This is a genomic window from Pantoea conspicua (genome assembly GCF_002095315.1).
In the GTDB taxonomy this organism is placed as follows: Bacteria; Pseudomonadota; Gammaproteobacteria; order Enterobacterales; family Enterobacteriaceae; genus Pantoea; species Pantoea conspicua.
This window is the reverse complement of the sequence record NZ_MLFN01000128.1, coordinates 115,344-173,014: the sequence shown is the minus strand read 5'-3', so window position 1 is coordinate 173,014 and position 57,671 is coordinate 115,344. Positions and strand designations below refer to the sequence as shown.

General features: G+C 55.3%; 46 protein-coding genes, 1 tRNA gene and 7 pseudogenes (2 of these 54 cut by a window edge). 31 read left to right on the top strand and 23 right to left on the bottom strand.

Annotated features, from left to right (window positions below):
• The 8 genes from lptC to npr all read left to right on the top strand — a co-directional run.
• Positions 1-100, top strand: partial view of an LPS export ABC transporter periplasmic protein LptC gene (gene lptC, locus HA41_RS20265; RefSeq protein WP_094122245.1) — the final stretch only. 476 nt of this gene lie to the left of the window's left edge; only the last 100 of its 576 coding nucleotides appear in the window; the start codon falls outside the window, past its left edge; it ends in the stop codon at positions 98-100.
• Positions 69-620 carry a lipopolysaccharide ABC transporter substrate-binding protein LptA gene (gene lptA, locus HA41_RS20260; protein ID WP_094122244.1) on the top strand — a complete coding sequence of 184 codons (552 nt, stop codon included), beginning with the start codon at positions 69-71 and terminating at the stop codon, positions 618-620. Before lptC ends, lptA begins: the two co-directional genes overlap by 32 nt.
• 5 nt (positions 621-625) lie before the next feature.
• The gene (lptB, locus tag HA41_RS20255; protein ID WP_031375449.1) at positions 626-1,351 is read left to right on the top strand and encodes an LPS export ABC transporter ATP-binding protein; all 726 of its coding nucleotides are present in this window, start codon (positions 626-628) and stop codon (positions 1,349-1,351) included.
• A 48-nt stretch (positions 1,352-1,399) separates the two neighbouring features.
• A complete protein-coding gene (gene rpoN, locus HA41_RS20250) occupies positions 1,400-2,833 on the top strand; it encodes an RNA polymerase factor sigma-54 (RefSeq protein ID WP_094122243.1) in 1,434 nt (477 codons plus the stop codon).
• Positions 2,834-2,854: 21 nt separating this feature from the next.
• Positions 2,855-3,142, top strand: a complete 288-nt coding sequence (hpf, locus tag HA41_RS20245; protein WP_094122242.1) for a ribosome hibernation promoting factor — start codon at positions 2,855-2,857, stop codon at positions 3,140-3,142.
• A 152-nt stretch (positions 3,143-3,294) separates the two neighbouring features.
• Positions 3,295-3,774, top strand: coding sequence for a PTS IIA-like nitrogen regulatory protein PtsN (gene ptsN, locus HA41_RS20240; RefSeq protein ID WP_094122241.1), 480 nt, complete (start codon positions 3,295-3,297; stop codon positions 3,772-3,774).
• A gap of 47 nt (positions 3,775-3,821) precedes the next feature.
• The gene (gene rapZ / locus HA41_RS20235) at positions 3,822-4,676 is read left to right on the top strand and encodes an RNase adapter RapZ (protein ID WP_094122240.1); all 855 of its coding nucleotides are present in this window, start codon (positions 3,822-3,824) and stop codon (positions 4,674-4,676) included.
• Entirely contained in the window at positions 4,673-4,945 is a 273-nt protein-coding gene (gene npr, locus HA41_RS20230) for a PTS phosphocarrier protein NPr (RefSeq protein ID WP_094122239.1), read from the top strand. The genes rapZ and npr overlap by 4 nt, the downstream gene beginning before the upstream one ends.
• Positions 4,946-4,948: 3 nt before the next feature.
• Here npr and mtgA read toward each other — a convergent pair whose 3' ends face one another.
• Together mtgA and arcB are read right to left on the bottom strand one after the other, a co-directional pair.
• Positions 4,949-5,668 carry a monofunctional biosynthetic peptidoglycan transglycosylase gene (mtgA, locus tag HA41_RS20225; protein ID WP_094122238.1) on the bottom strand — a complete coding sequence of 240 codons (720 nt, stop codon included), beginning with the start codon at positions 5,666-5,668 and terminating at the stop codon, positions 4,949-4,951.
• Between the two features lie 869 nt (positions 5,669-6,537).
• Positions 6,538-8,891, bottom strand: a pseudogene (gene arcB / locus HA41_RS20220) (aerobic respiration two-component sensor histidine kinase ArcB).
• Between the two features lie 891 nt (positions 8,892-9,782).
• Here arcB and HA41_RS20215 point away from each other — a divergent pair.
• Entirely contained in the window at positions 9,783-15,314 is a 5,532-nt protein-coding gene (locus HA41_RS20215; protein ID WP_094122237.1) for a glutamate synthase-related protein, read from the top strand.
• 182 nt (positions 15,315-15,496) lie between these two features.
• Positions 15,497-17,254: a sulfite reductase subunit alpha gene (locus HA41_RS20210; protein ID WP_094122236.1), complete on the top strand. Its 1,758-nt coding sequence runs from the start codon at positions 15,497-15,499 to the stop codon at positions 17,252-17,254.
• A 108-nt stretch (positions 17,255-17,362) separates the two neighbouring features.
• On the opposite strand, the gene sspB is transcribed toward HA41_RS20210, so the two are convergent.
• From sspB to zapE, 5 genes and pseudogenes are all read right to left on the bottom strand, one after another.
• Positions 17,363-17,848, bottom strand: coding sequence for a ClpXP protease specificity-enhancing factor (gene sspB, locus HA41_RS20205; RefSeq protein ID WP_094122235.1), 486 nt, complete (start codon positions 17,846-17,848; stop codon positions 17,363-17,365).
• Positions 17,849-17,851: 3 nt separating this feature from the next.
• Complete coding sequence (gene sspA / locus HA41_RS20200) at positions 17,852-18,493, bottom strand: stringent starvation protein SspA (protein WP_031375458.1); 642 nt, start codon at positions 18,491-18,493, stop codon at positions 17,852-17,854.
• A 330-nt stretch (positions 18,494-18,823) separates the two neighbouring features.
• Positions 18,824-19,216: a 30S ribosomal protein S9 gene (rpsI, locus tag HA41_RS20195; RefSeq protein ID WP_031375459.1), complete on the bottom strand. Its 393-nt coding sequence runs from the start codon at positions 19,214-19,216 to the stop codon at positions 18,824-18,826.
• Positions 19,217-19,231: 15 nt separating this feature from the next.
• Positions 19,232-19,659, bottom strand: a pseudogene (gene rplM, locus HA41_RS20190) (50S ribosomal protein L13).
• A gap of 227 nt (positions 19,660-19,886) precedes the next feature.
• A pseudogene (gene zapE, locus HA41_RS20185) lies at positions 19,887-21,013 on the bottom strand (cell division protein ZapE).
• A gap of 178 nt (positions 21,014-21,191) precedes the next feature.
• Here zapE and zapG point away from each other — a divergent pair.
• From zapG to degS, 3 genes and pseudogenes are all read left to right on the top strand, one after another.
• Entirely contained in the window at positions 21,192-21,593 is a 402-nt protein-coding gene (gene zapG / locus HA41_RS20180) for a Z-ring associated protein ZapG (protein ID WP_094122234.1), read from the top strand.
• Between the two features lie 109 nt (positions 21,594-21,702).
• Positions 21,703-23,076 (top strand): serine endoprotease DegQ, encoded by a 1,374-nt coding sequence (gene degQ, locus HA41_RS20175; protein ID WP_094122233.1) that lies wholly within the window; start codon positions 21,703-21,705, stop codon positions 23,074-23,076.
• Between the two features lie 89 nt (positions 23,077-23,165).
• A pseudogene (gene degS, locus HA41_RS20170) lies at positions 23,166-24,226 on the top strand (outer membrane-stress sensor serine endopeptidase DegS).
• Between the two features lie 160 nt (positions 24,227-24,386).
• Here degS and epmA read toward each other — a convergent pair.
• Positions 24,387-25,364, bottom strand: a complete 978-nt coding sequence (gene epmA, locus HA41_RS20165; RefSeq protein ID WP_094122232.1) for an elongation factor P--(R)-beta-lysine ligase — start codon at positions 25,362-25,364, stop codon at positions 24,387-24,389.
• Between the two features lie 135 nt (positions 25,365-25,499).
• On the opposite strand from epmA, the gene HA41_RS20160 reads away from it, so the two are divergent.
• The gene (locus HA41_RS20160) at positions 25,500-26,024 is read left to right on the top strand and encodes a lipocalin family protein (protein ID WP_094122231.1); all 525 of its coding nucleotides are present in this window, start codon (positions 25,500-25,502) and stop codon (positions 26,022-26,024) included.
• 54 nt (positions 26,025-26,078) lie between these two features.
• Here HA41_RS20160 and HA41_RS20155 read toward each other — a convergent pair whose 3' ends face one another.
• From HA41_RS20155 to efp, 3 genes are all read right to left on the bottom strand, one after another.
• The gene (locus tag HA41_RS20155) at positions 26,079-26,213 is read right to left on the bottom strand and encodes an entericidin A/B family lipoprotein (RefSeq protein WP_094122230.1); all 135 of its coding nucleotides are present in this window, start codon (positions 26,211-26,213) and stop codon (positions 26,079-26,081) included.
• A 103-nt stretch (positions 26,214-26,316) separates the two neighbouring features.
• A complete protein-coding gene (locus tag HA41_RS20150) occupies positions 26,317-26,448 on the bottom strand; it encodes an entericidin A/B family lipoprotein (RefSeq protein WP_031375467.1) in 132 nt (43 codons plus the stop codon).
• A 50-nt stretch (positions 26,449-26,498) separates the two neighbouring features.
• The gene (gene efp, locus HA41_RS20145) at positions 26,499-27,065 is read right to left on the bottom strand and encodes an elongation factor P (RefSeq protein ID WP_031375468.1); all 567 of its coding nucleotides are present in this window, start codon (positions 27,063-27,065) and stop codon (positions 26,499-26,501) included.
• Positions 27,066-27,108: 43 nt separating this feature from the next.
• Between efp and epmB the strand changes: the two genes are divergently transcribed.
• Positions 27,109-28,137, top strand: a complete 1,029-nt coding sequence (gene epmB, locus HA41_RS20140) for an EF-P beta-lysylation protein EpmB (RefSeq protein ID WP_094122229.1) — start codon at positions 27,109-27,111, stop codon at positions 28,135-28,137.
• A 53-nt stretch (positions 28,138-28,190) separates the two neighbouring features.
• Here epmB and HA41_RS20135 read toward each other — a convergent pair whose 3' ends face one another.
• The 4 genes from HA41_RS20135 to HA41_RS20120 all read right to left on the bottom strand — a co-directional run bounded on the left by HA41_RS20135 (position 28,191) and on the right by HA41_RS20120 (position 31,546).
• Positions 28,191-28,538, bottom strand: a complete 348-nt coding sequence (locus HA41_RS20135) for a DUF4156 domain-containing protein (protein WP_094122228.1) — start codon at positions 28,536-28,538, stop codon at positions 28,191-28,193.
• A 313-nt stretch (positions 28,539-28,851) separates the two neighbouring features.
• On the bottom strand, positions 28,852-30,501 hold the full coding sequence (groL, locus tag HA41_RS20130; protein WP_094122227.1) for a chaperonin GroEL: 1,650 nt from the start codon (positions 30,499-30,501) through the stop codon (positions 28,852-28,854).
• A gap of 49 nt (positions 30,502-30,550) precedes the next feature.
• Positions 30,551-30,844, bottom strand: a complete 294-nt coding sequence (locus tag HA41_RS20125) for a co-chaperone GroES (RefSeq protein WP_022625257.1) — start codon at positions 30,842-30,844, stop codon at positions 30,551-30,553.
• 240 nt (positions 30,845-31,084) lie between these two features.
• Positions 31,085-31,546, bottom strand: coding sequence for an FxsA family protein (locus tag HA41_RS20120; RefSeq protein ID WP_143807389.1), 462 nt, complete (start codon positions 31,544-31,546; stop codon positions 31,085-31,087).
• 328 nt (positions 31,547-31,874) lie between these two features.
• Here HA41_RS20120 and aspA point away from each other — a divergent pair, with 328 nt between their 5' ends.
• From aspA to HA41_RS20065, 11 genes and pseudogenes are all read left to right on the top strand, one after another.
• Positions 31,875-33,311 (top strand): aspartate ammonia-lyase, encoded by a 1,437-nt coding sequence (aspA, locus tag HA41_RS20115; protein WP_094122225.1) that lies wholly within the window; start codon positions 31,875-31,877, stop codon positions 33,309-33,311.
• Positions 33,312-33,425: 114 nt separating this feature from the next.
• Positions 33,426-34,727 carry an anaerobic C4-dicarboxylate transporter gene (locus tag HA41_RS20110; protein ID WP_094122224.1) on the top strand — a complete coding sequence of 434 codons (1,302 nt, stop codon included), beginning with the start codon at positions 33,426-33,428 and terminating at the stop codon, positions 34,725-34,727.
• A 64-nt stretch (positions 34,728-34,791) separates the two neighbouring features.
• Positions 34,792-35,106 carry a divalent cation tolerance protein CutA gene (gene cutA, locus HA41_RS20105; RefSeq protein WP_094122223.1) on the top strand — a complete coding sequence of 105 codons (315 nt, stop codon included), beginning with the start codon at positions 34,792-34,794 and terminating at the stop codon, positions 35,104-35,106.
• A complete protein-coding gene (locus HA41_RS20100; RefSeq protein WP_094122222.1) occupies positions 35,082-36,782 on the top strand; it encodes a protein-disulfide reductase DsbD in 1,701 nt (566 codons plus the stop codon). Before cutA ends, HA41_RS20100 begins: the two co-directional genes overlap by 25 nt.
• A 65-nt stretch (positions 36,783-36,847) precedes the next feature.
• A complete protein-coding gene (dicD, locus tag HA41_RS20095) occupies positions 36,848-37,426 on the top strand; it encodes a division control transcriptional repressor DicD (RefSeq protein WP_094122221.1) in 579 nt (192 codons plus the stop codon).
• Between the two features lie 107 nt (positions 37,427-37,533).
• Positions 37,534-37,609, top strand: a tRNA-Phe gene (locus HA41_RS20090).
• A gap of 1,128 nt (positions 37,610-38,737) precedes the next feature.
• Entirely contained in the window at positions 38,738-39,322 is a 585-nt protein-coding gene (locus HA41_RS20085; protein ID WP_094122220.1) for a fimbrial protein, read from the top strand.
• A gap of 53 nt (positions 39,323-39,375) precedes the next feature.
• The gene (locus HA41_RS20080; RefSeq protein WP_094122219.1) at positions 39,376-40,056 is read left to right on the top strand and encodes a fimbrial biogenesis chaperone; all 681 of its coding nucleotides are present in this window, start codon (positions 39,376-39,378) and stop codon (positions 40,054-40,056) included.
• Between the two features lie 20 nt (positions 40,057-40,076).
• Positions 40,077-42,605, top strand: coding sequence for a fimbria/pilus outer membrane usher protein (locus HA41_RS20075; protein ID WP_094122218.1), 2,529 nt, complete (start codon positions 40,077-40,079; stop codon positions 42,603-42,605).
• Positions 42,596-43,113, top strand: a pseudogene (locus HA41_RS20070) (fimbrial protein). Before HA41_RS20075 ends, HA41_RS20070 begins: the two are co-directional and overlap by 10 nt.
• Complete coding sequence (locus HA41_RS20065; protein ID WP_425270649.1) at positions 43,110-44,126, top strand: fimbrial protein; 1,017 nt, start codon at positions 43,110-43,112, stop codon at positions 44,124-44,126. Before HA41_RS20070 ends, HA41_RS20065 begins: the two are co-directional and overlap by 4 nt.
• A gap of 145 nt (positions 44,127-44,271) precedes the next feature.
• Here the strand turns inward: HA41_RS20065 and HA41_RS20060 are convergent, their stop codons facing one another.
• The 3 genes from HA41_RS20060 to HA41_RS20050 form a co-directional block, all read right to left on the bottom strand.
• Positions 44,272-45,441 carry a Gfo/Idh/MocA family protein gene (locus tag HA41_RS20060; protein ID WP_094122217.1) on the bottom strand — a complete coding sequence of 390 codons (1,170 nt, stop codon included), beginning with the start codon at positions 45,439-45,441 and terminating at the stop codon, positions 44,272-44,274.
• A 10-nt stretch (positions 45,442-45,451) separates the two neighbouring features.
• Positions 45,452-46,375, bottom strand: coding sequence for a TIM barrel protein (locus HA41_RS20055; protein ID WP_094122216.1), 924 nt, complete (start codon positions 46,373-46,375; stop codon positions 45,452-45,454).
• 150 nt (positions 46,376-46,525) lie between these two features.
• Positions 46,526-47,551, bottom strand: coding sequence for a LacI family DNA-binding transcriptional regulator (locus HA41_RS20050; RefSeq protein WP_094122215.1), 1,026 nt, complete (start codon positions 47,549-47,551; stop codon positions 46,526-46,528).
• A 334-nt stretch (positions 47,552-47,885) separates the two neighbouring features.
• On the opposite strand from HA41_RS20050, the gene HA41_RS20045 reads away from it, so the two are divergent.
• The 4 genes and pseudogenes from HA41_RS20045 (at position 47,886) to HA41_RS20030 (ending at position 51,217) form a co-directional block, all read left to right on the top strand.
• Positions 47,886-48,929 carry a Gfo/Idh/MocA family protein gene (locus tag HA41_RS20045; RefSeq protein WP_094122214.1) on the top strand — a complete coding sequence of 348 codons (1,044 nt, stop codon included), beginning with the start codon at positions 47,886-47,888 and terminating at the stop codon, positions 48,927-48,929.
• An 18-nt stretch (positions 48,930-48,947) separates the two neighbouring features.
• Positions 48,948-49,831 (top strand): annotated as a pseudogene (locus HA41_RS20040) (sugar phosphate isomerase/epimerase family protein).
• Between the two features lie 217 nt (positions 49,832-50,048).
• Entirely contained in the window at positions 50,049-50,912 is an 864-nt protein-coding gene (gene yghU, locus HA41_RS20035) for a glutathione-dependent disulfide-bond oxidoreductase (RefSeq protein ID WP_094122213.1), read from the top strand.
• A gap of 11 nt (positions 50,913-50,923) precedes the next feature.
• Positions 50,924-51,217, top strand: a complete 294-nt coding sequence (locus tag HA41_RS20030; RefSeq protein WP_094122212.1) for a DUF1330 domain-containing protein — start codon at positions 50,924-50,926, stop codon at positions 51,215-51,217.
• A gap of 58 nt (positions 51,218-51,275) precedes the next feature.
• Here the strand turns inward: HA41_RS20030 and HA41_RS20025 are convergent.
• Positions 51,276-52,371 (bottom strand): annotated as a pseudogene (locus HA41_RS20025) (YncE family protein).
• A 176-nt stretch (positions 52,372-52,547) separates the two neighbouring features.
• Positions 52,548-53,489: a LysR family transcriptional regulator gene (locus HA41_RS20020; RefSeq protein WP_094122211.1), complete on the bottom strand. Its 942-nt coding sequence runs from the start codon at positions 53,487-53,489 to the stop codon at positions 52,548-52,550.
• 64 nt (positions 53,490-53,553) lie between these two features.
• Here HA41_RS20020 and HA41_RS20015 point away from each other — a divergent pair, with 64 nt between their 5' ends.
• Positions 53,554-54,624: a tartrate dehydrogenase gene (locus HA41_RS20015; protein ID WP_094122210.1), complete on the top strand. Its 1,071-nt coding sequence runs from the start codon at positions 53,554-53,556 to the stop codon at positions 54,622-54,624.
• Position 54,625: 1 nt separating this feature from the next.
• Here HA41_RS20015 and HA41_RS20010 read toward each other — a convergent pair whose 3' ends face one another.
• From HA41_RS20010 to HA41_RS20000, 3 genes are all read right to left on the bottom strand, one after another.
• Positions 54,626-55,957 carry a glycoside hydrolase family 28 protein gene (locus tag HA41_RS20010; RefSeq protein ID WP_094122299.1) on the bottom strand — a complete coding sequence of 444 codons (1,332 nt, stop codon included), beginning with the start codon at positions 55,955-55,957 and terminating at the stop codon, positions 54,626-54,628.
• Between the two features lie 103 nt (positions 55,958-56,060).
• A complete protein-coding gene (locus tag HA41_RS20005) occupies positions 56,061-56,876 on the bottom strand; it encodes a carbohydrate ABC transporter permease (RefSeq protein WP_094122209.1) in 816 nt (271 codons plus the stop codon).
• Positions 56,876-57,671 carry the 3' portion of a carbohydrate ABC transporter permease gene (locus tag HA41_RS20000; protein ID WP_094122208.1) on the bottom strand. Its footprint extends 77 nt past the window's final position, so only the last 796 of its 873 coding nucleotides appear in the window; the start codon falls outside the window, past its right edge; it ends in the stop codon at positions 56,876-56,878. The genes HA41_RS20005 and HA41_RS20000 overlap by 1 nt, the downstream gene beginning before the upstream one ends.

Sequence of the window (57,671 nt, the reverse complement as noted above, 5' to 3'; positions counted from 1 at the left end):
CGGCATGAAAATGCGCGGCAATTTACGGACAAAAAACGCCGAGTTAATCGAAAAGGTCAAAACTTCTTATGAAATTCAAAATGAACAAAAACAGCCTTAAGTTTTTACTGGCCAGCATGCTGCTGGCGAGCAGCGTGCCTGCGCTGGCCCTGACCGGTGACTCGGATAAGCCCGTTAATATTGACTCGCAGAACCAGGCGCTGGATCTGCAGGGCAATGTCGCGACCTTTACCGGCAACGTTATCGTGACGCAGGGCTCGATCAAAATCACGGCGGATAAAGTGGTGGTCACGCGTCCAGGCGGCGACAGTAAGAAAACCATCGTCGATGCCTATGGTAACCCTGCTACTTTTTATCAGATGCAGGACAGCGGCAAACCCGTTCAGGGCCATGCGGCAAAACTGCACTATGAACTGGCTAACGACTTTGTTGAGCTGACCGGTAATGCTTTTATTGAGCAGCAGGACAGCAACATCAAAGGCGATCGCATTACCTATCTGGTTAAAGAGCAGAAAATGCAGGCGTTCAGTCAGGGCCAGAACAAGCGCGTCACTACAGTGCTGGTGCCATCGCAACTGCAGGATAAAGGTTCGTCCAACAGCGGAAAGAAGAGTAACTGATAGCTATGGCCACATTAATCGCAGAAAACCTGGCGAAGGCATATAAAGGCCGTCGCGTGGTAGAAGATGTCAGCCTGCAGGTAAAGTCCGGCGAGATTGTCGGCCTGCTGGGCCCCAACGGTGCCGGTAAAACCACCACCTTTTACATGGTGGTCGGTATTGTGCCGCGCGACGCAGGCCGCATTATTATTGATGATGAAGATATCAGTATCCTGCCGTTGCACGCCCGTGCGCGCCGCGGTATCGGCTACCTGCCGCAGGAGGCCTCTATTTTCCGTCGCCTCAGCGTCTACGATAACCTGATGGCAGTGCTGCAAATCCGTGACGATCTCACTGAAGAGCAGCGTCAGGATCGCGCTAACGAACTGATGGAAGAGTTTCACATCGAACACCTGCGCGACAGCATGGGCCAGGCGCTATCCGGCGGTGAACGCCGCCGGGTCGAAATCGCCCGCGCGCTGGCGGCTAACCCTAAATTTATCCTGCTGGATGAACCTTTTGCCGGTGTTGACCCGATCTCGGTCATCGACATCAAGAAAATCATTGAGCATTTGCGTGACAGTGGCCTTGGCGTACTGATCACCGACCATAACGTGCGCGAAACCTTAGCGGTATGCGAACGGGCTTATATCGTCAGTCAGGGTCATCTGATTGCACACGGTACGCCGAATGAAATTCTGGCAGATGAGCAGGTTAAGCGGGTTTATTTGGGTGAAGAGTTCAGACTCTGATAAGGTGTCGTAAATACTGATGTTTACCTGGGAACTACCATCCTGTCTATGAAGCAAGGTTTGCAACTCAGGCTCAGCCAACAGCTGGCGATGACACCGCAGTTGCAGCAGGCGATTCGCCTGCTGCAACTCTCTACGCTTGAACTCCAGCAGGAGTTACAGCTGGCACTGGAAAGTAATCCGCTGCTTGAACAGACCGATCTGCATGAAGAAATTGACTCTCGTGAGGCTCAGGAAGGCGAAGCGCTGGATACCCGTGAAGCGCTTGAGCAGAAAGAGATGCCTGATGAGCTGCCGCTGGATGCGACCTGGGATGAGATTTACACCGCCGGCACGCCGTCAGGCACCGGTACCGACTACCAGGATGATGAATTACCGGTTTATCAGGGTGAGACCACCCAGTCGCTGCAGGATTATCTGATGTGGCAGGTTGAACTGACACCGTTTAGCGATACCGACCGCGCCATTGCCACCTCGATCGTTGATGCGATCGATGACACCGGATACCTCACCGTTTCGCTTGAAGAGATTCTCGACAGCATCGGCAACGATGAGCTTGAAGCTGATGAAGTGGAAGCGGTGCTGAAACGCATTCAGCGCTTTGATCCGATTGGCGTTGGCGCGCGCGATCTGCGTGACTGTCTGCTGGTTCAGCTGTCGCAATATGCGCCCGAAACGCCGATGCTGGCGGAAGCCCGGTTGATCGTCAGCGAGCATCTGGATCTGCTGGCTAATCACGATTTTCGCAGCCTGATGCGGGTCACGCGCCTCAAAGAAGAGGTGCTGAAAGAGGCGATGATGTTAATTCAGTCGCTGGACCCGCGTCCCGGTCAGTCGATTAATACCGGCGAACCGGAATATGTCATTCCCGACGTGCTGGTACGTAAAGTCGGTAGCCGCTGGACGGTTGAGCTTAACGCCGACAGTGTTCCGCGCCTGAAAATCAATCAGCAGTATGCCGCCATGAGCGGGGCGACGCGCAACGACAGCGACAGCCAGTTTATCCGCAGCAACCTGCAGGAAGCGCGCTGGCTGATTAAAAGCCTGGAAAGCCGCAATGATACGCTGCTGAAGGTGACGCGCTGTATTGTCGAGCAGCAGCAGGCGTTTTTTGAACAGGGCGAAGAGTACATGCGGCCAATGGTGCTGGCTGATATTGCGCAGGCGGTAGAGATGCACGAGTCGACCATTTCCCGTGTGACCACGCAAAAGTACCTGCACAGTCCGCGTGGTATTTTTGAACTGAAATACTTTTTCTCCAGTCATGTGAATACTGAAGGTGGTGGTGAAGCCTCATCGACCGCTATTCGCGCACTGGTGAAAAAATTAATTTCAGCGGAAAATCCAGCCAAACCCTTGAGCGACAGTAAACTCACCTCCATGTTATCTGATCAAGGGATCATGGTGGCACGACGTACCGTCGCCAAATACCGCGAGTCTTTATCCATCCCGCCATCGAACCAGCGCAAACAGCTGGTTTGACAGAAATGAGAAGGAAGACCTATGCAGCTGAACCTCACTGGGCAAAATGTTGAAATCACCGCACCACTGCGCGATTTTGTCAGCGGTAAATTTGCCAAACTGGAACACTATTTCGAACATATCAATCAGGTCTATATTGTCCTGAAGGTCGAGAGGGTCACGCAGGTGGCCGACGCAACGCTTCACATCAACGGTGGCGAGCTGCACGCCACGTCGGAAGCGGAAGATATGTATGCGGCCATCGATGGGCTAATCGACAAGCTTGCCCGTCAGCTGACCAAACATAAAGACAAACTGAAAAAACACTAACCTTCACGCTCGCTAAGCGCACTTTGCGTGCGGAGCCGACAGTATGGGGCGGATAATCCGCCCCGTTTTGTCATCTAAGCAAGCGCCATTCGCTCTCAGCAGCATGCTAGGCTGAGAGTCAATGACCAGGTTAACTCGCAAGTGAAACGATAATGAACAACGATCTAACACTGGAATTGAGCACAGTGCTTTCGCCCGACTGCACCCGCAGCGGCGTACACTGCCAGAGCAAAAAACGCGCGCTGGAAATTATCAGCGAACTGGCCGCTAAGCAGCTCAACCTGCCGCACCAGACGCTTTTCGAAGCGATCCTCACCCGCGAGCGTATGGGCAGTACCGGCATTGGCAACGGCATTGCCATTCCGCACGGGAAACTGGAAGAGGATACGCTGCGTGCTGTCGGGGTTTTTATCAGCCTTGAGCAGCCGATTGCGTTTGATGCCGTTGATAATCAGCCGGTCGATTTGTTGTTTGCCCTGCTGGTACCGGCTGACCAGTGCAAAACTCACCTGCACACCCTTTCACTGGTGGCGAAGCGTCTGGCGGATAAAATCGTCTGCCGCCGTCTGCGCGCCGCGCAGAGTGATGACGAGCTTTATGCCATTATCACAGAAGGCCAGTCAGAGCAGTAACGCGTCTTTACCGGCCGCGAGCCGGTTTCAAAACGGGAGAGAAGGTCATGGTGCTGATGATCGTGAGCGGTCGGTCAGGCTCGGGGAAGTCAGTGGCGCTGCGCGCGCTGGAAGATATGGGTTTTTACTGCGTCGATAACCTGCCGGTGGTGCTGCTGCCCGAGTTAGCGAACTCGCTGGCGGAACGCAACATCTCGGCAGCGGTCAGCATTGACGTACGTAACATGCCCGAATCTCCTGAAGTTTTTGAAACCGCACTGAACAATCTGCCCGACACATTTTCGCCTCAGCTGCTGTTTCTTGATGCCGATCGTAATACCCTGATCCGCCGCTACAGCGATACCCGACGTCTGCATCCGCTCTCCAGTAAAAACTTATCGCTGGAAAGTGCCATAGATGAAGAGAGCGATCTGCTGGAGCCGCTGCGTTCCCGTGCTGACCTGATCATTGATACCTCTGAGATGTCGGTGCACGAACTGGCAGAGATGCTGCGCACCCGACTACTGGGCAAGCGTGAACGCGAGCTGACGATGGTATTTGAGTCGTTTGGCTTCAAGCACGGTATCCCGATTGATGCCGATTATGTGTTCGACGTGCGCTTTCTGCCGAACCCACATTGGGACCCCAAGCTGCGCCCGATGACGGGGCTCGATCGTCCGGTTGCCGCCTTTCTCGATCGCCATACCGAAGTACATAATTTCATTTATCAGACCCGCAGTTATCTGGAACTGTGGCTACCGATGCTGGAAACCAATAACCGCAGTTACCTTACTGTCGCTATCGGCTGTACTGGCGGGAAGCATCGCTCGGTCTACATTGCAGAACAGCTGGCGGACTACTTCCGTTCACGCGGTAAGAATGTCCAGTCACGCCACCGTACGTTGGAAAAGCGTAAATCATGACCGTCAGACAAACTGTTGAAATCAAAAACAAGCTGGGCATGCATGCCCGTCCAGCCATGAAATTGTTTGAGCTGGTGCAGAGCTTTGATGCTGAAGTACTGCTGCGCAACGAAGCCGGCACCGAGGCGGAAGCCAGCAGCGTGATTGCGCTGCTGATGCTCGATTCGGCTCAGGGCGGACATATTGAAATTGAAGCCAGCGGGCCGGAAGAGATCCCAGCGCTGGCTGCGGTTATTGAGCTGTTTGAAGCGGGTTTTGATGAGGATTAAGGCTTAATTCAGCCGGTTACGCTGTAAGAAGCCCTCCCCGCCCAGCTGACGCATCTGACGCAGAATCCACTGCTGGCGCTGGCGTACGTAGCCCGACGGCGCCGCTGCATGGAAGCGGATAGGATTAGGCAACACCGCTGCCAGCAACGCCGCTTCAGCGGCAGTCAGCCGACTGGCTGGCTTGTGGAAATAGCGCTGTGACGCGGCCTCCACGCCAAACACGCCTGGTCCGAATTCGGCAATATTCAGATAGACGGTTAAAATACGCCGTTTGGTCCAGACGGTCTCAATGCCAACCGTCAGACCCGCCTCCAGCCCTTTACGAATCCAGCTGCGTCCATCCCACAGAAACAGATTTTTAGCCGTTTGCTGCGACAGGGTTGATGCACCGCGCATCCGGCTATCGCTGTTATCCAGCACCGACTCAATCGCCGCGACATCAAAGCCCCAGTGAGTCGGGAATTTTTGATCTTCTGAAGCAATCACTGCTAATCCCATCCAGGGTGAAATGTCATCGTGCCCCACCCAGTCCGAATGGGCCACGTAGCTGAAGTCTCCGCGCAACCAGGCCCCCAGCTGACGCTCAACCATCACTGCCGAGAACGGCACCGGCAAAAATGAAAACAGCAAAATGCCTGCCAGCCAAATTCCCAGCCACGCCAGAATGAGTCGGATAGCAATCCGCTTAATACGTTGCCCGACGCTTCCTTTATGCTTACTCATGCAATCTTCCCATACCTGTTTCAGGCGTTAATCAATTACTCGCGTAATCAGTGCGCAATAAAACCATTTATCGCCGTTTTAGCTGAAAACGGCTGTGCGGTTTCCAGACCTCAGGCCGTTATTTTGCATTAAAAAGCGGCAACAGATCGAAATAGTTCAAGTACTTCCGTAAAAAAGGAATCGGTTCCATTCCGCAGGGTCTTTAACACCTTTCCAGATAAACGCTTAATAATTGGTGATAAGCATTAATTTAAATCATTTAATCTGCTTAACTATCCTGTTTTTCCGGCTTTGATATTTTTCATTGATTGCGTACGATTATCCGCATAATGCATCAATTTTTCGTCACATCCTGCTGGCTGGCTCGGCTAAACTGCTTAACTTATGACCCGCCGTAGCAGTCAGGGATGACCGTAAGCAGCCTGAATAAGCGAAATCTTTTTTTCCTTTCCAAATCGTTTTGGGTAAATCAGGCCATTTCGCACGGCTGACGAGTAATATCAGCGCGTTAGCGGTGCTAACTCCTCTGACAAGGCGGCCGCTTCGCTTTAACACGTCGCCTGGTCTGTCGTCGCCGTTCGGGCGCGTTAAAAGCGTTCAAAAAGCGCGAGAACTGATTAAAATAACCGCAGTGCAACACAGAAAATGATTCCTTACTTGACTGTGTTGCCAAATTAATGTTTTCTGTATTTAAACGCTGCTCAACATCACACATTTTAATGAATCTTGTAACACGTTAAGATGAATTTGCTAAGGTGATGGCAGAGTTACCCAATACCACGCGGCTGCATTTACGACTCAAAGCATAGCAGCCGCTACTTTTTCCCTGGTGTTGGCGCAGTATTCGCGCACCCCGGCCTCGGCTGGGGTCATTTTTTTCTGGGGGTTGAGAGTTCCTGCTCCGCTACCCAGTCGCGCAAGACCTGCACATCGTGTCGCCATTCCTGCTTCAGCTCATCGATCCATTCGACCACGTTATCCCACCAGGCTGGCAGTTCCGGACTTTGGATCTGTTTTGCCAGCAGTTGCAGGTGCTGTAACCCCACCGATCCCGCCGCGCCTTTAATTTTGTGGCCCTCTTCAGCGATGCCTTTCTGGTCGCGCGCCATCAGATTAGATTCCAGCACCTCAAGGTAACCCGGCATCATCTTTTCAAACATCGTCAGGCTTTGGGTAATCAGGCTGGGCCCGACCAGCTCGAGATACTGTTCCAGCATCGGGATATCCAGCAGCATCTGGCTTTTATCCGCCTCGTCGATGGCTGTCTCCTCCTCCGGCTCCGCCTGGAAGTCCCAGAACTTTTTGATCATCGCGGTTAGCGCCGGCACTGCCAGCGGCTTGCTGAGCACATCATCCATCCCGGCATCGAAATACTCCTTTTTGTCCTTCAGCACGTTGGCGGTCAGCGCCACCAGCGGCGGCAGATGCATACCCTGATGCTGCTGGCGAATCGCCCGCGACACATCCAGCCCGGTCATGTCGGGTAGCTGAATATCCAGCAGCACCAGATCGAACTCCAGCGGGTCAAACATCGCCAGCGCATCGCCGCCGGTCATCGCCACCTCAACACTGCAGCCCAGTTTCTCCAGCACCGAGCGCGCCACAATAACGTTCAGTTCGATATCCTCGACCAGCAGAACGTGCAGCGCCGGCAAGGGCAGGCTGTCGTCTACGCCTTCATCTTCGACCTCTTCCGCAATGCGTGGTGCTTTGATCTCTACAGTGAAGCATGAACCCTGCCCCGGCGCGCTTTGCACCCGGATGTCGCCGCCCATGGCCTGTGCCAGCCGGCGCGATACCGCCAGGCCAATTCCGGTGCCGGTAGCCGGTTTGCCACCGTGCTGATCCTTGACCTGGTAATACATGGCGAAAATTTTGTCCTGCTCCTCCTGGCGGATGCCCATGCCGGAATCCTGCACCTCAAAGCGCAGCGTCTCATCCTGCTCATACGCCACCCGCACCACGATCTCGCCCTGCCGGGTAAACTTCACGGCGTTGCCAATCAGGTTCCAGAGGATCTGTCGCAGTCGGGTGCCGTCGGTGGAGATCATATGCGGCAGCGGAAGCTGCGGTGCGAGCACAAACTTCAGCCCTTTTGGCTGCGCCAGCAGGCCGGAGAGGTTCTCTAAATCGGCAAGGAAACTGGTGAAGTCGAGCGGCTGATTGTCCAGCTGCACTTTGCGACGCTCAATTTTGTCGACTTCAATCACGTCATTGAAGATGTTTCCCAGCGTGATGGCAGAGACATGGATGGTTTTCAGGTACTTCAGTTGTTCCTGATTCAGATCGGTATCGAGCAGAATGCGGCTCAGCCCGACAATGCCGTTAAGCGGCGTACGCAGCTCGTGGCTGATAGTCGAGATAAAGGTGGTCTTTTCCCGGCTGGCGTTCTCTAACGCGTCCTGGTAGCGCTTACGCTCGGTTATATCGCGACCAAACCCCATCAGTCCGCTGCGTTTGCCGACGCGGTCGTAATAAGGCACTTTGCGGATCTCAAAACAGGCTTTGCGCCCATCGGGGTATTGCAGCCACTGTTCATAGGTCAGTGAAACGTTATGACGGAATACCTTCTCATCGGTTTCCAGCACCTTGGTGGCCGCTTCATCATCGTAGATATCGCGCGGCGTCAGGCCAATCAGTTGTTTTTCACTTTTGCCTGTCAGCAGTTCCATCGCGCGGTTACAGCCTGAGAACTGCTTGTCGATGTTGCGGTAGAACACCAGATCCGGCGAGGCATCAAGGAATGAGCGCAGAAAAGAGGATTGCTGCTCCAGCTCTATCTGTGCCTGCTCGCGCCGCGTCACTTCCTCGCGCAGTTTGTCCATCACCTGCTCACGCGCCTGCTCCGCCTTTTTACGGTCGGTGATCTCCTGATTCAGCTGGGTGATGGTCTCTTTCATCTGCTGATTCAGTTCCAGGTCGCGCGGGTGCGCATCTCTTCCAGTTTATCCACCAGCCTCGCCAGCCGCTGTCGCGATTCCTCCAGCTGATCGACCACCACCGACAGGAAATAGACCGCCCACGGCGTGATCAGCAGCCCGAAGAACACCGATCGCACCATGTCGATGCTCTCGACATGCCCACGCAGTACCATGGTGACCGCCATCTGGACAATCATCGCCAGCACCACCAGCGCCGAGGCCAGCAGCAGCGAGAACCGCACCAGTCCGAGCTTCACCATCAAATCCACGTAATATTGTGCCAACAGCCGAATTTGTTTCATAAAAACTCCCTGGAAGAGAAACAGGCTCATGATAGCGTAATTAATCGGCCGACGTCGCAACGCCGCAGCGGAAGATAAGCGATGTAGTGCGCTTTTATGGTGCATCGGCCCGGTTGTTCGGCGACGTTTATGACAACCGACTTAAAACCCTTGACTGCGTGTGCCAAATGAATAATCTGTAAGGCCGCCATTTAAACGGCGAGTCATCCGCACGGTGTTTTTTCAATCTCCTGGCAACGCTCAGTTGTACAGGCCTGCCTCATTTAATGAATACTCATTCATCTTTAATGATGTTTTAAGCATGTCTATCCTGATTAATTTTACTTATAACCCTGCGCTGTTTCATTCAAATATTCGGACATAAGAAAAACAGATACATCCTGTGCATCAGCGGTACTGAACAGCATTTAATGCTGTTAAAGCCCGCCTCACCAGCATGGTGCAGAGATTGGACGGCTGCACTACAGTGAGTCAGTTCACATTTATCGACCGATCACCACCGGCTAAAGTAAGACAATTTGAACCTTATAACGCTTTAAATTCATGAAGTTAGCATGATAAACGGTACAATAACCCTGTCTGCCCGCCTCATTTGACCTGATTACGCTTTCCCGATAAGTTGGAAATCCGCTGAAAGCTTTCCTGACGGGCCAGTGTCTCGGCATATCTATGCAACAAGAAGACTCCCGCGTGGTTTAAGTCATCTCCTTTAAGAGACCGGAAATCGAAGAGCAGCTCAATTAAGGACGTTTCACCGATGTCTGGAGAGAAATGCTCAGGGTTATGACGCGCGCTCGACAGAGCATGGCGATGAAAATGAAGTGCGCCTCAGTTGCGCTAAGACCCTGAAAAAGTGCAGGTAATGTCAAAAGCAGTTTAAGGAGACCCTCAATGTCCACTAACAAACCTCATTCCTATGGCTTGTATGACCCAACAGCAGGCAGTGATAGCTGTGGTGTAGGTTTCATAACGCGTAAGGACGGCGAGCAGACCCATGAGATTCTGCAGATGGCGCACAGCGCCCTGTGTACTGTGCCGCATCGAGGCGGCATGTCGGCGGAAGGCGTGGGCGATGGCGCCGGCGTTAACGTCGATCTCTCCCTGCATTTCTTCCGTAAAATTACCGGCCAGCCGCTGGAAGCGGGCCGCTTTGGCGTCGGTAACTTCTTCGTGCCGAAAGATGCCGAACTGCGCGCGAACGCAGAACGTCTGGTCGATGAAACGCTGAGCAGCTTTAACCTGCCGGTAATCATGAAGCGTGATATGCCGCTCGATAGCAGCGTGACGCGTCCGGCGGCAGTGCAGTTTCAGTTACCGATTCTGCAGTGGATTTTCACTGCACCACAGGACGTGGCCGATCAGAACGACTTCGAACAACGCATTTACCGCGCCCTGTTAACCATCGAAGCGCGTGCCTTTACTGAAAGTGAATTTGGCGGTCTTTATCCGCTGTCACTCTCCTCACGCACCCAGGTGTTCAAAGCACGTCTGAATTCCAATGAAGTGATCCCTTACTTCAAAGATCTGACCGATCCCGATCATCAGGTACGCGGGCTGTTTTTCCATACCCGCTTCTCGACCAACACCGATCCGCATACCACCATGGCGCAGCCGTTCCGTCTGATGGCGCACAACGGTGAACTGAATACCGACCGCAAGAACCGCATTGCCGAGTCGGCACTGGCGCTGGCGCGCGGCAAGAAAATTGTGCGGCCGAAAGGCCAGTCGGACAGCTCGCGTCTCGATCAGAGCATCCACAGCCGTCTGATGGAAGATAACCTCGACCTGATCACCGCCGTGGTCTCGATGATGCCGCCCGCCTGGGAAAATGACAGCTCACTGTCACCAGAAGTGCGCGACATGCTGGAATACTTCTCGCTGTATGAAGAGAAGAACGACGGCCCGGCGGCGTTAATCTTTGGAAATGGCGAAGTGATTGGTGCGCGTCTCGACCGTCTTGGTCTGCGTCCGCTGCGCTCAGTGGAAACCGCGGAATATATCGGCGCAATGTCCGAAGCGGGCCAGATCGCCTTCCCGCCGGAAAGCGTGCTGCGTCGCGGCCGTATCGAAGCCGGCGGGATGCTCTATTTCGATCATCGCGAAAAACGCAGCTACACCACGGTGCAGGCGCTGGAAAAACTGGCTGCTGAAAAAGATTATCCGGCACTGCTGCGCCAGGCGCGCGTCGGTCTGGAAGATCTGCCAGAGATCCCGGCTGAGCAGCAGGGCTCGCCGCTGCGCTATCGCGGTGACCTGAAGACCTATCAGCGCTTTGTGGCCTACTACTACAACCAGGAAAGCTTCAAGTTCATGATGGACCCGATGCTGAACACCGGCGCAGAGAAGATCTCGGCGATGGGTTACGGCAACGCGATTAACGGTCTGTCCGATCATGAAGGCGGCATGGCGCACTATTTCTCGCAGCGCTTCGCCCAGGTCACTAACCCGCCACTCGATTCTATCCGTGAAGTGGATGGCATGACGCTGCGGGTCGCGCTGGGTGCTAAACCGCATCTCGGCCGCAGTAAAGGCCGTCAGATCGTGGTGCCTTCGCCGATCCTCAGCCATCTCGATATGCTGCGTTTACGCGAGCAGACCATTGCACCTTATGCCCGTTTTGAGATGCTGTACGAGCCGGTGATTGGCAAAGATCTGTTGAGCACCACGGCTAACGCCAACGCGCTGGAGAAGGCGATTGATGATCTGGCCCAGCAGGTGGTCGATTTCGCCCGCAGCCAGGGCGGCATCGCGGTCCTGACCGATCGCCACATCTCCTCTAAGCAGGCGGCGATTCCGATGCTGCTGGTGGTCTCTGCCATCAACCAGCGTCTGGTGCAGGAAGGCCTGCGTCTGGATGTTTCGCTGGTGGTGGAGAGCGGCCAGAGCATTTCGTCGCACCACATTGCCGCCACGCTGGGCTTCGGTGCCTCGGCTATCTATCCGCTTGGCGTACAGATGCGCGCCGAAGAGAAGTTCGGTGAAGGCGAAGAAGGCAATAAAGCCTTTAAACGCTATGCCAAAGCGGCTGAAAAAGCGCTGATGAAAACCATGGGTAAAGTGGGCCTCTGTACCGTTGAAAGCTACAGCAGCGGCGAGTTCTTTGAGCCAAACTTCCTCAACACTGACGATCCGGTGCTGAAAAAGTATTTCCCGAATATCAAAACCCCGGTCGGCGGCGCTGGTTTCGCCACCATCGCGCAGATGGCGGTCGACTGGCATCAGAGCGCGCTGAAGATTCAGGGCGAATCTGAGGTACCGTTGCTGGGTCTGTTTAAAGAGCGTGCCGAAGGCGCGGGTCACTCGTATGGCACTATTGCGGTACGTACCTTTATTGATATGACCGAAGAGCCGATCCGCTTTGCCGATAAAGCGCGTGAAGAGGATAACTTTATCCGCCTGATGACGCTGGCGAAGCTCGACAACGCCTTTGGCATCAAGCCAGAAACCTTTAAAGACAGCAGTTTCGAGCGCATCCCGGATGAGGTGATCAACAATTTTACCATCACCGCCGATTACCGTCAGTTCTCCAGCCTGATGTATGAAGAGCGTAAACGTCGCCCGGCGGCATTGCGCGATATTCTGACCTTCCCGGCTGACCTGACCCACATCGACAGTGAAGCGGAGTTCCGCCGCAAGCTGGGACGTTACTCGCTGACCAACAACGGCTTTGCAATCCGCGGCCTGGTGTGTGAAGCCGTGGATGGCAGCCTGAATCACTTTATGCTGCGCCTGACCGATGCGATCGCTGGTCTGAAGCCAGAGCATGAGCGTCTGCAGAACCTGTCGCGTGCGCTGAAATTCCGCTTTAACGACGATATCGAGAGCAGTGAAGTGGTCGACGGCGGCCTGAAAGTGACCGCTTACGGCAAAGCGGCCGATTATCTGTCGCGTATTTTCACTACCCTGCCCTCACTGCCGCTGAGCGAAGTGCAGCCGGCCTGTGAAATCACCCGCACTTTTGCTTCCGGTGCGATGAGTCACGGTGCGCTGGTCGCGCCAGCCCATGAAGCCGTCGCGCATGGCACCAACATGGTCGGCGGCATGAGTAACTGCGGTGAAGGTGGCGAACACTACTCGCGTCACGGCACTATTCGTGCATCACGTATCAAACAGCTGGCGTCGGGTCGCTTCGGCGTCTGGGCGGCCTACCTGGCCGATCCGATGCTGGAAGAGCTGGAAATTAAAATTGGTCAGGGTGCTAAGCCGGGTGAAGGCGGTCAGCTACCGGCAGCCAAAGTCACGGTGGAAATCGCCGCGGCCCGTGGCGGTACGCCTGGCGTCGAGCTGGTCTCGCCACCACCGCATCACGACACCTATTCGATTGAAGATCTGGCGCAGCTGATCCATGACTGTAAAGCCGCGCGGGTGCGGGTCATCGTTAAGCTGGTCTCGTCGGAAGGCATCGGCACCATCGCGGTTGGCGTGGCCAAAGCGGGGGCAGACGTCATCAACGTGGCAGGCAACACCGGCGGCACCGGTGCCGCTTCCGTTACCAGCCTGAAATATACCGGCCGCGTGGCGGAAATTGGCATCGCGGAAGTGCATCAGGCGCTGTGCGCCAATGGCCTGCGTGACAAAGTGCTGCTGCGCTGTTCTGGTGCCCAGCAAACCGGCAGCGATGTGGTGAAATCCGCGCTGCTGGGTGGCGACAGTTTTGAATTCGGTACCACGGCCCTGATGATGCTGAAATGCGTGATGGCGAAAAACTGTAACGTCAAATGCCCGGCGGGCTTAACCACTAACGCTGAAGCCTTTGATGGCGATCCACGCCAGCTGGCACAGTACTTCCTCAATGTCGCGCATGAAGTGCGTGAGATTCTGGCGCGTATGGGCCTGCGTTCGCTGCGTGAAGCTCGCGGCCGCTCTGACCTGCTGCATCTGATGGATCACCCGCTGGAAGTGGGCAAGCTCGATTTACGCGCCATGCTGACCATGGTGCCGGAGCTGAAAATCGAACATCCGGTTTACCTGGAAAAAGATTTTGAACTGGACGATGGCTGGGTTGAGCAGATGAAACAGGCGCTGGTTGAACAACGTCAGCCAGCGATCACACTGGGCGATAACGTGGTGCTCAACAACCGCAATAAGAGCGTCGGCGGCCAGCTGGCGATCGATATTGAACGGATGCTGAACCATCAGCTGAGCGCAGAGCAACTGCAGGCGATGCCGGCAGTGCTGGCCGACGATCGTGGCCGTCACTACCTGGCGCCCGAGAGTGTGAAAATTTCCACTTCCGGTTCTGCCGGTCAGTCGTTTGGCGCCTTCTGCAACGATGGTATGCAGATGCGGCACTATGGCACCTGTAACGACGGCGTCGGCAAAGGACAGTGTGGCGGTGAACTGGTGGTGATGTCACCAGGCGGCGGCGCACAGGACGGCGATGGCAACGTGCTGATCGGCAACTTCGCCCTGTTTGGTGCCACCGGTGGACGTCTGTTTGTCCAGGGTCAGGCGGGTGACCGTTTCGCCGTGCGTAACTCCGGTGCCACGGCGGTGGTTGAAGGGGTTGGCGATTTCTGCTGCGAATATATGACCAACGGCGCCATCCTTAACCTGGGAACCTTCGGTAAAGGGTTTGGCAACGGCATGAGCGGCGGGTTCGCCTATCAGTACGACCCCTATGGCTCACTGGCCAGCCATGCGGCCGGCGATTCGGTGCTGTTTGGTTCGATTGCCGATCAGGATGAGATGGCCCGGGTGCACAAGCAGGCGGTGCTGACCATGCTGAACTGGCATCTGGAGGCGACCCAATCGCCGCGTGCAGCGTGGCTGCTGGAGAACTGGGAAACCGAGTGCCACCACTTTGTCTATGTTATGCCGCGCTCGCTGCTGCTTTACCAGGATGGCGGTGAAATCCTGAAAGCGAAAACGCGCAAAGATCTGCTGGAAGAGCTGTCGACAGCGCTGGCGGGTCATCAGGTGGCGAAGTTTAAAGCCGCATGGCGTCAGGGAAAAACCATCGCCAACGGTGCAGTACCGGCTTACGGTGCCACCGACACGCTGGAGATGTTTGTCCTGCTCAACAACTACACCGTGCTGAGCTTCGCGCAGCAACTGGCGCTGGGCAAACTGCCAAAAGGCACGCCGGTTGAAGATCCGGCGGTTGAAAAAGCGGTGCGCAACCTGCTGATGACCGAAGATTTTTCACTGGTCAGCAAGCTGCAACGCCATGCCCGTTCAGCCATTGAAAGCTACACCGACGATGAGTTGGCCAGCCTGATCGGTACCAAACGGATGTCAGATTACAAAGCCGCGTTAACGCAGCGCAACATCCGTTCGATGGATAGCCTGGCGACCTATGGCTGGATTATGTATCAGGATGCCTGTAACCGGGAAGTGCTGGGACATCTGCCTGATTTTGAAGAGCTGTTTGCCCGTGCGGCACTGCCTGAAATTGCCGCAGCGGTGGGTAAACTGTCCTGACAGGACGGCCGACCTGAGTGAACGTGAATATTATTAATTGATATTATCCGGATTAAGCGTGGTAACGCGCAGCAGAAGGTCCGCCCTCTTCGCCGACGACTCTGTCGGCGGAGAAAACGGACCGGCTCCCTGCGAACGGCGTGGCTTATGACGGGTGAAAACGGGATTGAGTAAAAGTACCCATGAAAATTCCTTATATTCCAGAAGATGCACCCTTTAATGGCGATCAGAAATACTGGCTGGCGGGCTTCCTCGCCGGTCTTCACTCCCGTTTACTGGTGTTAGAAGACAAGCAGCAGCCTGCGGCCGGAACGGGCGCCGCGGCCACCACCCAACTGCATATTCTCTACGGGTCACAAACCGGCAACGCGGAAGCGCTGGCGCAAACTGCTGCCAAATCAGCGCGTGCCAAAGGGTTGGTGCCGGTGGTTCAGGCGCTGGGCGATGTAGACCTGGATGTATTTGCCACCATGCGTCACGTACTGATCGTCACCTCCACCTACGGCGAAGGCGAAATGCCGGACAACGCCCAGCTGTTCTGGGATGCGATCTCCGCCAGCACCGCGCCGCGTCTGGAGCAGATGCACTTTGCCGTGCTGGCGATTGGTGATACCGGCTACGATGGCTTCTGCCAGGCAGGTAAATTCATTGATATGCGTCTGGAGCAGCTGGGCGCGAAACGCGTGGTCGATCGTATCGATTGCGATATCGATTATGAAGAGCCGTCCAGCGAATGGCTGAACAGTTCGATGCCACAGTTTGCCGCCAGCGCAGGCAGCAGCGGCACCGTGCTGGAGAGCGCACCAGAAGCGCCGGTAATCCCGGGCAGCAACAAGTCGAATCCTTACGCTGCAGCGCTGATCACCAATAAGCGCCTGTCGGGCGAGCAGTCCGCGAAAGACATCCGCCACTTCGAGTTTGACCTGACCGACAGTGGCCTGAAATATGAGGCAGGCGATGCGCTGGGTGTTATCCCGGTCAATGAACCTTCGCTGGTCAGCCTGCTGCTGACCCAGCTGAATGCCGATTACCAGACGCCGGTGCCCGGTTTTGACCGCAGCCTCGGCGATCTGCTGACCTATCAGTTTGAAATTTCAGAACCGTCACGCAAGCTGATTGAGTGGGTCGGACAGAACACCACCAACCAGGAACTGCGGCATGTATTGCAGCACGACGATAAAGATGCGCTCGGCGTCTGGCTGTGGGGTAAAGATACGCTCGACCTGCTGCAGCTTGAGCTGACCCGTTCGTTGCCGGTGCCGGAACTGGTCGCGCTGCTGCGTCCGTTACAGCATCGTGCCTACTCCATCTCGTCCAGCTCGAAGGCGCACCCTAACCAGGTTCACCTGACAGTGGCCTCAGTACGTTATCACAGCGGTGGCCGTAATCGTGGCGGCGTCTGCTCAACCTATCTGGCCGAACGCGTACGTCGTGGTGAAAAGCCCGCCATTTTCATCTCGCCAAATAAAGCGTTTCGCGTGCCGGCGAATAACAGCGCCCCGCTGATCATGGTCGGACCGGGCACCGGTATCGCCCCGTTCCGCGCCTTTTTGCAGGAGCGCCAGGCGACCGGCGCGCAGGGTAAAAACTGGCTGTTCTTTGGCGATCAGCATCAGGAACATGACTTCATCTATCGTGATGAACTCACCGGCTGGCACGACAGCGGTTTACTGACCCGGCTGGATCTGGCGTTCTCGCGCGACCAGGAGAAGAAAATCTACGTACAGACCCGTATGCTGGAACAGGGCGCAGAGCTCTATGCCTGGCTGCAGGAAGGTGCCTATTTCTACGTCTGTGGTGATGCCTCACGCATGGCGAAAGATGTCGACAGCGCACTGTATGAAGTGGTGCGTCAGTTCGGCGGACTTTCCAGCGAACGTGCAGCCGACTACATCGATCAGCTGAAGAAAGAGAAGCGTTACCTGCGTGACGTCTATTAAGTCGCCCCGCGTTAACGCATAAAAAATCCGGCTTGCGCAGGCAGCCGGATTTTTTTATGCCCAATCGGCAGGCAAAAAAATACCCGTCGTGATGACGGGTATCCGATGTTATTTCACGACGCGCAGTGAAGGCCGTCCGCCACGCGGTGGTGGATCGTCGTCAGGCGGCGTCTCGTCATCGCCGGCATCGTCAGGACGATCACCATCAATCACGGACATCATCGTCTCTTCCTGACCGTCTGACGTCTCCTGAGAAGACAGCTCGTAAGCCGGTTCAGGTTCGAACATCGTTCCTGCACCGTTTTCACGGGCATAGATCGCCAGAATCGCCGCCATCGGCACGTTCACCTGGCGAGGAACGCCACCGAAACGGGCGTTAAACGACACCTGATCGTTAGCCAGATCGAGATTGCCGACAGCGCGTGGCGCAATGTTCAACACGATCTGTCCATCGCGCGCATACTCAAGCGGCACCTGCACGCCAGGCAGATTAATGTCGACCACCAGATGCGGCGTTAACTGGTTGTCGAGCAACCAGTCATAGAAAGCGCGCAGCAGATAGGGGCGACGTGCGGTAAGTTGCGACATTTCCATAAATTAGCCCCGGGCTTGCAGGCGCATTTCACGTTCAGCTTCAGTTAATGAAGCAAGGAAAGAGTCGCGCTCGAAGACGCGGTTCATATAGCCTTTCAGCTCTTTTGAACCGGAGCCGATCAAGTCGATGCCCATTGATGGCAGACGCCACAACAGCGGGGCCAGATAGCAGTCGACCAGGCTGAACTCTTCACTCATGAAGAACGGTGTGCGACCAAACAGCGGTGCAATCGCCAGCAGCTCTTCACGCAGTTGCTTGCGAGCGGCTTCAGCTTCCTGACCGCTGCTGTTCTCAACGGTTCTCATCAGGCTGTACCAGTCCTGCTCGATGCGGTGCATCATCAGACGGCTTTCACCACGGGCAACCGGATAAACCGGCATCAGCGGTGGATGCGGGAAACGCTCATCTAAATATTCCATGATGATGCGTGATTCATACAGCGTCAGCTCACGATCTACCAGCGTCGGCACCGTGCGATACGGGTTGAGGTCAATCAGATCCTGCGGCAGGTTATCCATTTCGACCTGCTCGATCTCTACGCTGACACCCTTCTCCGCCAGGACGATACGTACCTGATGGCTGAAAATGTCAGTAGGACCAGAAAACAGCGTCATTACCGAACGTTTGTTGGCAGCGACAGCCATGAAAACCTCCAAGTTTGTTCACAAAAAGTTACTGCGAATAGCCAACCATCCGGCGACTCACTTGCTCATAGAACTCGCACGCAACCCACGTTAGCTGCGTCGTATACTGATATCCCGACGGCGGGGAGACGCATAACGCACCGGCCTGCGGGCGCAAAGTGACACAGAGTTTACCAGATTTTAGGCAGCTTGTGGGCGTGGAATGAATCTTTGCGGGGAAATTGGGAGCGCCGTTAACGTTTTTCCACCTGCACCGGCACGGCGGAAGAAAGCAAAAAACCCGCCGAAGCGGGTTTTTTGTGCCAATTGTCTCTGCCGAAGCAGCAACAATTAACGCTTGGAGAACTGCGGACGACGACGTGCTTTACGCAGGCCGACTTTCTTACGTTCAACCTGACGCGCATCACGGGTAACGAAGCCAGCTTTACGCAGCTCCGCACGCAGAGATTCGTCATATTCCATCAGAGCGCGGGTGATACCGTGACGGATCGCACCAGCCTGACCAGAAATACCACCACCTTTAACGGTGACGTACAGATCGAATTTACCAACCAGATCCAGCAGCTCAAGCGGCTGACGAACTACCATGCGGGCAGTTTCGCGACCGAAGTACTGTTCCAGAGAACGTTGGTTGATAACGATGTTACCGCTACCCGGCTTAATAAATACGCGAGCGGTAGAGCTTTTGCGGCGACCAGTGCCGTAGTTTTGAGTTTCAGCCATTGCCTTTAATCCCGATTAAATGTCAAGAACTTGCGGTTGCTGTGCCGCATGGGTGTGCTCGTTGCCTGCGTAAACTTTCAGTTTACGGTACATAGCACGACCCAGCGGGCCCTTCGGCAGCATGCCTTTAACCGCGATCTCAATCACACGCTCAGGACGGCGAGCAATCATCTCTTCAAAGGTCGCCTGTTTGATACCACCGATGTGACCAGTGTGATGATAGTAAATCTTGTCAGTACGCTTGTTGCCGGTTACAGCAACTTTTTCTGCGTTCAGAACGATGATGTAATCACCTGTATCAACGTGCGGAGTGTATTCCGCTTTATGCTTACCACGCAGACGCGCGCCAGTTCAGTCGCCAGGCGACCCAAAGTTTTGCCCGTTGCGTCAACTACAAACCAGTCACGTTGGACGGTTTCTGGTTTAGCTGTAAAAGTTTTCATCGAAAAGCTTACCCAAATTAAGTTACACGTTGGTGAAATCCCAAACGCTTAAGTAAACGATTGAGGCTCACACGACCATTTTGACCAGCAAGCCACCCCTTCGGATAGAGTTACTGGAACACAGAGGATTTGGGAAAAAAATCCTTTGCTGTAACGTGGGGTCGCAAGATTATAGAGAAGTCGGTTGCAAAAATCGAACCCTATTTCACTATTTATCTGCTTTATTCTCACGGCAGGTGCGGCAGACGCAGATACTCTTCGCTCTGCATCTCCTGCAGGCGGGATAAGCAGCGCTGGTATTCAAATTTCAGCCGTGTGCCCTGATAAATCTCGGTCAGCGAGGTTTCCGCCGCCACGACCAGCTTCACATGACGCTCATAGAATTCATCCACCAGTGCGAGGAAACGGCGCGCCTGATCCTCGGTTTTATAAATCATCACCGGTACATCATGCAGCAATACGCTGTGGAAACGCCGCGACAGGGCAATATAGTCATGCTGACTGCGCCCTTCACCGCACAGCGTAGTGAAGTTGATCGCCAGCACACCATCACTGACACCCAGCGTCGGCATCTGACGGTGGTTGATCTCCAGCACCGGCGCCTGTTCCGGTTTCCCGCCCGCCAGCGCCTGGAACATCCGCGCCATCTCTGCCTGGGTGGCCGCGTTCAGCGGAGAGTTCCACAGATGGGCCGAGGTCAGCGTCCGTAACCGGTAATCGATGCCCGCATCAACGTTCATCACATCGCAATGGGTTTTAATCTGCTCAATCGCTGGCAGGAAGCGCGCGCGCTGTAACCCGTTACGGTAGAGATCATCCGGCGGAATGTTTGAGGTCGCGACCAGTGCGATGCCGCGTTCAAACAGCGCTTCCATCAGGGTGCCAAGCAGCATCGCATCGGTGATGTCGGAAACGAAAAACTCGTCGAAACAGAGGATATCGGTTTCGGCTTTAAACCGGTCAGCGATAATCAGCAGCGGATCGCTCTGGCCCTGCAGTTGGGTCAGCTCTTCGTGTACCCGCAGCATAAAGCGGTGAAAATGGAGCCGCAGTTTGCGATCGCCAGGAATAGACTGAAAAAACAGGTCCATGACCCAGGTTTTCCGCGACCGACACCGCCCCACATGTATAAGCCACGCAGTGGGGCTGGCGTTTCATTTTTCTCTTTGCCGATCAACTTCGTCAGGCGGCCCAGCAGGCCAGATGTGGCAGGTGCAGCAGATTGCTGACGGGCGACCAGGGCGTGCTGGAGCGCGTCTAAACGGGTAATGGCTTCACGTTGTACGTCATCGGGCTTGAATTCGCCCTGCGACAGCGCCTGCTCATAGCGGGCAAGCGGAGATGAGGTTTGCATTGTTCTCTCAGAGTCCCTGAATTTTGTCTGATTCATACAGCAGTTGTCGAAAAAAAGGCCGTTCTACACTAAGCCATGCCGCTCCAGAGTTCCACATCCATAAGATTAACGGGTATAGTGAGTACTATTGGAGTGGTGCAATGCCCTACGGAACAACGGAAATAACACGGGAGTCATTATGACCTGGGAATACGGGCTAATTGGTTTAGTGGTAGGCATTATTGTCGGCGCAGTCGCGATGCGTTTTGGCAACAAGAAATTGCGTGAGCAGCGCAGCATGCAGTACGAACTGGAAAAAACCAAAGCGGAGCTGTCAGATTATCGCGAAGAGCTGACCAATCACTTTGCACAGAGTGCGGAGTTGCTGGACAATATGGCACGCGACTATCGTCAGCTCTATCAGCATATGGCGAAAGGCTCCAATGACCTGCTGCCTAATCTGCCGGGTGAGAAAAACCCGTTTGCCTATCAGTTGACGGAGGCGGAAGCCGATAACGATCAGGTCCCGGTACAGATGCCGCGTGACTACTCTGAAGGGGCATCCGGTTTACTGCGCGGCGAGCGCCCTGCCCGCGACTAATCTTTTGGGGCGCAGCCGGTCTGCGCCCACGTTTTTTGCGAACCCTGGCCTCAAACGACTGTCACACTGATTTATTCCCCCCACTTTTTGCAGCGAGAGCGTTGTAGCAATGAAAAAACAAGCACGACTGTTTAGCGCATTAGCCTTGAGTATTGGGATGGGCCTTGCCGCCACGCCAGACGCGATGGCAACGCTACCGGCACAAATCGCCGGTCAGCCGCTGCCAAGCCTGGCGCCGATGCTGGAGAAAGTGCTGCCCGCCGTGGTCAGCGTTCACGTTGAAGGCACCGAGTCGGCGTCGCAGGGCCAGGACATTCCTGAGCCGCTGAAACGCTTCTTCGGCCAGATGCCTGGCGGTAATAATCAGCCACAGCCCTTCGAAGGACTCGGTTCAGGGGTGATCATTGACGCCGCCAAAGGTTACGTGCTGACCAATAACCATGTGGTCAACGGCGCGGATAAGATTAATGTGCAGTTGGGCGACGGCAGTGAATATGAAGCCAAACTGATCGGTCATGATGAGCAGACCGATATCGCCTTAATTCAGATCGAGGGTGCAAAAAACCTGACCCAGGTAAAAGTGGCCGATTCCGATCAGCTGAAAGTGGGTGATTTCGCTGTGGCGATCGGTAACCCGTTTGGTCTGGGTCAGACCGCAACCTCCGGTATTATCTCGGCGCTGGGGCGTAGCGGCCTGAATCTGGAAGGCCTGGAAAACTTTATCCAGACCGATGCAGCGATTAACCGCGGTAACTCAGGCGGCGCGCTGGTCAATCTGAATGGCGAACTGATCGGCATTAACACGGCGATTCTGGCGTCAAGCGGCGGCAATATCGGCATTGGCTTCGCCATTCCCAGCGATATGGCGATGAATCTCGCGCAGCAGCTGATTAAATATGGCGAAGTGAAGCGCGGCCAGCTCGGCATCAAAGGCACTGAAATGACTGCGGATATGGCCAGGGCGTTTAACGTCGATGCGCAGCGCGGTGCCTTTGTCTCGGAAGTACTGCCGCAGTCAGCGGCCCAGAAAGCGGGCGTAAAATCCGGCGATATCATCACCTCGGTGAATGACAAACCGATTACCAGCTTCGCCGAACTGCGGGTGAAGATCGGCACCACCGCGCCAGGCGAGCAGGTGAAGCTTGGTTTGCTGCGTGAAGGTAAGCCGGTCACGGTCACCGTCACGCTGGAGCAAAGCGCACAAACTACGGCCAGTGCCCAGCTGATGTCGCCGGCACTTCAGGGTGCCACGCTGAGTGATGGTCAGACCAAAACCGGTGATAAAGGGGTGAAGGTCGATACCATCGAAAAAGGCACGCCGGCTGAACAGGTTGGCTTGCAAAAAGATGACGTGATTGTTGGCGTTAACCGCAACCGCGTTCAGTCGATCGCGGAAATGCGTAAAGTGCTGGAAGGCAAACCGCCGGTACTGGCGCTGAATGTGGTACGCGGCGACGAAAGTATCTATCTGTTGTTGAGATAAACCTCGCATTATGGCGGACACAAGCACGTGTGTGTCCGCCGCTCTCATGCTATTCTGCCCAGCGATCTCCCCTGGCGTAATTTAACACCATGTTTCTTAAACTTTTGCGTGCCGTGGTGCTGGGCCTGATTGTGGCGGGTATTTTGCTCGCAGCACTGCCTGCACTGCGTATGGGCAGCGACGCCCTCTATAACCATGAAGACAGCAACGACGACACACCCTTCAGCTTTAATCAGGGGGTGCGCCGCGCTGTGCCTGCGGTGGTGAACGTCTACAACCGTAGCGCGCATGGCAATAACAATCGCGGCATCACTACCCTGGGTTCAGGGGTGATAATGAACGCAAAAGGCTACATCCTCACCAATAAGCATGTCATCAACAATGCCGACCAGATTATTGTGGCGCTGCAGGATGGCCGTTTCTTTGAAGCGACGCTGGTGGCTCAGACGCCATGACCGATCTGGCGGTGTTGAAAATCACCGCCTCCAGCCTGCCAGTTATCCCGATCAATCCTAAACGTCTGGCCCATATCGGCGACGTGGTGATGGCGATCGGCAACCCCTATAACCTCGGTCAGACGGTCACCCAGGGAATTATCAGCGCCACCGGCCGGGTAGGATTAAGTTCTTCGGGCCGGCAAAACTTCCTGCAAACCGACGCTTCGATTAATCAGGGCAACTCTGGCGGTGCGCTAATCAACTCGCTGGGCGAACTGATGGGCATCAATACCCTGACCTTCGACAAAAGCAATGATGGCGAAACGCCGGAAGGCATTGGATTCGCTATTCCGACTGCGCTGGCCTCGAAGATCATGGATAAGCTGATTCGTGACGGCCGGGTGATTCGCGGCTACATTGGCATTACCGGTCGCGAGTTGCCGCCACTGCACGGTCAGGGCAGCAGTCTGGATCGGGTACAGGGCATAATCGTTAGCGTGGTGGCCCCGGATGGCCCGGCCGATAAAGCCGGTATTCAGTCCAATGATGTGTTGCTGAGCGTCAACGGCAAGCCGGCGGTTTCCGCTCAGGAGACGATGGACCAGGTGGCCGAGATTCGTCCAGGTTCGGTGATTGATGTGCAGGTATTGCGTAACGATCAAAAGCTAACGCTGCCGGTAACGATTCTGGAGTTTCCTGACAGCAGCAACTGATTACCGGGGCCTTAGACTCACCGCAATGAATTAGCCTGACGGGCAGGGGTGGCCCATCTGAAGAGCAAAGCATCCGAGCCAGGATGGCGAGGCCGACCTGCAGGGATGCAGGGTTCCTTTGCGATCAGATGGGCCATCCCTGCCCTTTTCACCCGGACGTCTAGCAACGATCCACCGGAAACGCGATCACATCGCTCAATGACTCCGCTTTCAGTGCCAGCATGATCAGGCGATCGATACCCAGTGCGACCCCGGAACAGGCTGGCATGCCATGCGCCAGCGCATCCAGCAGATACGTATCAATAGGATGCACAGGCAGGCCGCGCGCCGCACGACGGCGATTATCCTGCTCGAAGCGCTGACGCTGTTCGCGGCTGTCAGTCAGTTCACAGAAACCGTTCGCCAGTTCGATGCCTTTGTAATAGACCTCGAAGCGCTCGGCGACGCGGTGATCCTCGGTACTGATCTCCGCCAGGGCTGCCTGACTGGCCGGGAAATGATAAACGAAGCAGGGTTTATCCTGACCAATCTTCGGTTCCACGCCCAGCATAAACAGCAGCATCAGCAAGGTATCGCGATCTTCTTCCGCGCGCGCCAGTTCGCCTTCGCCCAGCTTTTCTGCCACTTCACGCAGTTGCGCCTTGTCTGCAGAGAGCGGATCAATTTCGAGATGGCGAATAAACGCCTGCTGATAGGAGAGGGATTCCGCGCTGTCGCACTCCAGCACCTGCTGCATCAGATCGTCGACTTCATTCATCAGACGATACATGTCGTAGTGCGGCCGGTACCACTCCAGCATGGTAAATTCCGGGTTATGGTGACGGCCCGCTTCTTCATTGCGGAAACTGCGCGCCATCTGGTAAATCGGCCCGCTGCCCGCGGCCAGCAAGCGCTTCATGTGGTATTCCGGGCTGGTCATCAGCCAGAGATCGCGCCCCTGCGCGGCACCCGGTCCGACGAACCGCGTCTGAAACGGCACCAGATGGATATCGGTAATCGTCGCCTGACTCATCGCTGGCGTATCCACTTCCAGTACGCCACGATCGGCAAAGAAACGACGCACTTCGGCCAAAATCGCGGCGCGTTTTAACAAATTGGCGATGGATGCGCTTGGTTGCCAGCTTGCCGTTTCGCTCATGGTGATGACTCCTGATACAAATTAGGGGTGGAAGTCTACCTGCAATACCTGCGGCAAACAATCTCGCGCCCGTGCTGCCAAAAACAGCGTTTCGGCTTCTATACTTAAGCAGTTAAATTAAAAAGGAATCCCACTATGTCTCCATGGAAAACCGTTATTGCCAGCCTGAGCGCCTTTCTCTCCGTCGCCTGTAGCACCACGCCGCCAAAGAACGTCACCGTGATCGAAAACTTTGACAGTCAGCGCTACCTCGGCCAGTGGTATGAGATTGCCCGCCTGAATCACCCTTTTGAACGCGGCCTTGAACAGGTGACGGCGAACTACAGTCCGCGCGAAGATGGCGGCCTCAAAGTGATCAATCGTGGCTACAATGTGAAGAAACAGCGCTGGCAGGAGAGTATCGGCAAGGCGTACTTTACCGGCGATCCGCAACGCGCGGCGCTGAAAGTCTCCTTCTTCGGCCCCTTTTACGGCGGATATAACGTCATCGCCCTCGACCCGGACTACCGCTATGCGCTGGTGTGCGGTCCGAATCGCCATTATCTGTGGATCCTGTCGCGGACCCCGCAGCTGGAGCCGGGTGTGAAAGAAAAGCTGGTCGATCAGGCGCGTCGGGAGGGTTTCCCGGTTGATGAGTTAATCTGGGTGAAACAGAAATAATGCAGAAACGAACAGCCGGTACGATCGACATATCGTACCGGTTGGAATAGCGGTTTAGTTCGTGCTGTTTTGAATCGCCTGACCACCCGCTTCGACGTCTTCACCCACGCCACGCGTGGTATTACAAGCCGTCAGCAGTGAAGAGAGAAACAGTACAGATAAGAGAGTGACAATACTTTTCTTTAACATAACAATGTCCTTTTTGATGGATGTAAAAGTACAGCGCTTTAAGCATAGTCGGATTTCCGACAACTGCCGCTGGCGAGCCCACAAAATAGACGATGTTTAACAGTCAGTTTGCCGCACGCGAAATGGCACCACCTAAGTGGGAAACATCTTCGCCAAAACCGTGAAAAGTGTTGCAGGCGCTCAGCGCAGAGGAGACCAGCAACGCGAATGCGATTAATTTTGCCAGCTTTTTCATTTTTTCACTCATACGAGAAAAAGGCGCATCTGAGGATGCGCCTGCGGCACTTATTTTACGCGTGACACGTATTCGCCAGAGCGGGTGTCAACTTTCACCACTTCGCCCTCTTGCACGAACAATGGCACTTTCACTACTGCGCCAGTTGAGAGCTTGGCTGGCTTACCGCCGGTACCTGCGGTGTCACCTTTCAGGCCTGGATCGGTTTCCACGATTTCAGCTTCGATAAAGTTCGGTGGCTGAACGGCGATCGGACGGCCATTCCACAGCGTAACGATACATTCAGCGTTATCCTGCAGCCATTTTGCTGCATCGCTGACGGTCTTCTCTTCAACCTGGAACTGCTCGAAGCTTTCCGGGTGCATGAAGTGGTAGAACTCACCGTCGTTGTACAGGTAGTTCAGGTTGGTATCCATAACGTCTGCGCCTTCGGCGGAGTCGGTGGATTTGAAAGTTTTCTCAACGCGAGAACCCGTCAGCAGGCGACGCATTTTAACGCGCGCGAATGCCTGACCTTTACCCGGTTTAACGAACTCACTGGATTCGATGGCATACGGCTCGCCTTCGAACATGATTTTAAGACCGGGACGGAAATCGTTGCTAGAATAAGTCGCCATGAAGGCCCTCTACGAAAATTGATACTGGTACTAAGCCAAAAAAATGGCACACATTGTAACCCTAAAAACACCTTCCAGAGAAGATTGGTTGCAGCAACTTGCTGATGTTGTCACTGAACCTGATGAATTACTGCGGATTTTAGCGCTGGATCAGCATACCGAGCTGGCCGAAGGTGCGGACGCGCGGCGTCTTTTCGCCTTGCGCGTTCCTCATGCGTTTATCAACCGGATGAAGAAAGGTGATGCGCACGACCCGCTGCTGCTTCAGGTACTGACCCGTCGCCAGGAATTCATCGATGCGCCAGGTTATAGCACCGATCCGCTGGATGAACAAAGCAACGTTGTCCCTGGTTTGCTGCATAAATACCGAAACCGCGCTTTATTGCTGGTGAAAGGCGGTTGCGCGGTCAACTGTCGCTACTGTTTCCGCCGTCACTTTCCTTATCAGGATAATCAGGGAAATAAACGTAACTGGCAGGCAGCACTGGACTATATCGCCGATCATCCGGAACTGGATGAGATCATTTTCTCCGGCGGCGATCCGCTGATGGCGAAAGATCATGAGCTCGCCTGGCTGATTGCGGCGCTGGAGAAAATCCCGCACTTGAAACGGCTGCGTATACATAGTCGTTTACCGGTGGTCATCCCGGCGCGGATTACCGATGCACTCTGTCAGATGCTGAGCGAAACACGGCTGCAGGTGCTGATGGTCACGCACATCAACCATGCGCAGGAGATTGACGACGCGCTGCGTGAGGCGATGCGTGACCTGAAGCGTGCCGGCGTCACGCTGCTTAACCAGAGCGTGCTGCTGCGCGGCGTCAACGACAATGCGCAGACCCTGGCGACACTGAGCAATGTGCTGTTCGATGCCGGCATTCTGCCTTATTACCTGCACGTGCTGGATAAGGTGCAGGGAGCTGCGCATTTTTACGTCTCTGATGACGAAGCGCGCCAGCTTGTGCGGGCGCTGCTGTCGCAGGTGTCGGGTTATCTGGTGCCGAAGCTGGCGCGGGAGATTGGCGGAGAGCCGAGTAAAACACCGCTCGATCTGCAGTTGCGACAGGAATAAAAACGGCCGGCGCAAGGCCGGCCGTCTGAAGAAGGCATCATGCCGGATTTACATTACGGACACTTATAAACCTGGCCGGTCATTTTGCTATCGAGTGGCGCGAACGCAGACAGCAGGTTCTGTGTCGGACTGGTCGCACCGTAGATCACGTTGCCGCCCATTTCCGCTGCCCGATTGCGCAGGTCATTTGCCGCACCGCGCAGGGCGCTACTCTCTCCGCCTGCACCGGTCAGCCAGTTACTCTGTGAGCCGGTAAGATTCCCCAGAAGCTGACACTCACTGCCGGGCTGCTGATCGGTAAAAGTCACGCGCTGGCCTGCCGAGGAGAGTTGAGTAGAGCTGCTACAGCCCGCCAGCAATAACGCGCCAGCCGTCAGTCCGAGCAAGAGGTTAATCCGCATTGTAATCCCCATTTATTATCATCAGAGTCGGGTGGCAGCGTAGCAGAAAGGGATGTTTTCTTTCTGCACATTCATTGCCCTTATCCCGTTATAACGTCTCAATATTTCATGCCGCTTGCAGGCTGGCAACCCTGCCGATCCTGATAGGCAAGTTTAAGCCAGTGGATCCGGCGGCGCAGCAGCAGACAGCGTGAGATATCAAGAGGAAAGACGAACGATTGCGCCACTACTTATACTATTTTCCGCCCCAAAAGAAAAACCCCCGACCGTTTCCGATCGGGGGTTCCTGATGACTTAAGCAGTCAACGGCAGATTACATCATGCCGCCCATACCGCCCATGCCACCCATACCGCCAGCGCCGCCGCCTAAATCAGGTGCATCGCCTTTTGGCAGGTCAGTGACCATACATTCGGTGGTGATCATCAGACCGGCAACAGAGGCCGCGTACTGCAGGGCAGAACGGGTCACTTTGGTTGGGTCCAGGATACCGAAGTCGATCATGTTGCCGTACTCTTCAGTCTGTGCGTTGTAACCGTAGTTACCGTCGCCCGCTTTCACGTTGTTCGCGACCACAGATGGCTCTTCACCGGCGTTAGAAACGATCTGACGCAGTGGAGATTCCATTGCGCGCAGCGCAACTTTGATACCGACGTTCTGATCTTCGTTCTGACCACGCAGATCGGCCAGCTGTGCAGCAACGCGAACCAGCGCCACACCACCACCAGCAACCACACCTTCTTCTACCGCAGCACGGGTTGCGTGCAGGGCATCTTCAACGCGGGCTTTCTTCTCTTTCATTTCAACTTCAGTTGCTGCGCCCACTTTCAGAACGGCAACGCCGCCTGCCAGTTTAGCCACACGCTCCTGCAGTTTTTCTTTGTCGTAGTCAGAGGTTGCTTCTTCGATCTGCTGACGAATCTGGGTCACACGGCCCTGAATTGTCGCTTCTTCACCCACACCGTCGATGATGGTGGTGGTGTCTTTGTTGATCACAACGCGTTTTGCCTGACCCAGATCTTCCAGAGCCGCTTTTTCCAGCTCCATACCGATCTCTTCAGAAATTACAGTACCGCCGGTCAGGATAGCGATATCCTGCAGCATGGCTTTACGACGATCGCCGAAGCCTGGCGCTTTAACCGCAGCCACTTTCACGATGCCGCGCATGGTGTTAACCACCAGGGTCGCCAGCGCTTCGCCTTCTACGTCTTCCGCGATGATCAGCAGAGGTTTGCCGGCTTTCGCCACGGCTTCCAGCACTGGCAGCATTTCACGGATGTTAGAAATTTTCTTGTCAGCCAGCAGGATGAACGGAGATTCCAGTTCAACCGCACCGGTTTCAGGCTTGTTGATGAAGTAAGGAGACAGGTAGCCGCGATCAAACTGCATACCTTCAACCACATCCAGCTCGTCCTGCAGGCCGGTGCCTTCCTCAACGGTGATCACGCCTTCTTTACCTACTTTCTCCATCGCCTGAGCAATCAGCTGGCCCACGGTTTCATCGGAGTTAGCAGAGATGGTACCTACCTGCGCAATCGCTTTAGAGTCTGAGCAAGGTACAGACAGCGCTTTCAGTTTCTCAACTGCAGCGATAACCGCCTGGTCGATACCGCGCTTCAGGTCCATCGGGTTCATACCCGCGGCAACCGCTTTCAGGCCTTCGGTGATGATAGACTGCGCCAGCACGGTCGCTGTGGTGGTACCGTCGCCCGCAGCGTCGTTCGCTTTAGAGGCCACTTCTTTCACCATCTGCGCGCCCATGTTCTCGAACTTGTCTTCCAGTTCGATTTCACGTGCCACAGAAACACCATCTTTAGTGATGGTCGGTGCACCAAAAGATTTATCCAGAACCACGTTACGGCCTTTCGGGCCCAGGGTAACTTTTACTGCATCTGCCAGTACGTTCACGCCACGCAGCATTTTTACGCGTGCGTCATTACCGAATTTTACGTCTTTAGCTGCCATCTTTAAATATCCCTTAAATTCGTTTCGTTCAGTGAATTACGCGTAAAAATTACGCTTCAACAACGGCCAGAATGTCGCTCTCAGAGATGATAAGCACCTCTTCGTTGTCGATTTTCTCGGTTTTAGCGCCGTAACCTTCGCTGAAGATCACGATGTCGCCAACCTTCACGTCCAGCGGCTTAACGTCGCCACTCTCAAGGATGCGGCCATTGCCGACAGCCAGGACTTCACCACGGGTGGATTTACCGGCTGCGGAACCGGTCAGCACGATGCCGCCAGCTGATTTAGCTTCAACTTCTTTACGCTTGACGATAACGCGATCGTGCAATGGACGAATTTTCATTTGATAGCTCTCCTTTGAGAAGTCCAATCATTCAGTTTTGGGGTTGAACACCGGGCTGCATGGCTTCCGGCCTCGTGACCTGAGAGATAGGGCCGCCATCACCCTCTTTCAAGGGGGTGAACAACAAATTTTTTACGCAGCGGTGATAAGTGATGGCTTTTTGAGCAACCGGCGGCAAGATCGCCAGCGGAAATAAAAAACGCAACCCGAAGGTTGCGTTTTAAACGGCAGATTACGCCATCAGCGATCTTTAGGATCGTCATGGTGCTCAAGGCGATCGCTGTTTTTGCGCTCGAACTCGCCATCCATGGTATAGCCGCTGTCGGGTCCGGCGCCCGGACCGCGCCAGACGCGCAGATGCGGCATCAACTTCAGTGTCAGATGCTTTTGCACCGGCGGCAACAGCAACAGCAAGCCCAGCAGGTCGGTAAAGAAGCCCGGCAGCAGCAGCAGAAAACCGGAGATGATCAGCGACACGCTCTTGATCATCTCATTGGCCGGGCTTTCGTTACGCGCCAGCTTCTCCTGCATCAGCATGAAGTTCTTCATGCCCTGATTTTTGACCAGTGAGACCCCGATGCATGAGGTAAAGACCACCAGCAGCATGGTGAGCAGCACGCCCATGACGTGCGCGACCTGAATAAACAGCGAAATTTCGATCCAGGCCAGGACAAAAAAGACTAATAACGGTATCCAGCGCACCGTACTCTCCTGTAAGTGAGGGCTGACCGGCAGCGTGCCGATCAGCAGAAAGCGTTCATCTCAGTGATGATAAGAAAAGAGATGGGCACCCGTGCCGCCTTTTTCAACCGATCCTGTCAAATTTATCCCGCAGGGTTAATTTTGTAACTAACTTCACATATCGTTAACCTGACGGCAGCGTTAAGTGATCTGCATGCGTGCTTTTCTGATGCATCAGAATATGATCGTGCTCACCCGTATGAAGACGGATAAAATGTAGGTACGGGTACACCACGACGAAATAAACACATCCTCTGTGATGGTTAGCGGCAACAACAAGAAGGTTATCATGGCGAACAACATTCGTATCGAAGAAGACCTGTTAGGTATGCGAGAAGTGCCGGCGGATGCCTATTATGGCGTTCATACTCTGCGTGCGATTGAGAATTTTTACATCAGCAACAGTAAAATCAGCGACATACCTGAATTTGTCCGCGGTATGGTGATGGTCAAAAAAGCGGCAGCAATGGCTAACAAAGAGCTGCAAACCATTCCGCGTAACATCGCCAATACCATCATTCAGGCCTGTGACGAAGTGCTTAACAACGGTCGCTGCATGGATCAGTTCCCGGTCGATGTCTATCAGGGCGGTGCCGGAACTTCAGTTAACATGAATACCAATGAGGTGCTGGCGAATATCGGCCTGGAGCTGATGGGACACCAGAAAGGGGAATATCAGTACCTCAACCCTAACGATCACGTCAATAAATGCCAGTCAACCAACGACGCCTACCCGACCGGATTCCGTATCGCAGTCTACAGTTCACTGCTGAAGTTGCTGGATGGCATCAACCAGCTGGCCGAAGGTTTCCAGCGCAAAGCTGACGAGTTCCAGACCATCCTGAAAATGGGCCGAACCCAGTTGCAGGATGCAGTGCCCATGACGCTGGGTCAGGAATTTCACGCCTTCAGCGTGCTGCTGAATGAAGAGACCAAAAGCATTCTGCGTACCGGCGAGCTGCTGCTGGAAGTGAACCTCGGCGCGACCGCCATCGGTACCCGCCTGAATACACCGGACGGTTATCAGCACCTTGCGGTGCAGCGTCTGGCTGAGGTCAGCAACCTGCCGGTGGTGCCGGCGGAAGATCTGATCGAAGCGACCTCTGACTGCGGTGCCTACGTGATGGTACATTCATCACTGAAACGCCTGGCGGTGAAACTCTCCAAGATCTCTAATGACCTGCGCCTGCTCTCCTCGGGCCCGCGTGCTGGCCTGAATGAAATTAACCTGCCGGAATTGCAGGCGGGTTCGTCGATCATGCCAGCCAAAGTCAATCCGGTGGTGCCGGAAGTGGTGAATCAGGTCTGCTTCAAGGTGATCGGCAACGACATTACCGTCACCATGGCTTCCGAAGCGGGTCAGCTGCAGCTGAACGTCATGGAGCCGGTGATTGGCCAGGCGCTGTTTGAATCGATCAGCATCCTGACTAACGCCTGCTACAACCTGCTGGAGAAGTGCGTCAACGGCATTACCGCCAACCGCGCGGTGTGCGAAGCCTATGTCTTCAACTCGATCGGTATCGTTACTTACCTGAATCCCTATATCGGCCACCACAACGGCGATATCGTCGGTAAAATCTGCGCTGAAACCGGTAAAAGTGTTCGTGAAGTGGTGCTGGAACGCGGCCTGCTGACCGAAAGCGAACTGGACGATATTTTCTCAGTACAAAACCTGATGTATCCGGTTTATAAAGCGAAACGTTATACCGACGAAAACGAGCAGTAAGGTTTAACCCACGCGGGTTAACTAATAAAGGCACACCACGATCAACACGGTGTGCCTTTTTCTTTGGTAAACAGCACAACAGATTATCGCAGGTTAAATATTCAGGAGTGATGCATGTTTGTGGTTGAGCTGCTTGTCGTGTTGCTGGCGATCTGGTTGGGTGCGCGTCTCGGCGGCATCGGCATCGGATTCGCAGGCGGAATGGGCGTACTGATTCTGACGCTGGGCTTTGGCCTGCCGCCAGGCTCCATCCCGTTCGATGTGATTGAAATTATCATGGCGGTGATCGCCGCCATCGCCGCGATGCAGGTCGCAGGCGGAATGGATTATCTGGTGAGCCTGGCCGAACGGCTGCTGCGCCGGCATCCGCGTCACGTCACGCTGCTGGCCCCGCTGGTCACCTACCTGATGACGCTGCTGGCAGGCACCGGCCATACCGCGTTTTCGACGTTGCCGGTGATTGCGGAAGTGGCGAAAGAGCAGGGCGTGCGCCCTTCCCGTCCGCTCTCCATTGCCGTGGTCGCCTCACAGATTGCCATCACCGCCTCACCGCTTTCCGCTGCGGTGGTGTTCTTTGCGACCCTGCTTGAGCCACGCGGCGTCAGCTACATTACGCTACTGGCTATCGCGATTCCCTCGACCATGGTCGGTCTGTTTCTGGCGGCACTGGTTACCAACTTCCTTGGCAAAGAGCTCAAAGATGATGAGGTTTATCAGACGCGTCTTGCCAAAGGCGAAGTCACGCTACGCGGCGCCAGCGTCTATCAGCCGAAACCGGGCGCAAAAAAATCGGTGCTGCTGTTTCTGGTTGGCATCATCGCCGTAATGCTCTATGCCACCGCCACCAGCCCCAGCGTCGGGCTGATCATTAATCCGCCGCTGCCGCGCAATGAAGCGATTGTGGTGTTTATGCTGACCATCGCCATGCTAATCAGCCTCAGCTGTAAACTGGATACCGGCGAGATCCTGAGCGCCAGCACCTTTAAGTCTGGCATGAGCGCCTGTATCTGCGTGATGGGCGTCGCCTGGCTGGGCGATACCTTCGTCAAAGCGCATCTGGCGGATATTCAGATGCTGGCCGGGGATGCCCTGAAAACCTATCCCTGGATGCTGGCACTGGTACTGTTCTTCGCCTCGATGCTGCTCTATTCGCAGGCTGCGACCACCAAAGCGCTGATGCCAGCCGCCCTGCTGCTCGGCGTCTCGCCCCTCACCGCCATCGCCTCCTTTGCGGCAGCCTCTGCACTGTTCGTGCTACCAACCTACCCCACCTTACTGGCGGCGGTGGAGATGGACGACACCGGCTCGACCCGGATTGGCAAGTTTGTTTTCAACCATGCTTTTATTATTCCCGGCGTGATTGCCATTACGCTGTCGGTGATGGCTGGCTTTATCTTTGGCGGCATGCTGCTATAGCCCGATAACGGCATCGCTGTCTGAGCGTGCTATCATCGGCGCTCTTTGAAACAGGAGCATTGCGATGAATGCCGTCGTTATCCTTTGTACCGCGCCCGACCAGGCGACAGCGAAACGTCTGGCCACTTTAGCGCTTGAGGCCAGACTGGCGGCCTGCGTTACGCTGCTGCCGGGCGCGACCTCGCTTTACCTCTGGCAGGGGCGGCCCGAACAGAGCAGTGAAGTGCAGATGCTGCTGAAATGCGATAGCGATCACCAGCAGGCACTGTTCGATCTGATCAAACAGGCGCATCCCTACGAGGTGCCGGAACTGCTGGCGCTACCGGTTCAACATGGAGACAGTGAATACTTGTCATGGCTGCACGCATCTCTCGCTTAATTACGCTGCTGCTGGCGCTGTTTATCAGCCTGCAGGCGCACGCTTCCCTCTTTTCCAACACCACCAGTAGCCGTTTTGTGCCGGTCGATCAGGCGTTTGGTTTTGACTTCGACCAGCAGGGTGCGCAGCTCAATCTGCACTGGAAAGTGAAATCGGGCTACTACCTCTATCGTCAGCAGATTCACGTCACGCCAGCTAACGCCACGCTGGCACCGCTAACGCTGCCCGCCGGTCAGCCGCATGAAGATGAATTTTACGGCAAGAGCGAGATCTATCCGCAGGATCTGACGGTACCGGTGACGCTACACCAGGCCGCCAGCGGTGCCACGCTGAGCGTTACTTATCAGGGCTGTGCCGCTGCCGGGTTCTGCTATCCGCCTGAAACCCGCACCGTTCCGCTGAGTCCGGTGACTGCCCGTAGCGCCGCGCCGCCGGTAAGCCCGCCACCTGCTCCCGCCACGCCGCTGCCCTTTTCACCGCTGTGGGCGTTACTGATTGGTATTGGCGTTGCCTTCACGCCCTGCGTGTTACCGATGTATCCGCTGATTTCCGGCATTATTCTCGGCGGCCAGCGTCACTATTCGTTTGGCCGGCTGTTTGCGCTGGCGATGGTCTATGTGCAGGGCATGGCGCTGACCTATACCCTGCTGGGTCTGGTGGTAGCCGCTGCGGGTTTGCGTTTCCAGGCGGCGTTGCAGCATCCCTGGGTGCTGTCGGCACTGTCGCTGCTGTTTATCGTGCTGGCGCTGTCGATGTTTGGTCTGTTTACGCTGCAGTTGCCCGCCAGCCTGCAAACCCGTTTAACCCTGTGGAGTAATCGCCAGCAGGGCGGATCGCTGCCAGGGGTCTTTTCGATGGGGGCGCTGGCCGGTTTAATCTGCTCGCCCTGCACCACCGCGCCGCTCAGCGCCATTCTGCTCTACATCGCCCAGAGCGGGAATCTGTGGGCCGGTGCCGGTACCCTGTGGCTCTATGCGGTCGGCATGGGCTTACCGCTGATCGCCGTGACCCTGTTTGGCAATAAATTGCTGCCGAAGAGCGGGCCGTGGATGCAGACAGTTAAAGAAGGTTTTGGTTTCGTCATCCTCGCGTTGCCGGTTTTCCTGATGGAGCGGTTGCTGGGCGAGGTATGGGGATTGCGGCTGTGGAGCCTGCTGGGCGTGGCGTTCTTTGGCTGGGCGTTCAGCGTCAGCCTGCGGGCCAGCAGCGGTAAATGGCGCGTGGTGCAGATTATCGTACTGGCCGCCGCACTGATCAGCGCCCGTCCGCTGCAGGACTGGGCTTTTGGCGGCCCGACCGCGCAGCAGGCGGTGGCACACCTGCCGTTCCAGACCATCCAGACCCCGCAACAATTGCAGACGGCGCTGCAACAGGCCAATGGCCGCATCACCATGGTCGATCTCTATGCCGACTGGTGTGTCGCCTGTAAAGAGTTTGAAAAATATACCTTTAGCGACAGCGCGGTCCGCGATAGCCTGAGCCAGGTACAGCTGTTACAGGCCAACGTCACCGCCAATAGCGCCAGCGATAATGCGCTGTTGCAGCATCTTCAGGTGCTGGGATTACCGACCATTTTATTCTTTGATGCGCAGGGCCATGAAATTGCTGACTCGCGCATCACCGGGTTTCTCAATGCCGCCGACTTCCAGGCGCATTTGCAGAAACTCACCCGATAAACAACACTGGAGTCAGGCAACTGCCCGGTGTAAAGCGCCGGGCCTGCATACCAGAGGAGAGTCACTTGCAGCGTGAACAAATACTCGAGCATGCATTGAATGTGCTTGAACAGAACGGCCTCGCCGCCACCCTCTCATTGGAAACTTTGGCGGGCCAGACCGACCTTTCGCTCGAACAGCTCCGGCTGTTCTGGCCCGATCGCGACGCTCTGCTCTACGATGCGCTGCGATATCACGCTCAGCAGATTGATACCTGGCGGCGTCAGATACTGCTGGATGAGGCACTGTCGCCGGAACAGAAGCTGATGGCGCGATATGAAGTGTTAAGCGAACACGTCAGCAAAGGCCGTTTCCCTGGCTGTCTGTTTATTGCCGCCTGCAGTTTCTATCCGCAGCCTGACCAGCCGATTCATCAGCTGGCGGAACAGCAGAAGCGCGCCTCCTGGCAGTTTACCCATGAGATTCTGCTGGAACAGGCGCTGGACAATCCCAGCATGGTGGCCGATCAGATGGAACTGATTCTGGAAGGCTGCCTCAGCAAGCTGCTGGTGAAGCGCAACGTGCAGGATGTCTCCACCGCCCAGCGGCTGGCGGAAGATGTTTACAGCATTGCGCTGTGCCGTAAAAACGGCGCGCTGGCCTGAGGTTTTGCCCGCTTTGACTGAAAATCAGGCAATCAGTCACGTTTTCCGTGGTTTTTTGGTGAAAGCCGTTGACGCCCGGCGGCCTTTACGGTTTAATGCGCCCCGTTGCCCGAATAGCTCAGTCGGTAGAGCAGGGGATTGAAAATCCCCGTGTCCCTGGTTCGATTCCGGGTTCGGGCACCATCTTTAAAGAACCCGCCTCTGGCGGGTTTTTGCATTTCTGAGCGTTGAACCCGTTCATCGAAGGTTCGATGAATTCGCCACATCCCTGTGGCTCGCCCTGCGGGTTCGCGCGCGGACGCGCGATGCAAAAATGCTCCCGGCATTTTCGGGTTGGGCACCATCTTTAAAGAACCCGCCTCTGGCGGGTTTTTTGCATTTCTGAGCGTTGAACCCGTTCATCGAAGGTTCGATGAACTCGCCACATCCCTGTGGCTCGCCCTTCGGGTTCGCGCGCAGACGCGCGATACAAAAATGCTCCCGGCATCTTCGGGTTGGGCACCAAAATTCAAATGAACGGACCTCCTCGGGGGTCCGTTTTTTTTGCGCGATGATCAACGCCAGCCACCCGTTACCTCTACCCTGTCTCCGGCCATCTTCCTGATGTCGTATGCACCATTTCTCCTCTGGGCGACAGCTCCCTGTATCAAACGTTATAACCACACCCTGTCCGCCAGCTCTGTATTACCCTTGATTCGCTGCTCTGCACTTATGTGCTGTATCCACCGCCCCGACAGAGTCATGGCAATAACGCAATCTGTCATAAACCGGGACCCTGATGATTTCTGTCTGGCTGGTCTGGTGCCATATCATCCGGCCGTCCGGAATGGTTTTTCAAAAATTATTGCAAAAGGTTTTCCCTGATTGTTATCAAGGCAGATTCTGATATCTGGGAAGATAACAAGCTTCTTTATGACCAAAACAAGTAAGAGAAACAGAGATCGCGCTGACCTGGCTGGCACACATGCTGCTATTCATTCCAATTATCTAACCGACATTAATAAATAATATAAATTATATTAAAAAATAAATATATTATTAACATGAAAAGTCAATATGGAATAATTACCTGCCACTTGCACGTTCAACTAACAGAAATAAGATATGAATTTTTCTTAAAGAAATTATAATACCGCCATACCTTTATTAAGAAGAAACCTGGTCTACATAAAAATACAACTCAATAAATTTGAAATTTATAAAAAATAAAAAAATTCTTTTTTCAATCCCTGCAGTTAAATGTTTTTAAATTTAATGTCAGTTATTATTTACAGAACTCAACAATGCAAACCCAACAAAAAAGGTAATTACATGAAATTAACATTTAATAAAAAAACCATTCTGGCCTTAGGTATTTCTACTCTGTTCCCGGTGGGTTCAGTTCTGGCGGCAACAACCAGCGGTGGTTCTGTCAACTTTAACGGAAGCGTCGTAACGTCATCCTGTGCCATCAGTGCCAACAGCGCAGAGATTGACGTCAACATGGGCGAAGTCCGTACGGCCACGCTGGCCGCTGCTGGCAGTGAAGCAGGCGTGGCAAAAACCTTCGCCATTGCGCTTGAAGATTGTGTCATCGCTGATACTTCAGCGTCTTCAGAAGAAAACCCTATTGCGGCGACCACTGTCGCGGTGACCTTCTCGGGTACGCCAGACAGCAACGATGCCAACAGCCTGGCAGTGGGCGTGAACGGCGGCGCATCATCAGCGCAGAATGTCGCCATCCGTCTTTATGACGAGCAGGGCAACGTAGTGAAACTGGGCGAAGCGGCTTCAGCGATTCCACTGCGTAAAGGCTCTAATACACTGAATTTCAGTGCAAAATACTACTCACCAACAGGCAACGCCACGGCGGGCGATGCCAGTGCAGTTGCCACCTACACAGTAACCTACTCGTAATCGTCATGCCCGGTTTAATACCCGGGCATGAATACCCATTCAGGAGAAAAATAATGCGTTCATTCACCTGGGTTTGCCTGGCTGCTTCATTGTGCTCATCAGTAGTACAGGCTGGTGGAGTGGGGTTAGGGGCGACACGTATGATCTACTCCGCCGATGCAAAGCAATCAACACTCCAGGTCAGAAATACACATGAGCAGGCCTCGTTTCTGATCCAGTCCTGGATGGAAAAAGCCAACGGTGAGCGCACGCAGGATTTCGTTATTACGCCGCCACTTTATGTTTTAAAACCGGCAACCGAAAGCGTGGTGAAGATCATCTTTAACGGTAGATCGCTGCCGCAGGATCGCGAATCACTGTACTGGATAACAGTAAAAGCCATTCCACAGCAAATGCAAAATAGTGCGGGTAACTCGCTGCAGTTCGCATCTGCAAATCGCATTAAGGTATTTTATCGCCCTGCCGGACTTCCCGATAACGCAAATGAAGCATGGAAAAAAATTACCGGTGCCTACAGCGCAGGCAAAGTCGTGCTGAATAACCCAACACCTTATTACATTACCACTATCAATCTCAACGTTGACGGTAAAACGGTTAATCCTGTGATGTTGCCGCCTGAATCCAGTACCACGCTGGCGGAGAAATTCAGCCAGGCCACCGCCCTCAGCTTTCAGACCATTAATGACTACGGTGCATGGACACCGGTGAACCGCACCCCATTGACCTATAAATAGACCCTCTGAGGCATGATCGCGTGAAAATGAAAATCGTTTGTGCGGTGGTGGCTTTTCATGCCATGCGCTATACCGCAGCCGCGGAGAGCGATTTGCACTTTAACCCCGCTTTTCTTAATGGCGAGAGCGCGTCAGTGGCTGATTTATCCTGGGTTAATACAGGCAGTGACTTACCGCCAGGCGAATATAATATCAGCGTCTACATCAACAAGAACTATGCCTTTACGGGCAACGTAATCTTTGCTGTGGATAAATCAAGTGGGCAGGACATCACTGCAGCGTGCCTCACGGCCAGTCAGCTTGATGCGCTCGGTGTAGACATGGCCCAGGCAAAAGGCACCACCCTGCCGCTGGCGAAGCAATGCTATTTTCTTAACACGCTGTTTCCTGACAGTAGCGCAGACTATGAGGCGCAAACGCTCACGCTCAACATCTCTATACCGCAGAGCAAGATGCGCAATCTGCCGCGCGGCTACATCAGCCCGGAAAGCTGGGAGCATGGTATTCACGCCGGGTGGCTGAACTATGTCGTTAACGGTTCAAATAACACCTATAAAGGAAATACCAAAACCCGCGACCAGCAGCTGTTTGTCAGTCTGAACAGCGGCATAAATATGGGTGCCTGGCGTCTGCGCGACTATACCACCTGGACCAAAGAGAGAAATGGGCTAAACCATATACAAACCTGGCTGCAGCGCGATGTGCCTGCGCTGAGCGCACAACTTTACGCCGGGGAAACTTATACCTCTTCGCAGGTGTTTGACTCCGTGGGTGTGCGCGGGCTGGCAATTAAAACTGATGACAACATGCTGCCTGCCAGCCTGAGCGGCTACGCACCTGAAGTACGGGGGATTGCACGCAGCAATGCTACCGTCACTGTCCGACAAAACGGGAATGTTATTTATCAAACCAGCGTGTCACCTGGGCCGTTTGTGCTTAATGATCTCTATCCCACCTCTTCTGGTGGCGATCTGACCATCACCCTGAAAGAGAGCGATGGCTACGAAACCCGGTTCACCGTGCCTTTTGCCAGCGTCCCTAATCTGGTTCGAAGCGGCCAGGTAAAATACGCTCTGAGTGCGGGGAAATTCCAGCCGGTTAATAACCAGAATGCCCCTGCATTTGCCCAGGGTGAACTGTTTTATGGCTGGCGGTATGGACTGACCTTTTATGGAGGCGCACAGCTTTCAGAACGTTATCGTGGACTTGCCGCGGGCATCGGCCAGAATCTCGGCAGCCTGGGTGCCTATTCGCTGGATCTTACCCGTGCCCAGAGCCAGCTTGCGGATGATAAGCACTACTCGGGAGATTCTATCCGCCTGCGCTATAGCAAATTGCTCAACGACATCGGGACACGTGTGAATTTCTATTCGCTGCGTTACTCCACACAAGGTTTCTATAACCTCAGCGATACCGCTTATAAAAGGATGAGTGGCGGTAAGCCAGAACAAATAGTGGAAGCAGATGGAACGGTTATCACCCGATATGAAAATGTCTATGACCTTAGGATGTCACGTAAAGCCAGGAACCAGCTGCAGCTGTCGCAGCCGATGAATGCATATGGTTCCCTGTCACTGTCGTGGGATCAGCAAACCTACTGGCATACCTCGAAAACGACCCAGGGGATCCAGTTTGGCTGGAATGGTAATTTCCGGTCTGCCTCACTGGGCGTGAACTTTCAGCGCAGCACCAGCCTGTATGATGACAGCAAAGATAACATTGTGGCTTTGTCGCTCTCGATACCTTTTGGCAATCCTGAAAATTCTACACGTGCGCGCTTTTCCACTACCCAGGGAAAATCAGCAGCAACGACCTGGAACGGGGGTATCAGTGGCTACGTCCCGGGAAAAGACGAGCTTTATTACAGCGTAAATCAGCGCTACAAGGCACAGCAACAGTATGGCGGTGATGCCGCCGTGCAATATAAAAACCAGCAGGGACAGTACAACCTGGGTTACAGCTACGCGCGTGACGCCCGTAATTTCAGCTACGGCATGAGTGGTGGAGCCGTATTACATGAAGATGGCGTGACGCTAAGCCAGCCGCTTGGTAATACCAATATTCTGATCAAAGCGCCGGGAGCCAGCGAGGTTGCGGTTCTTAACCACAAAGGTATTAAAACCGACAGCCGGGGTTATGCGGTAATCCCTTACGCAACGCCTTATCGCGTTAACCGGGTAGGGCTCGATACCACCACCACGGGTAATGATATTGAACTCGATAACGCCATCATCAGCAAAACGCCGACCGACGGCGCACTGGTTCGGGCCACTATCGCCACTCAGCAGGGTGCAAAAGCGATGTTTGTCTTACGCCAGAACGGCACGGTACTGCCTTTTGGTAGCGTCGTCGCGTTAGCAGACAGCGAAGTTAGCAGCATTGTGGGTGATGGCGGCAGCCTTTATTTATCGGGTCTGCCAATGAAAGGCACGCTTAACGCGGTCTGGGGCAAAGATAATACAGCACGTTGTTCTGTTCGTTATCAGCTTAACAAGCAGGATTTTAATGCCCGTACGGGTCTCTATACGCTGGAGGAAGCATGTCAGTAACAAACCGTCTGGTGTGTATCGCTCTTTTTTTGCCTGCTCGTTGCCAGTGCGAGGCTACGATGTGCTGGTCTCGGTAAAGGGTAATCTGATCGCTAACACCTGTGTAGTCGCCGCTGACTCACTGGAGAAAAATGTACCCCTTGGCGATATTGGCACCCGACAATTAAGTAAAGCAGGTGCGGTAAGTCATATAAAAGCCCCGTTCACGCTCACGCTGGAAGCGTGCGGGCCTACCTTTTCAGGCGTGAAGATCCGCTTTAGTGGCACCCCGGATGATATCGATCCGCGACTGATTAAAGTGGCAGAGGGCGGAGCGACAGGCGTGGCTGTGCAAATTCTCGATAAAGATGGCGAACTGGTCCCACTCGATACCCAGACGACCGCCTATGGTGTGGAAGGGAATGACAGCGTGCAGATGAATTTTTATGCCCGATTAATCGCCACGCGTCCTGACGTTAATGCTGGCAACGTTTCAGCCATCGCCACTTGGACTACGGAGTATCAATGATGCGTATTTTACTGCTGCTTGCCTGCTTTCTCGCCTCTGCCAGCGCACTGGCTATGGAGTGGCGATCAGATATCACGCTCTCACCCCAGCCAATGGAATATTCCGGGCCGGCAGACTCCGTAATGCCCGGTGAAATCATTGGTTCAACCTGGAGCGCGACAGCTGACGTACAGGAAGTATTCTGGTGCGGACTAATATGGACCTGCGAAAGGGGCACGCTTGAACCCTCTCCATCGGCCATATCCAGCGGCATGACGGTCACCGTTGATGGTATAAATTACACAATTTTTGAAACCGGTATCCAGGGTATTGGCTATATTATTGGTCTCAAAGATTTTAACGGATCGGAATATGTCCCGTTGCAAACGGGCATCACTCAGAGCTTTCCGGCACCCGGCACGAGTGGCCGTCCCAATAATCTGGGCTGGTCAGCGAAAGTGACATTCGTTAAGACGGGAATAGCGTTGAAATCGGGTCTGTATACAACGCCAGCCATTCCTGCTGCAATTCTGACGGCCTACAATAATGAATCTAAAACAGCGCAGGTAATCATTAACCCCACCACCATCACGGTGGCCGCCAGCGGCTGTACGGTCAACACCAAAAGTGCGAACATCGATCTGGGCACGCTGGATATCCGCACCCTTTCAACCGTGGGTAGCACCTCACCTTCGGGGGCGTTCAACGTCACGCTCACCTGTGATCAAAACATCGCGGTGAATGCGGTCATGACCGACCAGACTACCCCGTCAAATAGTTCATCGGTGGTGACACTGACCGGAGACTCTACCGCTTCGGGCGTGGGTGTACAGTTCTTCTACAACGGTACGGGTCCCCTGAGTATGGGCCCGGACAGTACGGCTGATGGCACGCTCAACCAGTTCTTTATCCAGAGAACCTCATCGGCAAACCAGGTATTGTCACTGCCCTTCCAGGCGCAGTATATCCGCACGGGCGATCTGGTTCCCGGAACCGCTAATGCTCTGGCGAGTATTACTTTTTCCTATCAGTAACCGATCCGCCTGCTGTGCAGGTCGACCGGGTAGGGCTGGCTCTAACACAGAGCCAGCCGGTTTATGCCCCGGTCATTGGAGATAGCGCTTCTCTCTGTCTTTGCAGCCGGTGTGCAAATCCTCTCGCTTCCGCTTAAAACTTACTTCAGCACGCAATCCACACCGCGCCAGCATCCGCTGATTTCACACACTGCGCTACCCAGCGCACCCCCATTAATCCGGCATGCACATCGGGATACCAGAAATCCTGCAGAAAGGCGGTGTCGCGACGATCGGTGGCATCCATTGCCAGCGCAAAGCGCCGATAAAGGTTCGACCAGGCCTCGAACAAACCTTCGGTATGACCGCCACCGATGCGATCCTCTTCCAGAGCGCGTGGGCTGAGATACCCCATACCACGCTCCAGAATCCGCACCGGCTCGCCCTGCACTTCGTAACGCAGCTGGTTCGGCTGCTCATCCCACCACTCCAGACTGGCTTTCGAGCCGACTACCCGAATCTTTTGCCCGTGCATTGAACCGGCATTCACCGCTGAGGCCCATAGCGTGCCAACCGCCCCGTTGTCATATTCCATCATCACAAAGGCGTTATCTTCCAGCGGCGCGCGGGTGGCGACAAAGCTCTGACGTGAACAGAGTAACCGCGTCACTTTCAGCTGCGGCAGCATCGTTTCCGCAATAAACAGCGGATGCGTTGCGAGATCGCCCAGCACATAACCTGGCCCGACAAAGCGCGGATCGACGCGCCAGCGGGTACTTTCGCTTTGCAACTCCACCGCCTCATTGTGGAAGCCGTGGGCAAACTGCATATTGACGATGCGGATCTCACCCAGCGCACCGGCAGCGATCATTTCACGCGCCTGATGGACCAGCTGATGCCCGGCATAGCCGTAGGTCACACCGACCACCTTCTGCTTCTCCCGGCTCAGCCGTTCCAGCTCATTCGCCTCTTCGACGGTGAAGCAGAGCGGCTTCTCGCATACCACATGCAGTCCGGCGTTCAGCGCTGCCCGACAAATGGCGAAATGGGTATTGTTAGGCGTGGCGATCGAGACAGCCTCTATCCCATCTTCCCGTTCCGCTTCTGCGGCGAACAGGCTGGCGTAATCGGGATAACAGCGATCAGATGCCACACCCAGCGCATTGCCAAATTCACGCCCGCGCGCAGCATCGATATCAAACGCGCCCGCCAGCAGCGAGAAGTTGCCGTCGCGCAGCGCCGCAGAGCGGTGGATATAACCAATCTGGCTGGTTCCGCCGCCGCCGACCATGCCCCAGCGCAGTGAGCGATTCAGTGCTTTTTTACCGTTAATCATGATGTTGTCCTCAGAATCCGATTGAGCGCAGGTAATTCAGGCTGGCGGTGACATCAGCCAGGCTGGTGTCGGCCTGGCGCGGGTCACGCTCCTGTTCGATGGTGATCCAGCCCTGATAGTCACGTTCTGCCAGCAGCGCGCGCACGGCCGGATAATCAATCGCGCCCTGCCCCAGCGGGCACAGTACCCCTTCCGCGCAGGCGCTAAAGAAGTCGAGCCCGCGCGTAATGGCGTCTCGCCATCGCGCATGATTAACGTCTTTGAAATGCAGGTAGTCGATGCGCGTCCAGTAACTTTGCAGCGCCTCAATCGGGTCCATGCCGGCATAATAGAGATGGCCGGTATCAAGGCATAAACCGGCCACCTGATGCGGAATATCGCTCACCAGCCGCGCCAGTTCATCAGCAAACTCAATATATCCGCCCACATGCGGATGGATCACCGGCCGCACGCCATACTCCTGCCAGGCGATCTGACTCAGCGTAGTAATGTGCTGCATCATGCGTTGCCACGCCTCATCAGAGAGTCGCGGCGCTTTATCTGACTGACCGGCGTATTTCGCCCGCTGCGGATTGCCGAAATCGATAATCACCAGGTAAGGCGCAGGCGCATTCGTTGAGTGGGTTTTTGCGGCGGTCGGCACCCGCGCCAGGTTACGGCACAGGTTATGAGTCAGCGTCACCAGCGAGGGAAAATGTGCTTCGCTGACTAAGTCGTCAAAAAGGGTGCCCGCCACCAGCGAGAGCTGATGATCATTAAGCTGCCGGGTCAGCTCTTCGGGATCGGTGGGCAAATAGCCCCAGGGGCCCAGTTCGATACTGCGGTAGCCCGCCTGGGCGGCCTCCGTCAGCACTTTCTGCCAGGGCGGCAGAAACGGATTATTCGGATCGTCAACGCCCCAGCTGCAGGGCGCATTTGCAATGTGTAGGGTCATGATATCTGCCTGTAGGGTAAGGATCGCAGGCAGTATCAAATAAAAATTTCATCACAGACAACAATGAAAGTTTCATTTTCTGATAGAGATCGCGTTTAATTATTTCATTTTATGATAGTTTTTTATCATTTATGTTTCATCTCACGGATTTTACAGGTTTTCCCGCGTCACGATCTCAAACGGCAGGGTGACCTGGACAAAGTGATCGCGCTGTTCCGTCCCGCCGTTCAGGCAGGTGGCGATCACCACATCGGCCATCACATCAAGCCGGTGACGCAGCATCAGCGATATCGTGCCGTCAATCAGCGCCAGTTCATCGCCGGGCAGCGGCCCGTGGCACAGCAGATCAATCTGGCGGCGTCCGCTATCACGCAGGGCCTGTACCACACCCTCAATGCCGCCGCAGGGCGCATAGATCATCACCAGATCATCATACGACTCCAGCAATTGCCGGGTTGCCTGATAGCCGCCCTCGTTTGATTCATGAGTTTTTAACGGTTCGAGCACCCGCTGGCTGATATCCGACTCGCGCAGGTAAGAGCGGAAGCTGATCTCACAGCGCTCCTGACAGGTAAAGCGATGATCGCCCAGCAGCACGCCGACACATCCCGGTTGCCGCAACAGGTGCTGCGCCATCCATCCGGCGGTGCGCCCCGCTTTCTGGTTATCAATGCCGATAAAACCGGCGTGCTCACAGGGCGAGAAATCTGACAATAGCGCGTAGACCCGCACGCCCAGCCGCGACACATCCTGAATCGCGTGACGAATCAGCGGATGATCCAGCGCCACCACACCAATCACATCACAACGCTGAGCCAGCTGGCGCAGAGAGCGGGCCACCGCCTCCACTTCGTGAATATCGTGCCAGCGAAATTCGGTTTCGCTGCCCGGCGGCTGATGTCCGCGTGCGCGCTGTTGCAGCGCCTCACTCAATTGCTGATAAAACGAATAACGGGCCGGCAGCAGGATAAAACCAAAGCGCAACTGAAGCGCTGCGGATTGTGTCGCGGGCAGGCTGTACGCCGCAGGCAGCCGATAACCAAGCTGCCGGGCCGCCGCCAGCACCTTCTGCTCGGTTGCGCTTCGTACCGGCGCACGGCGGTTCAGCACCCGATCGACCGTCGCAACCCCCACGCCTGCCGCGTGAGCAATTGCCGTCATGGTGACTTTTGACATCCCTCTTCTCCCTGTATCACGTCTCGTTTACCGTCACGGGACAACCCCCTGCCAGCACCTATGCTGCTCTGGCACCAGAAGGTCATTTCTGCCGCAAGCCCGATCATTTTCTCTCATTTATTTGATAGGAAACACCTCATTATTTTGATCCCCTTCGCAAAATGAAATATTTATTCCTTTTTGAATTCTGTTTAAAACGGGCATTTGCTAAAACGGATAAAAACCTGCCGTCAGACCGCATGATGGAATCACCTCATCGAAAGAATAGAGCGGTGGCAGCAGGCTTCCTATAGTGGGGTTCTGACTGGACCCTGCACCAATAAAAGGACTGGCTATGTTTCCTTCAACGCTTCCTGCCCCACGCTTACCCGACGCCCGGACCCTACCGCCGCTGCGCTGGGGAATTATCGGTCCCGGCTGGATTGCCGATCACTTTGCCCATGCGCTGCGCCACCACACCGATCAGCAACTGACGGCGGTAGCGGCACGTAACCCGGCAAAAGCGCAGGCGTTTGCCGAAAAATGGTCGATTGCTTATGCGGCCAGCAGCATGGATGCGCTGCTGGCACGTGATGATGTCGACGCGGTTTATATCGCCACACCACATAACCACCATTTTCCGGATGGCCTGCGCGTTATTGCGGCGGGAAAGCACCTGCTGATTGAGAAACCGCTGGCGCTGAATGCGCAGCAGGCGACTCAGCTAAAGCAGGCGGCGGCGGTCAGTAAGCTGTTGTGCATGGAAGCGATGTGGTGCAACTTCGCGCCGAAATATGACGTGATCCGTCAGTTGCTGGCCGATGGCGTGCTCGGCGATGTTCATACACTGATCGCCGATCATGGCGAATATTTTACCGCGGATCACCGCATCTTTAATCACGATCTGGCTGGCGGACCGATGCTGGATCTCGGCAGCTATCTGGTGGCACTCAGCGTATTTATCGGTGGCGGCGCACCCGACAGCATCATCGCCCAAGGCCAGCCGGTGCCGGGCGGCAACGTAAACGGCCAGACTTCAATGTTGCTGACCCATCATCACGGCATGCAGTCGCTGCTGAATACCACGCTGTTCAGCAACACGCCGGGCGGTGCGGTGATTGCCGGACGCGATGCCAGCCTGGTGCTGGACGGTCAGTTCTTCGCGCCGGGTAACTTTCGCCTGACCTCCAGCGATCGGCGCCACAGCCTGCAGTGGGAAGAACCCGCCAACCGCTATCAGCAACTGTGCCACGAAATCAACCACTTCGCCTGGTGTATCGGGCAGAACCTGATCGACTCACCAATACATCCGCTCGATCAGGCCATCACCACCTTAGCCATCATGGATAACGTCAGACAGCAGATCGGCGTCACGTTTAATGAAGAACAGCAACCTTAATGTTTCCGGAGCAGACAGATGAAAATCGCTTTTGATGTGGATGTGATCAAAGACCTGGGCATCACCCGCATGGTCCATCAGGTGGCTGACTGGGGGTATAAATATATCGAACAGTCGCCGCATCCGCAGATCAACCCGTTTTATAAGCATCCCAAAGCCAGCCGTGAAATCATGACGGAATATAAAAACGCGCTAAACGCCACCGGGCTGGAGATCTCCTCTTTCATCGTGGTCTATCGCTGGTCCGGTCCGGACGAACTGCGCCGCCAGGCCGCGGTGAAGAACTGGAAACGAATGATTGAGATCGCGGTTGAGATGGGTGTGCAGGTGATCAACACCGAACTCTCTGGCACGCCTAACGAGCCGGAAATTTGTGAAGAGATGTTTTATCGTTCGATGGACGAATTACTGCCGATTATCGAACGTGAAGGTATCCGCATCGAGATTCAGGCGCACCCGTGGGATTCTGCGAAGAGAACAACGAAACGGTAGATATCGTGAAGTCGTTCCGCAGCGATAACGTTAAATACATCTACAGTGCGCCGCACACCTTCTTCTACGACAAAGGCAAAGGCGATGTGAAACCGATGCTGGAGTATGCCGGGGATGACCTGTCGCATATGCTGATCGCGGACACCATGAACCACACCAAACATTGTCGCTACATCGTTAACCCGCCTGGCGTTGATGCCACTATTCACCAGCACGTCGGCGTTGGCGAAGGTGAAGTTGATTTCGATACGCTGTTTCAGACGCTGCGCGACACCAACTTTGCCACACGCCGTTACAAAGTCGGTGGCGAGCCGATCATCGCCGCCTCGCTGTTTGGTTATCCGGAGAAAATGAAGGTACAGGCGGTACAGACCCGTGAACTGATTGAGCGTGAATTACTGAGTAAATAACCTCGCTGGCCGCCGTTGGCCGCGCCCTGTCCCGCCTTTGCCCGCCTCGCCATTGGCCTGGCGGGCATTTATTACCCCTGGTCTGCCGTACAGCCCTCGCAAGTCAGCCTGGGCGGCTGCCCTCTGCGCAAGCCGCGATCACCGCCAGCAGAGTTAAACCGGCTTTTATTCACCTGCTACACTCCAGACAAACATCACACAGAGGCGAACTTTTACTATGTCGGAAAATGCATATCAGCCTGAAAAAGTCTGGCACTGGGATCCTGAAGCAAAAGGCAACGGCGCAAAAACCAATCGCCCGTTCGCTGGTCCTACCCATGAAAAAGCACTGCCGGTTGGCAAGCACCCTTTGCAGCTCTATTCGCTCGGTACCCCGAACGGCCAGAAAGTGACCATCCTGCTGGAAGAGCTGCTGGCGCTGAACGTGATTGATGCCGAATATGATGCCTGGCTGATCCGCATTGGTGAAGGCGATCAGTTCTCCAGTGGTTTTGTTGAGGTTAACCCCAACTCCAAAATTCCGGCGCTGAGTGATCACTCTGCCACGCCACCGATTCGGGTATTCGAGTCGGGCAATATCCTGCTCTATCTGGCAGAAAAATTTGGCTACTTCCTGCCGAAAGATGTCGCACAGCGCACCGAAACGCTGAACTGGCTGTTCTGGCTGCAAGGCTCCGCGCCTTATCTCGGCGGGGGTTTTGGCCATTTCTATCACTATGCGCCTGAGAAAATCGAATACGCTATCAACCGTTTCACTCTGGAAGCCAAACGTCAGCTCGACGTGCTGGATCGCCAGCTGGCTGACAATCGCTATCTTGCCGGTGAGGATTACACCATCGCCGACATCGCGACCTGGCCGTGGTACGGCAATCTGGTGCTGAATGACCAGTATGGTGGCGCCGAATTCCTCGATGTGCAGTCCTATAAAAATGTGGTGCGCTGGGCGAAAGAGATTGCCCAGCGCCCTGCCGTGATCCGTGGCCGCAAGGTTAACCGTGTGATGGGCGACCCGGCCGATCAGCTGCATGAGCGTCATGATGCATCTGACTTTGATACTCAGACCCAGGATAAAAAAGCTTAAGGAGAGACCCTGTGAGTGCTTACGTCGTATTTATTCGTGATAACACCCTGAACGATGATGAAATGGCGATCTACGCCGAGAAAGCGGGCCAGGCACGTGGCGATCATCCGATCACCCCGCTGGCTTTTTATGGCGAACTGGAAACGCTGGAAGGTCAGGAAGCAGAAGGCGTGGTGATTCTGGAATTTCCGACCCGCGAAGCAGCACACGCCTGGTATGACAGCCCGGAATATCAGGCAGCCAAAGTGCATCGCCTGAAAGGGGCCAACTACCGCGCGATCCTGGTTCAGGGCGTCGACAAATAAAAAAGGGACGCCGTCGCGTCCCTGAATATGCAGGCGGCAACACTGCCGCCTGCATCCGTTACTCCAGTCCGATCCGTACCACGCTGTCCAGCCCCTGACTGCTGTGATCCCGGTTAAAGCCCTGTTTCACCGTGACATACAGTGTCTGACCATCAGGCGATACCAGCAGGCTGTTGGGATGGCCATCGAACGACCAGCGATTTTTTCACCGCATAGGTGGTGCCATCCAGCTGCAGCACTTTCTTCGACTCCCGCTGACTGATGTAGATCTCATTGCGCTTGCCGTTGAATTTAATCCCCAGCGAATCCCCGAGATCCAGCCGCTTAATCACCTTGCCGCTGCGCTCATCGAACACCAGCGTGTTTTTCGCCTTTGAATTATCGGTGACAAACAGCCGGCCGGTCGCCGGATCTTCCGCCATATTGAGGAACAGATACTCCTTGCCATCACCTGCGGTCAGGCGCTGTTCAATTTTGTTATTCCGCGGATTGATCACCAGGATTTCGCCGCTGCCGTTGGCGGCATAAATCCGATCGCTGACCGGGGAATAGATGATGCCGGTGACCCATTTGCCAGCATTTCTGATGCGGGTTTTCAGCGTCAGGGTTTTCGCATCGACCACCCAGATGAGACCGGGATCGCCCACGCCACCGACATACAGCAGCCCATCGTGCAGGAAAATTTCCCGCGTCCCGAACGGCAACCCTTTTTCATTTTTCTCACTGAACATCAGGCGATTCAGCACCTTACCGCTTTCCGGATCGATTTGTGTGATGCCGCCATCAAGCGAATTGGTGGTGTAGAGCGCGCTGCCGTCTGGTGCGCTAATCAGGCCGAAGTTTTTCAGGTCGTAATGCCCTTCGCCGGTGGTCTTCAGGGTCGTGGCATCCAGCCGATAAATCATACCGCCGCTGACCTCGTTGAAGCCCTGCGCGCTGGCCACATAGAGTGCATTCTTAGCGGGCAGATAAGCCATTTCATACAGGCCTTCGCCCAGTTCGCGTTGCGTCAGTTTGCCCTGACCTGAGGTTTTTACCGTGACAGGCGTGCTGGTGTCTGCTTTTCGCGCCGGGAACTGACAGGCCGTCAGGCTGAAGGTGGTGACAATCGCCAGAACGAGTGCCGCTTTACGCGGACTGAACAAGGTTTTCATTCTTAACTCCAGTAAGGGGCGAACGGCTTCCGTCAGACCGCTGCGCGGCGGGAAGGCTCAGAATAACAAGAATGAGAATCATACGCATCCGAACAGAAGATGTAAACGCAGCGGCACTACCGTCGCCGTTCTGCACTTTGCGCCGTCTGCGGGCAGCTGGCCCCGCGGTCGTGGGTTCACGCCCCGACCGGTTGCAGCTGCTGTTGCAGAAACGCGACGAAAGCGCTGATGCGCGCAGGCAGCTGGCGTTGCGCCTGCCAGACCGCGAAAATATCGCCATCCGGTGCCTGCCAGTCCGGCAGCACTGGCAGCAGATCGCCCGCGTCAATGCTGTGCTGCGCATCCCACCACGAACGCAGCAGAATGCCGTGTCCATCCATCGCCAGCCGCATCGCCACTTCGCCATCATTGGTAATCAGACTGCCCCGCACCTTCTGGCTAAGGCTCTGCTCACCGCACGTCAGCCGCCACAAGGTAAAATCGCTGTCGTGCTGGCGCAGCAGAATACAGTTGTGCTGCGCCAGATCGCGCACCGTCTCCGGCAGGCCATGCCGTGCCGCGTAGGCCGGAGAGCAGCAGAGAATACGCGGATTGGTGCGTAACTTACGCGCCACCAGCCGCGAGTCGGGCGGTTCGCCGACCCGGATATCAATGTCCATATGCGCATCGAGAAAATTGAGCGGCTGGCTGGTGAGCTGCAGTGACAGTGAGAGTTGTGGATGCAGCGCGGCAAACGCTGAAACGCAGGGGGCGATATGGCGACGGCCAAAACCAAACGAGGCGTTAATGTTGAGCGTGCCGCGCAGCTGCGCCGTCTCGCCGCTCACTGCCTCTTCCAGCGCCGCCAGCTGATCCAGCAACGGACGCGCGCCCGCCAGATAGCGGCGTCCTTCCGGCGTCAGCTCCAGCCGACGGGTGGTACGACGCAGCAGCTGTACCCCGAGCCGCTGCTCCAGCTGGCTCAGTCGTTTACTGACGGCGGCCAGCGATAGCCCGAGTTCACGGGCAGCGGCGGTCAGGCTGTCCAGCGCGGCAAGCCGCACGAAGAAAGCCAGGTCATCGGTGGAGGTGCGGGATTCTCTACTTTGATTCAACACTGGATTGCGTTTCAGGCTCATTATTTCCCCGGAATCGACAGTTATACTGCGTACACAATTCGAACATCAACCGGAAAGGTGCCCTGTGACTGATAAAATCCATCGTATTGCGGTAATTCCTGGCGACGGTATCGGCAAAGAAGTGATGCCGGAAGGCGTCCGCGTGATGAATGCGGCGGCGGAAAAATTCAACATTCCGCTGCGCTGGGAGTGGTTTGATTACGCCAGCGCCGACTACTGGCAGCAGCATGGCAAGATGCTGCCTGACGACTGGTTTCCGCAGCTGAAAGCGTTTGATGCCATCTACTTTGGCGCGGTCGGCTGGCCGGAGGTGGTCCCCGACCACGTTTCGCTGTGGGGCTCGCTGTTGCAGTTCCGTCGCGAGTTCGATCAATACGTCAATCTGCGTCCGGTGCGCCTGATGCCAGGCGTTAAAGTGCCGCTGGCCAACCGCCAGCCGGGTGATATCGACTTCTATGTGGTGCGCGAAAATACCGAAGGTGAATACTCCAGCGTGGGCGGCACCATGTTCCCCGGCACCGAGCGCGAGGTGGTGATCCAGGAAACGGTGATGACCCGCACCGGTGTCGATCGCATCCTGAAATTTGCTTACCAGCTGGCACAGAGCCGTCCGAAAAAACACCTCACCTCCGCCACCAAATCGAACGGTATTGCCATCACCATGCCTTACTGGGATAGCAGGGTGGAGGCGATGGCCGGTCAGTTCCCCGAGGTTCGCGTCGATAAGTATCACATCGATATTCTCACCGCCAATTTCGTGCTGCATCCGGACTGGTTTGATGTGGTGGTCGCCAGTAACCTGTTTGGCGATATCCTCTCCGATCTCGGTCCGGCCTGTACCGGCACCATCGGTATCGCGCCGTCGGCCAATATTAACCCGGAAGGCCTCTTCCCCAGCCTGTTTGAACCGGTACACGGCTCCGCGCCGGATATCGCCGGTAAAGGCATCGCCAACCCGATTGGACAGATCTGGTGCGGCGCGATGATGCTGGAGCATCTGGGCTACAAAGCGGCGGGTGACGCGGTGTTAGATGCGATTGAACGCACGCTGGCCGCCGGCGAGCACCTGACGCGCGATCTCGGCGGCAGCGCCAGCACCGAACAGCTCGGCAGTGCCATCGCCGCCGCGCTGTGAGTTAGTCCGGCAACTGCACCACGCTATCGGGATGCCAGCCTGGCGGTAACGGTTCCGGCCGCACGATCGCCAGGTTGTGTAACTGCAGGTTCTCCACGCCACGCGCAAACAGTCCCGGCAGACCGCCGGGATAACGCTCAACCCCGAACGCTTCACCGGTTTTCGGATCGAGCTTATAGGCGTTATCCAGCCCCATGCCGGTCGGTGAATCGGGATTACACGGCGGCCGGATGTCATACTGACCCTGCGTGACCTGCGCCACGCTTTGCCGCAGCTGCACCTGACTGATTAACACATCGCGGATCCAGCCCGGCTGCGCTGCATGCAGGTTAATCGCCCCTTCGGCTATGCCCGTCAGATTACTGAACTGCACCTGCTCCACGATACCGGGCGCCATCGCCGGATCGCGATGGCGCACCGAGATAAACAGCGGGTCGGCTTTACCCCAGTGGCACGGCGGCGCATGGTGACAGGCAAAGGTCAGATTGCTGAACAGCAGACGCCGCATCGCCCCGCCGTCGCGTGACAGAATGCCAATCGCCCGATTGGAATCGAAAATGGTACAGCCGGTCACCGTCACATCTTCCACATCATCCCAGGTTTCGGTGCCGATCTTAAAGGCGCAACTGTAACTGCGCAGCAGACAGTTAGTGATCATAATCTGGCGGGCCGGACGCCGCAGTGCCGCTGGTTTATGGGTGGTCTTGATGCAGATGGCATCATCGGCGGCGCTGAGGTAGCTGTTACTGACAAACACCGCCTCGCAGCTGTCGATGTCCAGCGCATCAGTGTTCGGCATGGTCATGGCGTTGTCGATGGTGAGGTGGTCAATGTGGACATGACGGCAGCTCACCAGATGCACGGTCCACATCGGGGCCTGCACGATGGTGAAATTTTCCAGCCTCACCTGCTCACAATCTTCAAAAACGATGATGCGCGGGCGGTCGGCACGCGGCAGACGATAGCCCTGCTCATCACGTTCGGCGGCAAACCAGGCTTCGCCATCGCCATCAATGCGACCGGTGCCGCTGAGAGTAATGTTGCGCTGGCCCAGGGCGTAGAGCAGCACGTTGTGCGACTTCTCGGCACTGCTCAGCGCCTGTACAGGCTGATAATCGGCCAGCCGCTGGCTGGCGATCAACACCGCCCCCGCTTCCAGGCGCAGTTCAAAATCAGAGGGCAGAGTCAGACAGCCGCTGCGGTAACGTCCGGCAGGCAGCGTCAGGCGGCCACCACCGGCCGCGGCAATCTGGTCCATGGCGCGTTGCAGCCGCTCGGTATCCAGCGTTTCGCCGTCGGCGGCAGGATGAAAATCGGCAAGGGAAAGGTGCATCATGCGTCTCCCGCAGGATTGAGGAGGAGGAATTGCAGCACGTTGCGGCGCAGCAAACCTTTGTCTGGTCGCCATTACGCCGTTCCGTGCCGACGCTCACAAATTACTTCACGGCACCTTCGGTCACACCGCTGATAAATTTGCGCTGGAAAATCAGGAACACCGCCACCAGCGGCATAATCACAATCATCGCGCCCGCCATCAGCACCGGAATGTCGATGGTGTTTTTATTCTGAAAAAACATCATGCCAATCGGCAGGGTACGCAGCTCATCTTTATTGACCAGAATCAGCGGGATCAGGAACTCGTTCCAGGTCCAGATAAACAGCAGCAGACCCAGCGTGGAGAGCGTCGGCCAGATCGCCGGAACCAGAATGCCCCACAGAATTTTGACCCGCGAGGCCCCATCCATCACCGCCGCTTCCACCAGCTCTTTCGGCACCTGCTGAAAAGCACTGGCGATCATCAGAGTGGTGAACGGCAGCGACAGCGCAATCTGCGGCAGGATCAGCGCCAGATAGGTGTTGGTCAGCCCCATCCAGCGCAGCTCGTGATAGAGCGGAATGATAAACGCCTCGCTCGGCAGCACCATGCCCAGCGCCAGCATCGCCGCGATCGCTTTTTTACCGGGGATCTTCAGCCAGGCGAAGCCAAATCCGGCCAGAATCCCCAGCAGTACGCTGCACAGCACCACCGGGATCACCACCAGCACCGAGTTGAGGAAGTAGACATTAAAATGGCCCTGCTGCCAGGCGGTGAGGTAATTTTTAAAATTCAGCGAGGCGGGCAGCGTAAAGACGCCCTGAAACAGCTCCATCTGGGTTTTGAACGAGGTCATCAGCGCCATCAGAAACGGCAGAATGGTCATCAGCGCCACGATCCAGATCAGCGCGCGTGAAATCACCGGCGTACTCCGCATCAGTACCGCTCCTTTAAGGCCAGGTGAATCAGGTAGTTAATCCCTAATACAATCAGCATGCTGAACACCGCTACCGACGAGGCATAGCCAAAGTAGTGCAGGTCAAACCCCTGCTTGTACATAAAGATATTGGTCACCATGGTCGACGTGCCCGGCCCGCCCTGGGTCATCACATAGACCAGGTCAAAGGCTTTCAGGCTGGCGATCACCGTCAGCAACAGGGCAATCCGCACCTCAGGCCGCAGGCCTGGCAGGGTAATGCGCATAAACTTCTGGCGACGCGACGACCCATCCAGATCGGCCGCTTCCAGCAGCGAAGGGTCCATCCGTTGCAGGCCCGCCATAAACAGCACCAGACAGAAGCCGAAGAAGTACCAGGTGGCGACCAACCCGACCGCCGGCAGCGCCCAGGTAAAATCACCCAGCCACGACATCGCCAGCTGCGGCAAACCGATAGCCCGCAGCAGTTGATCGATCGGGCCAAACGCCGGGTTATAGAGCCAGCGCCATACCACGCCCAGCACCGCCATCGGCATGATATAGGGCAGAAAGAAGAGGATGCGCAGCACACTGCGTTCGCTGTTGTTGCGGGTGTCATACAAAAAGCTGCACAGCAGCAGACCGATGCTAATCGGCAACAGGGTGTAGAACAGCATCAGGATGGCGTTATTGCCCAGCGCGATCCAGAACACCGGATCGCTGAACATCCGCAGATAGTTACTGACGCCGCTGAACACTGGCAGCGAGGTGCCGTCCCATTCGGTGAAGCTGATGCCGAGCGAGGCCAGCAGCGGC

Coding starts and splice junctions, on each gene's coding strand:
- lptA (WP_094122244.1), top strand. CDS start 69: ATGAAATTCAAAATGAACAAAAACAGCCTTAAGTTTTTACTGGCCAGC.
- lptB (WP_031375449.1), top strand. CDS start 626: ATGGCCACATTAATCGCAGAAAACCTGGCGAAGGCATATAAAGGCCGT.
- rpoN (WP_094122243.1), top strand. CDS start 1,400: ATGAAGCAAGGTTTGCAACTCAGGCTCAGCCAACAGCTGGCGATGACA.
- hpf (WP_094122242.1), top strand. CDS start 2,855: ATGCAGCTGAACCTCACTGGGCAAAATGTTGAAATCACCGCACCACTG.
- ptsN (WP_094122241.1), top strand. CDS start 3,295: ATGAACAACGATCTAACACTGGAATTGAGCACAGTGCTTTCGCCCGAC.
- rapZ (WP_094122240.1), top strand. CDS start 3,822: ATGGTGCTGATGATCGTGAGCGGTCGGTCAGGCTCGGGGAAGTCAGTG.
- npr (WP_094122239.1), top strand. CDS start 4,673: ATGACCGTCAGACAAACTGTTGAAATCAAAAACAAGCTGGGCATGCAT.
- mtgA (WP_094122238.1), bottom strand. CDS start 5,668: ATGAGTAAGCATAAAGGAAGCGTCGGGCAACGTATTAAGCGGATTGCT.
- HA41_RS20215 (WP_094122237.1), top strand. CDS start 9,783: ATGTCCACTAACAAACCTCATTCCTATGGCTTGTATGACCCAACAGCA.
- HA41_RS20210 (WP_094122236.1), top strand. CDS start 15,497: ATGAAAATTCCTTATATTCCAGAAGATGCACCCTTTAATGGCGATCAG.
- sspB (WP_094122235.1), bottom strand. CDS start 17,848: ATGGAAATGTCGCAACTTACCGCACGTCGCCCCTATCTGCTGCGCGCT.
- sspA (WP_031375458.1), bottom strand. CDS start 18,493: ATGGCTGTCGCTGCCAACAAACGTTCGGTAATGACGCTGTTTTCTGGT.
- rpsI (WP_031375459.1), bottom strand. CDS start 19,216: ATGGCTGAAACTCAAAACTACGGCACTGGTCGCCGCAAAAGCTCTACC.
- zapG (WP_094122234.1), top strand. CDS start 21,192: ATGACCTGGGAATACGGGCTAATTGGTTTAGTGGTAGGCATTATTGTC.
- degQ (WP_094122233.1), top strand. CDS start 21,703: ATGAAAAAACAAGCACGACTGTTTAGCGCATTAGCCTTGAGTATTGGG.
- epmA (WP_094122232.1), bottom strand. CDS start 25,364: ATGAGCGAAACGGCAAGCTGGCAACCAAGCGCATCCATCGCCAATTTG.
- HA41_RS20160 (WP_094122231.1), top strand. CDS start 25,500: ATGTCTCCATGGAAAACCGTTATTGCCAGCCTGAGCGCCTTTCTCTCC.
- HA41_RS20155 (WP_094122230.1), bottom strand. CDS start 26,213: ATGTTAAAGAAAAGTATTGTCACTCTCTTATCTGTACTGTTTCTCTCT.
- HA41_RS20150 (WP_031375467.1), bottom strand. CDS start 26,448: ATGAAAAAGCTGGCAAAATTAATCGCATTCGCGTTGCTGGTCTCCTCT.
- efp (WP_031375468.1), bottom strand. CDS start 27,065: ATGGCGACTTATTCTAGCAACGATTTCCGTCCCGGTCTTAAAATCATG.
- epmB (WP_094122229.1), top strand. CDS start 27,109: ATGGCACACATTGTAACCCTAAAAACACCTTCCAGAGAAGATTGGTTG.
- HA41_RS20135 (WP_094122228.1), bottom strand. CDS start 28,538: ATGCGGATTAACCTCTTGCTCGGACTGACGGCTGGCGCGTTATTGCTG.
- groL (WP_094122227.1), bottom strand. CDS start 30,501: ATGGCAGCTAAAGACGTAAAATTCGGTAATGACGCACGCGTAAAAATG.
- HA41_RS20125 (WP_022625257.1), bottom strand. CDS start 30,844: ATGAAAATTCGTCCATTGCACGATCGCGTTATCGTCAAGCGTAAAGAA.
- aspA (WP_094122225.1), top strand. CDS start 31,875: ATGGCGAACAACATTCGTATCGAAGAAGACCTGTTAGGTATGCGAGAA.
- HA41_RS20110 (WP_094122224.1), top strand. CDS start 33,426: ATGTTTGTGGTTGAGCTGCTTGTCGTGTTGCTGGCGATCTGGTTGGGT.
- cutA (WP_094122223.1), top strand. CDS start 34,792: ATGAATGCCGTCGTTATCCTTTGTACCGCGCCCGACCAGGCGACAGCG.
- HA41_RS20100 (WP_094122222.1), top strand. CDS start 35,082: ATGGCTGCACGCATCTCTCGCTTAATTACGCTGCTGCTGGCGCTGTTT.
- HA41_RS20085 (WP_094122220.1), top strand. CDS start 38,738: ATGAAATTAACATTTAATAAAAAAACCATTCTGGCCTTAGGTATTTCT.
- HA41_RS20080 (WP_094122219.1), top strand. CDS start 39,376: ATGCGTTCATTCACCTGGGTTTGCCTGGCTGCTTCATTGTGCTCATCA.
- HA41_RS20065 (WP_425270649.1), top strand. CDS start 43,110: ATGATGCGTATTTTACTGCTGCTTGCCTGCTTTCTCGCCTCTGCCAGC.
- HA41_RS20060 (WP_094122217.1), bottom strand. CDS start 45,441: ATGATTAACGGTAAAAAAGCACTGAATCGCTCACTGCGCTGGGGCATG.
- HA41_RS20055 (WP_094122216.1), bottom strand. CDS start 46,375: ATGACCCTACACATTGCAAATGCGCCCTGCAGCTGGGGCGTTGACGAT.
- HA41_RS20050 (WP_094122215.1), bottom strand. CDS start 47,551: ATGTCAAAAGTCACCATGACGGCAATTGCTCACGCGGCAGGCGTGGGG.
- HA41_RS20045 (WP_094122214.1), top strand. CDS start 47,886: ATGTTTCCTTCAACGCTTCCTGCCCCACGCTTACCCGACGCCCGGACC.
- yghU (WP_094122213.1), top strand. CDS start 50,049: ATGTCGGAAAATGCATATCAGCCTGAAAAAGTCTGGCACTGGGATCCT.
- HA41_RS20020 (WP_094122211.1), bottom strand. CDS start 53,489: ATGAGCCTGAAACGCAATCCAGTGTTGAATCAAAGTAGAGAATCCCGC.
- HA41_RS20010 (WP_094122299.1), bottom strand. CDS start 55,957: ATGCACCTTTCCCTTGCCGATTTTCATCCTGCCGCCGACGGCGAAACG.
- HA41_RS20005 (WP_094122209.1), bottom strand. CDS start 56,876: ATGCGGAGTACGCCGGTGATTTCACGCGCGCTGATCTGGATCGTGGCG.